A 57,671-nucleotide genomic window follows, 5' to 3' on the forward strand; every position below is an offset into this window, starting at 1 on the left:
CGCCTTGACTTGCTGGTTGTCGAACGCCTTGAGCTCACGCACCCACCCCGAGACGTCCGGGGCGATGACCACCACGTCGGCGCGGATCCGCGCATCCCGGGTCCAGGGCGTGAGCATGTAGTACTGCCACAAATGAAAGCCGGCAAAGATCGCCACCGCCACCAGGCACAGGGTTACCGCGACACGTACTGGAGTACGCATTTTTCAACTCCTTATAAAGGTCCGAGGACGACGGTGATCAGGGTCAATACACAGACGTACAAGGCGCAATCAAACAATGCTTCGTGCCAGATCCAGCGGCCGACCGGTGTCAGGCGCAAGAGCATGCGCAAGGCTGCGGTGACCAGCAGTGCCAGCAGCACATAAATCAGAAACGGACTGAGCAGCACACCGCCCACCGACCACTCACGCAAACCCATGGCTTTGCTCCTGTTGACGGCACCAGGCGCGCCAGCTGTTTTGCAATTGCAGCACCGCGCCCTGAGCCAGTTTCACCGCGTCGCTGGGCGGCAACGCGTACAAGGTCTTCAAGAAGGCTTCGCTGGGTTGTTCCAGCGCATCGGCGCGATTGCCCGCAGGGCCCTGCTCAAGGACTTTTTCCAGCTGTTCGAGATAACGGCGTTGAGGTGCGCTGACCGGCACTTGCGCCACCGCCAGGCTCAACCGCAGATGCAACAATTCATCGCCGATATCGAGGCCGAGCAAGCCGTCATCCCAACGACTGCGCGCCGGTTCCGGCAACTCGGGATAGTGCCGCGCCAGTTGCAGCAAGCGGTCGGCCATGCGTCCGCCAAACCAGCTTTCGGCACCCCGCAGGTTACGTCGGGTCAGCCTTACCAAATCGTCGAGCGTCGCTGCCAGCAAGCGGCGGCCATGCCACGCCGGGTTACGCAGGATCAGTAAATGAAACGCCAACACCGCCGCGCCGACACCGACCACCATCGCCTGGGCGCTGTTGAAGAACGTGGCGACGTCGAATTTCATCGCGTTCAGCGGCGACACCAGCACGATAAAATGCAGACAGAACGAAGTCGCCGTGGCGCCAATCTGCGGCTTGGCCATGCCCAGCGCACCGAAAAACAACGGCACGCCCATGCCCATGCAGAGCAAGGCAAATCCGCTCCATTGCGGCAGCAGAATCTGCCCGACGAAAAACGCCGTCGGAATCGCCAGAAAAATGCCCCGCATGAAACTCATGCCTATCTGCGCGCCGTTCTCGCGACTGGCGAACAGGCTGCACACCACGCACGTCAGCACCAGGGCACCCGACGCGGCGGGCCAGGCCGTCGCCAGCCAGAAGCACGACACCACCAGAAAGGCCAAGGCACTGCGCGCGCCGAACACCAACGCCAATGACAGGTCGCGGTGCGGCGTCAGGGTGCGTGGCGGATCGACCGTTTCGCGCCCCTCCTCCACCGCTTTCATCGCCGCAGTGGCCGCCATCGCGGTATCGAGCAGCAAGGTGAAACGGGCCAGGCAGTAACTCTGCGCGGAGCTGATGTGCGGGTCATGGGATGCATCGAGCAACCTCGGCCGCAACGCTTGCAGGGTCGCCGTATCGTCGCCGCTGAGCGCAACCTGAACCTCGGTCATCCACGGCAACAGTTGCTCGGCTTCCCGTGGTTCCAGCTGCTTCCACTGACGGCGCACCGAGCGGGCGATGCGCAGCAGCATCAAGAGCTTCTGGCTCAAGCCGCTGATAGCTCGTGCCCGTTGCCGACCCAGGCCACCTTCAAACCAGGCATGTTCGCGCTGGGCATCGACCGCGACGATTCGCCCGAGGATTTCCAACAAACCCTTGCGTGCCTGGGCATCGCCGGCCAGCGTTGCACGTGCAGCGTTCATCCCGCTGTTCCAGGCGGCTCGTGCCTGATCCGCCAGTTGTCGCTCGACGCGCATCGGCCACAGCAACGCGCTGGCCACCGTGGCGCACAGGATGCCCAGACAGATTTCCGTGCAGCGCGCCACGGCTTGGTCGAACACCGTCAGCGGATGGGTGATGGCCGGCAATGCGATGATCGCCACCGTGTAACCGGCCAGCACAAATGAATAGGACCAGGCACTGCGCAGCAAGGTCGAACTCGCCGTACACAGCCCGAGCCACAACGCCAATGCCAATAAAAATAGCCAGGGCGTCTGGGCGAATAACCCCATGAACACCACCGACATGATAGTGCCGACCAATGTCCCCAGCAGCCGCGCCAACCCCTTCTGCACCACCATTCCAGACAATGGCTGAGCGACGATGAACGCCGTCATCAGTGCCCAGGCGGGTTGCTCAAGACCCCAGCGCAATGCCAGCCACAGGGCCAGGCCGCCACCGATCAAGGTTTTTATTGCGAACTGTAGGGCGCGGCGGTCAGGCGCAAACAAAGCCTGCAAAGTGATAGGCACGTAAAAGACTCTTGAAAGGACGTTTTTAACGATAGTCGGGTTCACTGAAGTCACTTGAAAAACAAATTATTAGCGAGCTATCTATATCCCGTCCAGCGTTAAATCCCAGACACAAAAAAACGCCAGACTGGCTGGCGTTTTTGACAGGCTACGAGCGCTTAAGAGCGAGCGCGAGCCTGGTTACGCAGGGCTTTTACTTGATCGTGATTGCGTTGCACGCCGTGGTACTGACGTTCAACCAGATCACGAATGCCCACCAGGTTGTGTTTGTTGATTTTTTCGAGGGCTTCTTTGTACGCCTTCAGTGCATGGTCTTCACCGCGTTCCGCTTCGTTCAGCACGGCTTCTTCATCCTTGCCGGTGAACATCGCTTTGACGTCGACCCAGCGGCGGTGCAGATCACCGCTGACGCTGGTGGACGTTTCCGGATCGCCACCCATCGAACGCACGGCGCTCTGAAGTTCGGCAGCGGCGGTGGCGCAGTCGGTGGAGCGTTGCACGAACAGGGTTTTGAGTTCAGGGTGTTTGATGTCTTCAGCGCAAGTCTTGAACCCTTCCTGACCGTCTTTGCTGGTTTCAATCAGGTCGTTGAGTACAGAAATCGCTTCTTTATTCATGTCGGTCATTTTTCAATTCCTTGCGGGTTGATGAAAGATGCAATAGCTATTGCACCCTGCATGCCAGCTTCGAACTGATAATTTATCCGTTATTTTTCAATAACTTAGTTTTAACGACAAAATCTGTATCCGCTTTTTTTGCATGAACTGTCAATTGGCCTGCATGCAGAATGCCTGTATTTTTCCAGCCTGATGAATGAAGACGACCGATAGATGAACCCTGAAAAGCTCGAACTGTTGATCACCCGTGAAATGCCCTTCGGCAAATACAAGGGTCGCATCATTGCCGACCTGCCCGGCCAATACCTGAACTGGTTCGCCCGGGAAGGTTTCCCGCATGGCGAGCTGGGCGGATTGCTGGCCCTGATGCAGGAGATCGACCACAACGGTCTGTCGGACCTGCTCGAACCGCTGCGCGCCAAACACGGCAAACCTGCCCCGCGCCACTGACATTGCAATTAAAAAAGCCGAGTAGCTCATGCCCGATAACACCCGTCGCGCCCGTGATGAACACTTCTGGAAGACCTTTGCAGACCGCTACGCGGTCGAACCCGGGCCCATCAACCTGGAAAACGGATACTTCGGGCGCATGTCGCGCACCGTGGTCGAGGAGTACCAGCGCAACATCGAGCTGATCAACCGCAGCAACTCGGTGCATGTGCGCCAGCGCTTCGAACAGGTCGAAATTCTCGAGATCCGGGCGCAGCTCGCCGGCCTGATCGACGTTCCAGTCGACACCGTGGCCCTCACCCGCAACGCCTCGGACGGCCTGCAATCGCTGATCCGCAATTACAATCGCCTTCAGCCGGGCGATCAGGTGCTGATTTGCGATCTGGAGTACGACACGGTCAAAGGCGCGATGCGCTGGCTGGCCCGGCATCGCGGCGTGGAGGTGATCGAAATCGACCACGCACATCCCGCCACTTTTGACAGCTTGCTGGCCACCTATCGCGACACCTTCGCGCGTTATCCAAAGCTCAAATTGATGGCCCTGACCCATGTCACCCATCGCACCGGACTGGTCATGCCTGTGCAGGCCATTGCTGCCGCCGCCAAAGAACATGGTATCGACGTGATCCTCGATGGCGCCCATGCCCTCGGCCAGATCGAGTTCAACCTGGATGAACTGGGCGTTTCTTTCGCCGGTTTCAATCTGCACAAATGGATCGGCGCGCCCCTGACGCTGGGTTTTATCTACATTGCCCCCGAGCGCCTGGCCGACATCGACCCGGACATGGGCGAGATGCACTTCCCGGTCTCCGATACTCGCGCCCGCACGCCCTACAGCACGCCGAACATCCCGGCCCTGCTGACGCTGCCGCTGGTGTTCGAGGAGCATCTCGCCATGGGCGGCGCCGCTGCCAAGAGCACACGGCTCAACTACCTGCGCAACCGGTGGGTCAACGCGGTTCGCGAGCTACCGGGGATCGAGGTCATGACACCCGATGACCCGAGACTGTATTGCGGCATTACCTCGATGCGCTTTACCCGGCATACCGATCAACAGGCGATGGTCGAGCGGCTGCTCAGCGACTACAACCTGTTCACCGTGGTCCGCAGCGGCGCGGCGAGCGGGCCCTGCATTCGCATTACACCGGGGCTCACCACCACCGCTGCCGACATGGATCTGCTGGCCAGGGCGCTGAGCGAGTTGCGCTGACGTCAGACCGTGTATTTGTCGAAGTCCTCCGGCTTGATTTGCGTCGAAGCGGCGAACGTATCGATACCGATGGTCGTATGCCCGAAAAAGCCATCCTCGTTCGAGTCTCGACCGAGGGTGTGGACCGTCAATGTCGAAGCCTCGCCGCCCTGCTCGCGGTAATAAGTGTCTTCATTGTTGCTCAACGGCGAGACCGATCGGCCGCTGTAGTCCCGGGCGTTTAGCACCGAACGTGAAGCGGGTTCGGGGAAGTAGAGCTGACCGACCCAGGCGACGTGTCGTTCGTCGAGGTAATTGTTGCCGGACGTAATGCGCACGGCGACATGAATGTGCAAGGTACGACCGGCATAGAACCCCGGGTAGATGGTGGTAAACCTCACCACACCCTTCTTGTCGGTGAATTGCCCGCCACGCAGGTAGGTGTCGTCGTCAGTGCGCGGGACCGAACCGATGTCACCGACATCGACTTCCTGGTCCGGGTTGATCTTGCTCCAGCCCGAATAGGCACCACGCGCATTGCAGTGCCAGATATCGACCAAGGCCCCGGTCACAGGCTCACCCGTCATGGCATCGACAATCGCCAGTCGCAGCACCAGGGGAATGCCATCGGCGCTTTCGCTGATGTTGCGACGGATGAGTTTCGGATTGCGGAAAAACGGGCCGGCAATTTGCTCGGGAGACAGCAGGTAAACCGGCGGTGGGGGTGCAACGGAGGTGTTGTCGTCCATGACGTTCTCTCTTCCATAAGATGAACGCAGGTTAACGCTGGTCGAAGGGCAAGAGGCGGTAACTATGTATCGCTTGATGTCTCCTGTGGGAGCTAGCTGCTAGCTCCCACAGTTTTTTGCGGGCAAAAAAAAACGGTGCACCGACCAAGCGCACCGTAAAGCCGTAGAACACACAACGAAGTGTTTGGTAAAAGCCGATCAGTCCAGCAGCGCCAATGCCTCGGCGGTGCATTCCTGAATGCGGGCCCAGTCGCCGTTCTTGATCCACTCGGGATCCAGCATCCAGCTACCGCCCACGCACATGACGTTTTTCAACGCCATGTAGCTCTTGATGTTGGCCGGGCTGACGCCGCCAGTCGGGCAGAATTTCACTTCACCGAACGGGCCGCCCAGGGCCTTGATGGCCGCGACGCCGCCGCTGACTTCCGCCGGGAACAGCTTGAAGCGGCGATAACCCAGACCATAACCTTCCATGATGCCGGAAGCGTTGCTGATGCCTGGTAACAGCGGGATCGGGCTGTCGACGCTGGCTTCGAGCAGGTCACGGGTGATGCCCGGGGTGACGATGAACTGTGAGCCGGCCGCTTCGGCGGCGGCGAGCATCGTGCGATCCAGCACAGTACCCGCACCGGTCACCAGCTCAGGACGCTGCTCACGCAGAATCTGGATGGCCTTGAGGCCGAACTGCGAACGCAGCGTCACTTCCAGGGCAGTCAGGCCACCGGCGGCCAGGGCGTCGGCCAGGGGCAGGACGTCCTGTTCGCGAGCGATGGTGATCACCGGCAGGATCCGCGCCTTGGCGCAGAGGCTGTCGATCAGGGCAACTTTGTCCGCCATGGAAACGGTCGGGGATGTGATTGTCATAGCGGCTGATCCTTGGCTCATGGGCACCAGTAAATCTCTAACGTAGGTTGCAGAAACGCGCGAATCGGCATGGCGGCGACATCGTCACCGGCCAATGCGGCACTCAAAGTGGTCAGTTTGGACTGACCGGAAATCGATAGAACGGTGGTCTTGGCCGAGGCCAGCAGCGCGCGGCTCATGGTCAGTCGCTGATGCGGCACGGTCGGCGCCAGCATCGGATAGCACCGACGGGTGCCGTCGACTTTCAAGGCATCGATCAGGTTCGGGCTGTTGGGGAACAGCGAAGCGGTGTGACCGTCATCACCCATGCCGAGGATCAGCACGTCGATCGGCGGCAACTCGGCGAGCAAGCGATCCGCCTGCTCGGCGGCCAGTTCAAGGTTCGCAGTGGCGCTGTACAGGCTCAGAAACTGAGCCTTGGCCGCCGGGCCTTGCAACAGGTAGCGCTTGAGCAGACCGGCATTGCTGTCGGCATGCTCGACCGGCACCCAGCGCTCGTCGGCCAGGGTGACCACGACCTTGGACCAGTCCAGTTTCTGCTTCGCCAGGTTCTGGAAGAACGCCACCGGGCTGCGGCCACCGGACACCACCAGCGTCGCAGTGCCGCGAGCGTCGATGGCGTCACTCAGTTGCTTGGCCACATTCAGCGCCAGACCATCGGCCAGCAGCACCGGGCTCTTGAACTCATGGGCGCTGACGCCCTGAGGCAGTTTCAATTCAGATATCGCCATACCACGACCTCCCATCCCGCGTGATCAGAGCAATGGAGCTCATCGGTCCCCAGGACCCAGCCGCGTACGGCTTGGGCGCATCACCGGATTTTTTCCACCCGGCAATCAACTGGTCACACCACTTCCACGCGGCTTCGATTTCATCTTTACGGACAAACAGGTTCTGATTGCCACGCATCACTTCCAGCAACAACCGCTCGTAGGCATCGGGAATCCGTGCGCTGCGATAAGTGTCGGAAAAATTCAGCTGCAACGGACCGCTGCGCAGCTGCATGCCCTTGTCCAGGCCTTGTTCTTTGGTCATCACACGCAAGGAAATGCCTTCGTCCGGTTGCAGGCGGATAATCAGCTTGTTGCTGATTTGCAGGCGCTGCTCGGGGGCGAAGATGTAGTGCGACGGTTCCTTGAAGTGGATGACGATCTGCGACAGCTTCTGCGGCATGCGCTTGCCGGTACGCAGGTAAAACGGCACGCCGGCCCAGCGCCAGTTGCGGATGTCGGCACGCAGGGCGACGAAGGTTTCGGTGTCGCTCTGGGTATTGGAGTTGGGCTCTTCCAGGTAACCGGGGACCGATTTGCCTTCGCTGTACCCGGCGATGTACTGGCCGCGCACCACTTGCGTGGTCAGGCCTTCCGGGCTGATCGGCGCCAGGGCCTTGAGCACTTTGACTTTCTCGTCACGGATGCTGTCGGCGGACAAGTCGGCCGGCGGGTCCATGGCGATCAGGCAGAGCAGTTGCAGCAGGTGATTCTGGATCATGTCCCGCAGCTGGCCGGCCTTGTCGAAGTAACCCCAGCGGCCTTCGATCCCGACCTTCTCGGCCACGGTGATTTCCACGTGGGAGATGTAATTCTGGTTCCACTGGGTTTCGAACAGGCTGTTGGCGAAACGCAGGGCGATCAGGTTCTGGACGGTCTCTTTGCCCAGGTAGTGGTCGATGCGGTAAGTGCGGTTCTCCGGGAAGAACTGCGCCACGGCGTCGTTGACCTTGCGCGAGGATTCCAGGTCCGAACCGATGGGTTTTTCCAGCACGACGCGGGTGTTTTCGGTCAGGCCGACCTTCGACAGGTTCTCGCAGATTGCGCCGTAAACGGCGGCCGGTGTGGCGAAGTAAGCAATCACACGCTGGGCGCTGCCGGCCATTTCGGCCAGGGCGACGTAATCGTCGGCCTTGAGGAAGTCGACATGCAGGTAGCTCAAACGGGCCAGGAAGCGTTCGACCACAGCTTCGTCCAGCTCTTTGGCACCTACATAACGGCGCAGTTCGGAGGCGATGAACGCCAAGTGTTCTTGCTCGCTGCCAGGCTCACGGGCCAGCGCGATAATCCGCGTATCCTCGTGCAGCAGGCCTGCGCCATCGAGTTGATAAAGGGCAGGAAACAGTTTGCGCAGGGCCAGGTCGCCGAGGGCGCCGAACAAGGCAAAGGTGCACGGTTCAACCGTAATCGAAGGCATGATGTTTGTTCTTTTATCAAGTTAAGCTACAAATACCTTTTTTCAAGGCATCACTCAAGGGAAAATGTAGTAATAACCACAACATTTTCGCAAAATACAGATTCCGAGTGGTGGTCGGTCGGAGCCATCAGTAGGATAGGCCACCGTTACGGGCCGTATCAAAGGCCCAATTTGCATAGCCGAACGCTTATTTGCGCTGCTGACCTAAGGAACATGAAATGGACCGCGTGCGAAATCTACTGGAACAGATCCAGAATCGCCTTGAAGACCTGAACAAGGCGGAACGCAAAGTCGCCGAAGTGATCCTGCTCAACCCACAGCAGGCCACCCGGTTCAGCATTGCCGCCCTCGCCCAGGCCTCGAAGGTCAGCGAGCCGACGGTCAACCGTTTCTGCCGTTCGTTCGGCGTCAGTGGCTACCCGGAGCTCAAGCTTCAACTGGCCCAGAGCCTGGCCAGCGGCGCGGCGTATGTCAGCCGTGCGGTCGAGGCCGATGACAATCCCGAGGCGTATACCAAGAAGATTTTCGGCAGCGCCATCGCATCGCTGGACAGTGCCTTGCAGGCACTGGACCCGAACCTGATCAGCCGCGCCGTCGACCTGTTGATCCAGGCCCGGCAGATCCACTTCTTCGGCCTTGGCGCCTCGGCCCCGGTGGCGCTGGATGCGCAGCACAAGTTCTTCCGCTTCAACCTGGCGGTCACCGCCCATGCCGACGTACTGATGCAGCGCATGATTGCGTCGGTGGCACATACCGGCGAGTTGTTCGTGATCATCTCCTACACCGGCCGCACCCGCGAACTGGTGGAAGTGGCGCGTATCGCCCGGGAGAACGGCGCTTCGGTGCTGGGGCTGACGGCCGAGGGTTCGCCATTGGCCAAGGCCAGCACCTTGAGCCTGAACATTCCGTTGCCGGAAGACACCGACATCTATATGCCGATGACGTCGCGGATCATCCAGCTAACTGTGCTGGATGTGCTGGCCACCGGCATGACCTTGCGCCGGGGCGTGGATTTCCAGCCGCATTTGCGCAAGATCAAAGAGAGCCTGAATGCCAGTCGGTATCCGGTTGGGGATGAGTTCAACTAGGTCAACATCTTCATTGCCTGATCGGGCCTCTTCGACTTGCCCGCGATGAGGCCCGGCGCAACACCGTAGATTTTGCGCTAAACCCCCACCCGCGCCTGCAAACTCAAATGCGCCTTCTGCCCCGGCGCCAGGCTCAAACTGTCCGTTCCGCCACTCGCCGCCTCGACACACACAAATTCGGAAATCTCGTTCCAGCTCACCCCCAGCAACGGCCGCGACCCCGGATGCCAAACCACTGTGTCCGCATGATCACCGGTGTCGATGCACAACTCGCGCTGCCAGGCATGGTCCTTGAGCTGCAATTCACCGTCATGCTGGAACACCCGCTGACACCCGCCGTCGACTCTCAACTCGCCTTCCTGCTGGCAAACCTGGCGGTTCAACTGGTCGTAACCGTGGACGCCATCGAGCCCAGACAGCGCTATCTCACCGACATCACCAATACGCCAATAGGCATGCAACGCCTGGCTCAATTGGCACGGCAGGCTGTCCTGATGCTCGGTACTCAGGCGTAATTCCATGCGATCGCCCAAGTGGGCGTGCAGATCCACTTGCCAGTCGCAAAGCTGAAGTTGCCAATGCAGGCGCACGCCCTCGTCGTCATGGCTGCTGTCGAGCAGCTTCCAGTCGATCAACCGTGCCCAGCCATGGGAAGGCCAGGCGTTTTCGCTCGGATGACGGCCATACCACGGCCAACACACTGGCACGCCGCCACGAATCGCGCCGACCTGCGGCCACTTCGCCGCGCACCACAGCCAGGGTTTCTGGCCCCTTGGCTGGAAGTGCAGCAATTGCGCGCCCTGCCGACTGAACACCGCCTGACACAGCGGATGGTCGATCACCAGCACGTCGCGCTTCTGGTAGCGCTCCCACGCAAACACCGGACGTTCGCGCAAGGATTTGAAGAAGCGTTGTAGCGGATGCTCATGCATGTGCCACGGTCCTGAAAATCATCGGGGTGCGCCGCCCCCAAAAAAAAGCGGACAGCCAAGGCTGTCCGCAAAAATGCGCACATAGAGAGGAGCTTATCGCAACAGCGTTAGAACACCGACTGAATTTTCAGGCCGGCCACCAGCGCGTTGTCGACTTCATCCACACCGCCCGGGTGAGTGATGTATTGCAGGTTAGGACGCACGGTCAGCCAGTTGGTGACGTGGAAGCCGTAGTTGATCTCGTAGTTGTATTCAGTGTTACGCAGCGGCGCGAACAGCGGGTCTTGATAGTCAGTGACGTTGTTGGAGGCGTTGACCAACTCTGAGTTTTTCTTCACGTCGTCGTTGACATGGATACGAGCGGCACCGATACCGAAGTCATCCTTCGGACGTGCATCGAACGGGCCCTTGTACACCAGCATCAGCGACTGGTAGTTGTCGACGATGTTAGTGTCCTTGTCGTGGAACGTGGCGTTGGCAGCGATGTTCAGGCCGCGAGATTTGTCACCGTTGTGGGTGGTGAGTTGTTGTTGCGCCACGAACCAGTAGCCGGATTTGCTGCTGTGGCTGCGATAGGCGTTGCCGCTGGTGGCCGCATCATTGCCGTTTTCGTCTTCACGAACGTCATCGGCCTTGGCCGTGCTTTTGTAGTAACCGACACGGTATTCGCCCGGCAGGTTGCCAGGGTTAGGCAACCAGACCAGTTCGACTGGCAACACGGTGCCCTTGGTACCACTGCCGCTGAGCTTGAAGCCGTTACCGTGCTCCAGTTGCGACGGGTTCTGGTTGTACGCGCCGATCTGCGCATACCACTCAGGCGAGATGTTGTACTTCACGCGGATCGCAGCCTGGCTGATCGGCCAGTTGTACCAGATGTTGGTCGCCCAGTTACCCACCTGGGAACCGCAGAACGCCAGGTTCTGGAACTCGCAAGGGAAGGTGTTGAAGTCTTCGCCTTCGCCGAAGTAACCGGCCTTGACGTCCAGTTTGCCGTCGAGGAACTGGTGCTTGATCCACAGTTGGGTCAGACGGACCATGTGGCCACGGCCGTAGACTTCCTGGGAGGAACTCAAGGTGCCGGCACGCGGATCACCGACACGGTCATTGGAGATGTTTTCACCGTTACGATTGGTGAACTGGACCTTGGCCTGAGTGTTATCCCAGCCCCACAGCTTTTGCAGGTCCAGCGCCACGCCCAGGCCAAACTGGTCGGCGTAACGCGCGGTCTTGTCGTTGTTGTAGCCACCGTGAAGGTTGCCACCGACTTCACCGACGTAGTCCATCTTGATGTCGATACCTTGCTCAATCAGCTTGGTCCGCTCGCCACCCCAATCGCCGGTCATCCATTCGGAATCGGCGCTGAACGCGTCAGCCGCGTGCACACTACCGGCCAGCATCATGGCCGCAACCGCGGACAACTGGCAGATAAGCTGAGCGTTGTTGTTCTTCTTCATCCCTACATCCTCGTTTTATTGTTATTAACTGTTTTTATTTAACGCGGTTACATCAGGTGCGGAGAGCGACAGGCCGCTCACCGCATATCCCCCCTGTAGGAGCCGGCTTGCTGGCGATGCTGTGTCAGTCAACATCTGTGCTGAATGACACACCGCTATCGCCAGCAAGCCGGCTCCTACATTTGATCTCTAGCGGCCTTTGAATTGGGCGACGTTGGCGCTGTGGCTCTCGGCTTTTGGTTGACCGGCCACCCCCAGGCGTTCACCGGTCTTGGCATCGAACAACAGCACTTTCGATGGATCGAATTGCAGGGTCAGGGTCTCGCCCACGTTCGGCGCGACGTCCGGCGCCAGGCGGCAGCAGACTTTGGTGTCGTTGAGATTGACGAACACCAGGGTGTCGGGACCGGTCGGCTCGGTGACCTGGACTTCGGCGCGAATGGTCGGCAAACCGTTCGGCTCGCTGCCCGCCAGAACGATCTGCTCGGGGCGCAGGCCGAGGATCACTTCTCGGTCTTCCAGACCGGCGTCCTGCATGCCCATCGGCAATTCGCAGCGGGCCTGGCCGCTGTCGAGCAGCGCCACCAGACGACCGTCCTTGCGCTGCAAACGCAGGGGGATGAAGTTCATCGGCGGCGAGCCGATGAAGCTCGCCACGAACAGGTTGGCCGGGTTGTTGTAGATGTCCTTCGGCGTACCGAATTGCTGGATGATCCCGTCCTTCATCACCGCCACTTTGTCGCCCAGTGTCATCGCTTCGATCTGGTCGTGGGTCACGTAGACCGTGGTGGTTTTCAGGCGCTGGTGCATCAGTTTCATTTCGGTGCGCATCTCGACGCGCAGCTTGGCGTCGAGGTTGGACAGCGGCTCGTCGAACAGGTAAATCTTCGGCCGACGCGCCAAGGCACGGCCCATGGCGACGCGCTGTTGCTGACCACCGGAGAGCTGACCGGGCTTGCGGTTGAGCAGGTGTTCGATCTGCAGCAGCTTGGATACCCGCGCCACTTCCGCTTCGATGTCGGCGGCGGGCATTTTGCGGATCTTCAAGCCGAAGGCGATGTTCTCGCGAACGCTCATGGTCGGGTACAGCGCGTAGGACTGGAACACCATGGCGATGTCGCGGTCTTTCGGGCTCATGCCGCTGACGTCCTGATCACCGATCATGATCGCGCCGCCGGTGATGGTTTCAAGGCCGGCGATGCAATTCATCAGGGTCGACTTGCCGCAACCCGAAGGTCCGACCAGGATCAGGAACTCACCGTCCTTGATCGACAGTTCGATGTTCTTGAGGGTGTCCGGCAGGCCTGGGCCATAGGTCTTGTTTACATTGCGAAGTTCGAGCGTAGCCATGATTACCCCTTGACTGCGCCGGCCGTCAGCCCGCGCACGAAATACTTGCCTGCGACCACATAGACCAGCAGGGTCGGCAGCCCGGCGATCATCGCCGCCGCCATATCAACGTTGTATTCCTTGGCCCCGGTACTGGTGTTGACCAAGTTGTTCAACGCCACCGTAATGGGTTGCGAATCACCGCTGGAGAACACCACACCGAACAGGAAGTCGTTCCAGATCTGGGTGAACTGCCAGATCAGGCAGACCATGATGATCGGGGTGGACATCGGCAGGATGATCAAGCGGAAGATGGTGAAGAAACCCGCGCCATCGAGCCGCGCCGCCTTCACCAGCGCATCGGGAACGCTGACGTAGTAGTTACGGAAGAACAGCGTGGTGAACGCCAGGCCGTAGACCACGTGCACGAACACCAGGCCGGTGGTGGTGCTGGCCAGGCCCATCTTGCCGAGGGTGAACGAGGCCGGCAGCAGGACGGTCTGGAAAGGCAGGAAGCAACCGAACAGCAGCAAACCGAAGAACAGTTGCGAGCCACGGAAGCGCCACATCGACAGCACGTAGCCGTTCAGCGCACCAATCGCGGTGGAGATCAGCACCGCCGGGACGGTGATCTTGATCGAGTTCCAGAAGTACCCGTCAACCGTGCCCCAGGCCTTGACCCAGCCAATGCCGCTGACCACGGTCGGCCAGCTCAGCAGGTTGCCGGAGTTGATGTCTTCCGGTGTCTTGAAGCTGGTCAACAGCATGACCACCAGCGGTATCAGGTAAAGGAATACCGCCAGGATCAGCACGCCGTAGATGGCGATACGACTCAGGCTGATGGATGGTTTGGCAGCGAAATTAGTCATGACGCTTAGTCCTCAGCTCGGAGTACAGGTAAGGCACGATGATTGCGAGAATCGCACCGAGCATCAGAATCGCACTGGCCGAGCCCATGCCCATCTGGCCGCGACTGAAGGTGAAGGAGTACATGAACATCGCAGGCAGGTCGGAGGAATAACCCGGGCCACCGGCAGTCATTGCCGCCACCAGGTCGAAACTCTTGATCGCGATGTGGGCCAGGATCATGACCGCGCTGAAGAACACCGGGCGCAGGCTCGGCAACACCACTTTGAGGTAAATGCGCGGCATGCTCGCGCCATCGATCTGGGCGGCACGGATGATCGATTGATCAACGCCACGCAGGCCGGCGAGAAACATTGCCATGATGAAGCCCGAGGCTTGCCAGACTGCGGCGATCACCAGGCAATACACGACGCGATCCGGGTCGATCAGCCAGTCCAGGCGAAAGCCTTCCCAGCCCCAGTCACGCAGCAATTTGTCCAGGCCCATGCCCGGGTTGAGCAGCCACTTCCAGGCGGTACCGGTGACGATCATCGAGAGCGCCATCGGGTACAGGTAAATGGTGCGAATGAAACCTTCGCGACGAATGCGCTGATCAAGAAACACCGCCAGCAGCACACCGATCACCAGGGTAATGCCGATGAACATGCCGCCGAACACCGCCAGGTTCTTGCTCGCTACCCACCAACGGTCGTTGTCGAACAGCCGCTGATACTGCGCCAGCCCCGCCCATTTGTAAGTCGGCAGGAAGGTCGAGGTGGTGAACGACAGGATGAACGTCCACAGGATATAGCCATAGAAGCCCACCAGGACGATGAACATGCTGGGCGCCAGCACCAGTTTAGGGAGCCAGCGCTGCAGTGCATCGAACGGCGAGGCCTTGCTGAACACAGCAACAGAACTCATGGGAAGATCCCGTACGAAGAAAAAGGATTACAAGCCCGCTCCCACAGGGGGGGCTGCGCGGCTAACGGTTACTTGGCAGCTTTGACCGCGGTGCCCAGTTGTTTGGCGGCAGTCGCAGGATCGGCTTTCGGGTCGTTGATGAAGTTGGTCACGACATCAAAGAACGCGCCTTGTACCGCCAGCGTGGTCGCCATGTTGTGCGCCATGCTCGGCTGCAGGCCGCCAGACTTGGCGTCCACCAGGAAATCCTTGGCCGCAGTCTGGGCGCAGGAGTCGAAACCGTACTTGCCCATGTCGTTCAGCATGTCGATTCGAACCGGGATCGAGCCTTTGTTGATGCTGAAGACTTTCTGGAAGTTCTCACCCAGCACGACCTTGGCAATGTCCTGTTGAGCAGCAGCAGTACCTTTGTCTTTCTGCTTGAACACGGCCAGGGAGTCGATGTTGTAGGTGAACGCCTTGTCGGTGCCCGGGAAGGCGACGCACTCGTAGTCCTTGCCCGCGACTTTCTTGGCCGCTGTCCACTCGCTCTTGGCCCAGTCACCCATGATCTGCATGCCGGCCTTGCCGTTGATGACCTTGGCCGCTTCCAGGTTCCAGTCCTGGCCTTTGCCGTCGGCGTCCATGTAGGTCGCGACTTTCTTCAGCTCGGTCAGCGCCTTGACCATTTCAGGACCGGTCAGTGCAGCGTTGTCCAGGTCGACCAGGGCTTTCTTGTAGCCGTCGACGCCCATGACCGAAAGGACCACCGCTTCGAATACGGTGCTGTCCTGCCAAGGCTGGCCGCCGTGGGCCAGGGCAATGAAGCCCGCTGCCTTGAGCTTGTCACCGGCGGCGTAGAATTCTTCAAGGGTGGTTGGCGCTTTTTCGATGCCGGCTTTCTTGAAGACTTCCGGGTTGATCCACAGCCAGTTGACGCGGTGAATGTTCACCGGCACGGCCACGTAGTCACCTTCGTACTTCACAGTATCGGAGACTTTCTTGTCGAGCAGGCTGTCCCACTTCTCGGTTTTGGCGGCGTCTTTCAAGACGTCGGTGTCGAGCAGACCGGTAGACGCCCATTCCTGAATGTCCGGGCCTTTGATCTGTGCAACGCCCGGCGGGTTACCGGCAACGGCGCGGCTCTTGAGTACGGTCATGGCTGTAGCACCGCCACCACCGGCGACTGCGCCGTCCTTCCAGGTGAAACCGTCTTTTTCGACTTGGGCCTTGAGGACATCGACGGCCGCTTTTTCGCCACCGGAGGTCCACCAGTGAACGACTTCTACCGAACCTTTGGAATCGGCGGCAAGTGCACTGAGAGGGAATGCAGAGATTGGAAGCAATGAGGCAAGAGAAATGACAGTAGCGAGGCGAGAAATCGCGTTCATCTAGAATTACCTTTCTTGTTGTTATGCATGCAAGTCTGGTGCTTGCGCTGCATAGGATTTTAAACAGGAGTTATCCCCTCGCAGGTAACGAAGGGACGCTTGAATGTCACCACATGGTTACACAGGAGCGCTCTGGGACAACTGCCCCAAGGCCGTGGCCATGCTCGGCGCCAGCGGTAGGCGCGGGATCAGGACGGCTTGCCAGGCGTGATACAGATCGGGTTTACCGGCCCAGATATCGGCGCTCGGACGGTTTTGCGGGTCGAGTTCATGGTGCCAACTGCCATCGCAGCGGTCGATGAAATGACTGTCACAGAATTCCCAGAACAGCCGGTACCAGGTTTCGTATTGCGTATCCCCAGTGCGTTTAAGCAGCGCGCTGGCGGCAGCGCTGGCTTCGCAATGGGTCCAGTGCAAGCGATGGCGAACCACCGCGCGATTGTCCCAGTCGAGGGTGTAGACAATCCCCGGCGCACCGTCGACATCCCAACCGTGACGGCAGTTGTGGTCGAACAGTTTTTGCGCGTCGGTGGCCAGCCAGCCCGGCGTGAGCATGCCGGCTTGCACGCGTGCCGCTTCGAGGTGCAGCAACAGCCGCGCCCATTCGAAACCGTGGCCCGGCGTGGTGCCGTAAGGGCGGAAACCGTCGGCCGGGTTGTCGTGGTTGTACTCGCGCAGCGGCTGCCAGTCGCGATCGAAATGCTCGACTACCAGATAGTCGTTGGCCGCGGCGTGACCATGAATGACCCGCTCGACGATGCGCTGAGCGCGGACCAGCCAGCGGTGGTCGTCGGTGACATCGGCCAGGGCGAGAAAGGCTTCGGTGGCGTGCATGTTGCTGTTGGCGCCGCGGTAGGCCTCTTCACCGCTCCAGTCGCGAGCAAAGGATTCGCGCATCGCGCCCTCCTCCTCGCTCCAGAAATGTGTGTCGATGATGTTGATCGCATCGTCGAGCAACGCTTGTGCGCCGGGGCGTTGCGCAACCACGGCAGAACTGGCGGCCAGCGCAACGAAAGCATGCAGGTAAGCGGCCTTGCCGGTGTTGTCATCGTGATGATGGGCAGCGGCAAACCAGCCGCCGTGCTCGGCATCACGCAACGGGCCGCTGAGCGCCTGGATGCCGTGATCGACCAGCTCGGCAAACCCCGGCAAACCCTGAATATGCGCCATGGCGAAGCTGTGGGTCATGCGGGCGGTGTTCATGGTTTCGGCGTGGGCGTTGGCCGGGAGACTGCCCTTTTCATCGAGATTGCCGAAGCCTTCGGCAAGCTTTGAAGCCTTGGCAAATGCCAACAGGCGCAGGCCTTCGGCCGCGAGCCATTGCTGATGGGCAGGTGCGTTGAGCCAACTGCTGAATGCAGGTTGGAAGGTGTCCATGGGGTGCCTTTTTTGTTGTTTTGACTGGGGGCAGTCTAAACAACGGGCGGGGGCGGGCTTGTAACGAAGGGGGCGAGTTATGTCACCAGGCTGTGACATTTATCTTTAGGAACGTGTTGATTAGGCTGACGCTATCGCGGGCAAGCCCGCTCCCACAGGTTATGCGCACATTTCAGAATGTAGGTAATCCTGTGGGAGCGTGGCTTGCCCGCGATGAAGGCGACGCGGTCTGACTAATCAACGCTACGAGGCAACTGCAACGTCACCCGCAACCCGCCTTCACGCAGGTTTTGCAGGCTGACCTCGCCGCCATGGCTATGGGCAATGTTGCGGGCAATCCCCAACCCCAAGCCATAACCTTGCTGCTGCCCGGCCAGGCGGAAATGCGGTTCGAACACCTGCTCCATCCGTTGCTCCGGCACGCCCGGCCCTTCGTCATCGACGTGCAGGATGAAAGCGCTCTCGTCGTCATCGATATGTAAATGCGCGTTCTGCCCATACTTCAACGCGTTGTCGATCAGGTTGCCGATGCAACGCTTGAGCGCCAGCGGTTTGCCCGGGTACGCCGCCAGCGCCCGGCCCTGCTGGGTCACGCGACCATTGCCGTTGGGCGCCAAGTACGGTTCCACCAGGCAATCCAGCACATGGTTAAGATCCACCGGCTCGATGTTTTCGTGAATATCGGTGTCTTTCACGCATTGCAGCGCGCCCTTGACCAGCAACTCCAGCTCATCCAGATCGCGGCCGAACTTGGCTTGCAGCTGTTCGTCTTCCAGCAACTCGACCCGCAGCCTTAACCGGGTAATCGGCGTGCGCAGGTCATGGGAAATCGCGCTGAACAACTGGCTGCGCTCGGTCAGGTAACGGCTGATGCGCTCGCGCATCGCATTGAAAGCGCGGCCCACTTCGACCACTTCACTGCCGCCGCCTTCGGCTACCGGTTCGACTTCGGCACCGAGGGACATGTCCCGCGCCGCCCGCGCCAGACGCTTGAGCGGACGACTCTGCCAGTGCACCAACAGGCCGATGAACAACAGCAAAAAGCCACTGGTGAGGACGATGAACCAGACCTGCTGCGCTGGCAGGCCCTGTTCTTCAAGGCTGGTGTAGGGCTCGGGCAAGAGCGAGGCGATATACAGCCACTCGCCCGGCGCCATCTGAATTTGCGTGACCAGCACCGGCGGGTTCACCGGCTCCAGCGTGAGCGCGTAGTGCGCCCATGAGCGCGGCAATTCATCGAGTTTCAGCCCGCTGTTGAAGATCCGCAGATCTTCGGGGCTGACGAAGGTCACCGAGATATCCGTGTCTTGGCCGAGGGACTCGCGCAACACCTGGTCCACCGCCTTGAGCACGGCTTCCTTGCGCGGGGTGATCGGCAGCACTTCCATGCCCAGGGGCTTGTCGTTGAGGGTCACCACGAACCGGGTGCCGCCCATGCTGCGCAATTGGTCGAGCACCAAGGGACGAAACGCCACCGGCAGCGAACGAAAGTAACTGACGCTGGCCGTCATCGAATGGGCCAGGCTACGGGCGCTGGTCACCAGGCCTTCAAGCTGCGTGGCACGCAGTTGCGAGACCCAGATCACGCTCGACAAGGTCTGCGCGAACAGCACCGCCAACAGGGTCAGCAACAACATGCGCCCGAGCAAAGATCGCGGCATCGGCAAGCGGGCGGCGAGCTTGCGCAGCCACTCAGATGCCATTGCTGGCAACCACGTTGGCAGCCAGTTGGTAGCCGCTGCCTCGCACAGTGCGGATCAGGCGCGGCGGTTTTTCGGTATCGCGCAGGCGCTGACGCAAACGGCTGACCGCCATGTCGACGATGCGATCCAGCGGCATCAGATCGCGGCCACGGGTGGCGTTGCCGATGGTGTCGCGGTCGAGGATTTCCTGCGGGTGATCGAGGAACAGTTTCAGCAGCGCAAAATCGGCGCCGGAGAGAATCACTTCTTCGCCGTCGATGTGGAACAGCCGGTGACTGACCATGTCCAGCCGCCAGTCGTCGAACGCCAGCACTTCGCCGCCGGAACGCTCCTGACCGAACTGCGCGCGGCGCAACAGGGCCTTGATGCGCGCCTGCAATTCACGGGGGCTGAAGGGTTTGCCGAGGTAGTCATCGGCGCCCAGTTCCAGGCCAATGACGCGGTCGGCCTCGTCGGAGCTGGCGGTAAGCATGATGATCGGCACCTGTGCCTGACGCGGGTGTTGGCGGATCCAGCGGCAGAGGCTGAAACCGTCTTCGTCCGGCAGCATCACGTCGAGGATCACCAGATCGCTCGGCGCTTCGTTCATCGCTTGGCGAAAGCCTGCACCATCGGGCGTGGTACGGACCTGGAAACCGGCGCGGGTCAGGTAGGTGTCCAGCAACTCGCGTATCTCTTGATCGTCATCGACCAACAAAATCGACCTGACTGAGCTCACGGGGCGGCGTCCTTGTTGTTTGAATTGGGCGGATTATGCCTGATGAACCTTGGAAATTTGTTGCCTGTTCTGGCCTCATCGCGGGCAAGCCACGCTCCCACAGGATTACCTACATTCTAAAAATGTGCGCATAACCTTGTGGGAGCGGGCTTGCCGGCGATGAGGCGACTCGGTTTCAGGCCTGATCGAGCGCCACACCCGCGCCCATCAGGCCGGAATACGGCGCCGTCACCAGCCACACCGGGATGCCTTTGAAGTAATCGCTCATGCAGCCCTTTTCGGCGAAGCAGCGGGCGAAACCGCTTTCGACGAAGAAATCGGCAAACCGTGGAATCACCCCGCCGACGATGTACACGCCACCGCGTCCACCGGTGGTCAGCACGTTGTTACCGGCGACACGGCCGAGCCAGCAGCAGAACTGCTCCAGCACTTCCAGCGCAATCGGGTCACCCGCCAGACCGGCAGCGGTAATCGACTCCGGGGTATCGAGCACCGGCTCATGACCGTCCACCGCACAAATCGCCCGGTAGACCCGAGGCAAACCGCTGCCGCTCAACGCGGTTTCAGCGCTGACATGCCCGATCTCATTGAAGATGTGCTGCCACAACTGAGTTTCACGTAGGCTGCTCAAGGGCAGATCGACGTGCCCCCCCTCCCCTGGCAATGCGGCAAAACGGCCTTCGCCCAGGTCCAGCAACGTGCCAACGCCCAGGCCCGTGCCCGGACCGATCACCACGGCAGGTCGCAGCGGTTCCGGCGTGCCTTCGCAGACCACCCGAAACTCGTCCGGCTGCAAACGGGTCATGCCCAGCGCCATCGCCGAGAAATCATTGACCAACAACAATTGATCGACCTGCAGCGTCTTGCAAAAAGCTTTGCGACTGAGCCGCCAATGATTGTTAGTGAACTTGAATTCGTCACCGCTCACCGGGCCGGCCACCGACAGGCACACCGAGCCGATCGAGCCCAACGCCAGGCCAAGCCCGCTCAGATAGAGGGCAATTGCCTCCTCCGGGCTGGCGTGGTCGGCCGTCGCCAGCACCTGGATTGCTTCCAGTTGCTGGTTTTTCCACAACGCGAAACGTGCGTTGGTCCCTCCGATGTCACCGACCAAAGCCAGTTTCAATTAAGCGTCTCCAGGGCAGAAGTAAAGGCGCTGGCGCCCTGCTCTGCGGAGCTGAAAGCCATGCGCATGAAACCAAACAGTTCGCGCCCGCTGCCAATGTTGTTGCCCAACAGGCCCTTGGCCGGGGTGCGCGCTGCAAATTCTTCGGCGTCCACCTTAAGCTCCAGGGTGCCTTTGACGCCATCGACGCGGATGATATCGCCCTCTTGCACTCGCGCAAGAGCGCCGCCGACATAAGCTTCGGGACTGACATGAATCGCCGCCGGAATTTTCCCCGACGCACCGGACATGCGCCCGTCGGTCACCAGCGCGACCTTGAAACCGCGATCCTGCAGCACGCCGAGGAACGGCGTCATCTTGTGCAGCTCCGGCATGCCATTGGAGCGCGGGCCCTGGAAGCGCATCACCGCGACAAAATCCTTCTCCAGCAAACCGGCCTTGAACGCATCGGCCAGGTCCTGCTGATCCTGGAACACCATGGCTGGCGCTTCGACGATCTGGTTTTCCAAGGCAACGGCAGACACTTTCATCACGCCACGCCCGAGGTTGCCTTCCATCACCCGCAAGCCGCCCTCAGGCGAGAACGCACGCGCGACCGGGCGAAGGATGGTTTCGTCGAGGCTTTCGATCGGGCCTTCGCGCCAGACCAGTTCGCCATTTTCGAGGAACGGCTCCATGGTGTAACGGCTCAAGCCGTGGCCCAGCACCGTGTTGACGTTTTCGTGCAACAGCCCGGCTTCCAGCAGTTCGCGGATCAGGAACGACATGCCGCCCGCCGCCTGGAAGTGGTTGATGTCGGCTTTGCCGTTCGGGTAGACGTGGCTCAGGGTCGGCACGACTTCGGAGAGGTCGGCCATGTCCTGCCAGGTCAGTTGAATGCCGGCCGCCATGGCGATGGCGGGCATGTGCAGGGTGTGGTTGGTCGAGCCGCCGGTGGCGTGCAGCGCCACGATGGAGTTGACCAGCGAGCGCTCGTCGACGATTTCGCCGATCGGCATGAAATCACCGTTCTGCTTGGTCAGGCGCGTGACCTGATGCGCCGCTTCGCGGGTCAGGGCATCGCGCAACGGAGTGTTCGGGTTGACGAAAGAGGCGCCCGGCAAGTGCAGGCCCATGACTTCCATCAGCAACTGGTTGGTATTGGCAGTGCCGTAGAAGGTGCAGGTGCCGGGGCTGTGGTAGGAATTCATTTCCGATTCCAGCAGCTCTTCGCGGCTGGCCTTGCCTTCGGCATAACGCTGACGCACATCGGCTTTCTGCTTGTTGGAAATGCCCGAGACCATCGGCCCGCCCGGGACGAAGATCGTCGGCAGATGACCGAAACGCAGTGCGCCCATCATCAGGCCCGGGACGATCTTGTCGCAGATGCCGAGCATCAGCGCGCCATCGAACATGTTGTGGGACAGCGCCACGGCGGTGGACAGCGCGATCACCTCGCGGCTTGGCAGGCTCAGCTCCATGCCCGGCTCGCCCTGGGTCACGCCATCGCACATGGCCGGGGTGCCGCCCGCGAACTGGCCGACGGAGCCGATCTCGCGCAGGGCTTTTTTGATCTGTTCAGGAAAGACTTCGTAAGGCTGATGCGCCGAAAGCATGTCGTTATATGACGAAACAATCGCGATGTTGGCCGAGTTCATCATTCGCAAACTGTTCTTGTCTTCAGTGCCGCAACCGGCCACGCCGTGGGCGAAGTTGGCGCATTGCAGCTTGCCGCGCATCGGACCGTCGCTGGCTGCATCGCGAATAAGCGCAAGGTAAGCCTCACGGGTTGCGCGGCTACGGGCGATAAGCCGTTCGGTGACCTCTAGGACGCGGGGATGCATGTGTAGAACTCCAGGCTAACGGATATGGCGACCTGATTGTCTATGCTGAGCAAGAGCCGGTGTCGATGGGATGACAGACGGTTTTCTTGATCGGTCGGACCAGTTGATTCAGGTCACTCGTTGTAGATTGAACAAAATATTGCCATTAAAAAGGCTTGTTTTCTATTTTTATGCGAATAATCTTGTAATTCCAACAACAAAACGACGGCGGCCCTGTTAAATGACTCTTCGAATCGCAATCAATGGTTTTGGCCGAATTGGCCGCAACGTCCTTCGCGCACTGTATACCCAAGGCTATCGCCAAGACCTGCAGATCGTTGCCATCAATGACCTGGGCGACAGCGCGATGAACGCTCATCTGCTCAAGTACGACACCGTTCACGGCACGTTCGACGCCGATGTCCAGCACGATCAGGAAAGCCTGACCGTCAACGGTGACCGTATTGCGGTCAGCGCCATTCGCAACCCGGCCGACCTGCCCTGGGCCGCGGAAAAAATTGATGTCGTGTTCGAATGCACCGGTCTGTTCACCGACCGTGCCAAAGCCGCCGCGCATATTACGGCCGGCGCGCGCAAAGTGATTATCTCGGCCCCGGCCAAAGGCGCCGACGCCACCGTGGTCTACGGGGTCAACCACGACATTCTGCGCCAATCGCACCAGATCATTTCCAACGCGTCGTGCACCACCAACTGCCTGGCCCCGGTGGCTCAGGTGCTGCACCGCGAACTGGGGATCGAAAGCGGTCTGATGACCACGATCCACGCCTACACCAACGACCAGAACCTGACCGACGTCTACCACACCGACCCGTACCGCGCCCGTTCGGCCACCCAGAACATGATCCCGAGCAAGACCGGCGCCGCTGAAGCCGTTGGCCTGGTGCTGCCGGAGCTGGCGGGCAAACTGACCGGCATGGCGGTGCGTGTTCCGGTGATCAACGTGTCGCTGGTGGACCTGACCGTGCAGCTCAAGCGCGAAGCATCGGCCGATGAAGCGAACGCGCTGCTGAAAGAAGCCAGCCAGCACTCGAAGATTCTCGGCTACAACACCCTGCCGCTGGTCTCCAGCGACTTCAATCACAACCCGCTGTCGTCGATCTTCGACGCCAACCACACCAAGTCCAGCGGCAAGCTGCTCAAGGTACTGGCCTGGTACGACAACGAATGGGGCTTCTCCAACCGCATGCTCGATAACTGCCTGGCGCTGTGCAACGCCGAATAACTCTTCGCCTGCAAATCAGCACTTGACCACTCGAGCAGATGATAAGCATTATCATTCGCTCGAAATGGATCAGGTCCTCCCGTGAGTCAATCTCGCTTCAATCACGTCTTCATCGCCCAGCGAGTTTCTCTGCTGCGCACGCTGGAGCGGATGGTCAACAATCACAGCACCGCCGAAGACCTCTTGCAGGAGACCTACCTGCGAGTGACCCGGGCGCTCAGTGAACGGGCCATCGATCACCTTGAACCCTTCGTTTTCCAGACCGCCCGCAACCTGGCACTGGACCATTTGCGTGCGCGGCGCATTCAGTCGCGCACGATGCTCGACGACGTGCCACTGGACGTGGTGGAAAGCGTTGCCGCCCCCGCCAGCAGTGCCGAGGATGCTGCCCATGCCGAACAATTGCTGGAGCGTTTGAACGTGAGCCTCAGTGAACTCAGCCATCGTCAGCAGCAGATTTTCATCCTCAGCCGGCTGCACGGGCACAGTTATCTGGAGATCGCCGAGAAGCTCGGCGTGTCATTGAGCACCGTACAAAAGGAGCTGAAATTGATCATGGCGATCTGCATCGGCGTGGCCGAACGGTTAAACGGCGACTGAATCTGTAGGTTAATTCTCTATTTCCGAGGATGACCTGCACTGACTATCGGGCTTTGCTACCCTTGCCCCACTTTCAAGCTTCACTAAAAAAACAGCGGTGCCAAGACACTGCCGAGGAAACACCGTGACGGACACCCACCGCTCCCCTCCGCCCTCCCCGGCGCGGGACGCCGCAAGCGCGATGGACCAGGCTTTGGACTGGCTGATCGTGCTGGGCAGTCCGAGCGAAGAACAGACCCGACAGTTTCATGCCTGGCTGGCCGCCGACCCGTTGCATGCCGAAGCGTTCGCCAAGGCCCAGGCGATCTGGGATGGCCCGCAAGTGGTGCAATGCGCGCAAAACCTGGCCGCCCGGCCGCCGAAAGTGACGGTCCTGTCGCGTTTGCGTCCGCACTGGAAACCGCTGGCAACCGCCGCCGTGTTGATCCTCGGCCTGTTCAGTTTCAGCAACCTGCCGATGCGCCTCCAGGCCGATCACTTGACCGTGGTCGGTGAACGCCAGCGCCTGCAACTGGAGGACGGCTCGAAAGTCCTGCTCAATACCAACTCGGCGTTCTCCAGCACCATCAACGATCAACAGCGCGTGGCTCGGTTGTATCAGGGCGAGGCGTTTTTCGAGGTGGCGGCCAATCGTGGCCAGCCATTGGAAATCGATGCCGGTCCGGTCACGGCCAGCGTGCGCGACACCGCGTTTGCCGTGCGCTATCTGGACGGCGTGGCACAGGTTCGGGTGCAGCGTGGCGATGTCGACTTGCGAGCGACCCGCGACGACGCCCGGATTCGCTTGTCCGCCGGAGAAAGCGTGCGCATCGGCCCCAACGGTTTTGATCGCCCGGCCAAGCTCGATGCGGCCACTGATCTGGCGTGGGTCCAGGGCCGACTGGTGTTCGAGAACTGCCCGCTGAGCCAGGTGCTGGCGGAGCTGCGCCGCTATTACCCGGGCTGGATCATCAACACCAACGAGCAGTTGGCCGACGTCGCCGTGACCGGCAATTACCGTCTCGACCAACCGCTGGACGTGGTCCGCTCCCTTGCTCACATCACCTCTGCCCGACTCCAGGAGTTTCCGGCGTTGGTGATCTTGAACTAAATGAGAATTATTTTTACTCGATAGCCGAAGCTCGTTCGTCTCGTTATAGCCAATGCAATTGATTCGCATCTCGCCATGCCAATCAGCACCTATAAAGATTCGTGCGACACGGAGCGCTATCGATGTCCTCTCGCCATACCCGCCAGTCCTCTTCACCTTCCCGCGTGCTGTCGCTGCTGACGGCCGCCATCCTGATGGCCGGTGCTGCGCCGCTCATGGCGGCCACCGCCGCCGGGCAGCCGACGCGCAACATGGGCGACTACTCGTTCGCCATCCCGCAGCAGTCGCTGGTCTCGGCACTCAATGCCTTTACCGCAGTAACAGGCTGGCAAGTCGGCTTGCCGGCCGAACTGGCGGACGGCGTCGCCTCGCCGGGTGTGCGCGGTTCGTTGCCGCCGGAAAAAGCCCTTGATCGCCTGTTGGTGGGGACCAACCTGAGCTATCGCAAACTGGGCAGTAACAACATCGTGCTGGAAAAACGCAGCAATAGCAGCGCGATCAACCTGGATCAGGTGACCATCAGCGCCACCCGTAATGAACAGGACGTGAGCAGCGTGCCGAGCACGGTGACGGTCCAGACCCGCGAAGACCTGGACCGCAACAACGTCAATACCATCAAGGATCTGGTGCGCTACGAGCCGGGCGTATCGGTCGGCGGCGCTGGCCAGCGTGCCGGTCTCACGGGCTACAACATCCGTGGCATCGACGGCGACCGCGTGCTGACCCAGATCGACGGCGTGCAAGTGCCCGACAGCTTCTTCAACGGCCCTTATGCCCAGACCAACCGCAACTACGTCGACCCCGAGATCGTCAAACGCGTGGAAATCCTGCGCGGCCCGGCGTCGGTGCTTTACGGCAGCAACGCCATCGGTGGCGCGGTCAGCTATTACACGCTGGACCCGGACGACATCATCAAGCCGGGCAAGGACGTCGGCGCCCGCCTGAAAACCGGTTACAGCTCGGCGGATGAAAGCTGGCTGACCTCCGGCACGGTGGCCGGTCGCACTGGCGACTTCGACGGCTTACTGCACTTGAGCCAACGCAACGGCCATGAAACCGAATCCTACGGCGAAACCGGCGGCACCGGCCTGAACCGCACCGAGGCCAACCCCGAGGACGTGCGCACCACCAACGTGCTGGCCAAACTGGGCTGGGACTACGCCGACGACGCGCGCCTGGGCCTGACCTACGAGCATTACAAGGACGACCGCGACACCCATCAATTGAGCGCCGTGGGTGGCCCGTTCAACGCTGGACGCGGTTTCGGCTTCTACAAGTCCCGTACCGGCAACGACACCGTCACCCGCGAACGCTTTGGCCTGGAGCACAGCTTCGGTCTGGACGGCGTGCTGGCCGACAACATCAAGTGGTCGCTGAACTACCAGATCGCCAAGACCGACCAGAGCACCGAAGAAATCTACGCGCCGTCGCGTACCGTTCTGCGCAACCGCGACACCAACTACAAGGATCGCCAATGGGTGTTCGATGCCCAGGTCGACAAGTCCTTTGCCATCGCCGACACCGAGCACCTTGTCACTTACGGCACCACCCTCAAACAGGACAAAGTCACCGGTCTGCGTACCGGTAGCGGCACTTGCCTGACCGTGGCCGGTGCCTGCCGGGTCATCGGTGCGCCGAGTGCCGCCGACACCCTGAAACCGGCCAGCGACTTCCCGGACCCGACCATCAACAGCTACAGCCTGTTCGCCCAGGATCAGATCAGCTGGGGCAACTGGACGTTCCTGCCTGGCGCACGCTATGACTACACCGAGCTCAAGCCGCACATCACCGACGAGTTCCTGGCCACCGCCGACCAGAGCGGCAACGGTGTGGTGAGCGACAGCACAAAAACCTGGCATCGTCTGTCGCCAAAATTCGGCACCACTTACAGCTTCAACGACAACTACACCTGGTATGGCCAGTACGCCGAAGGCTTCCGCACGCCGACCGCCAAGGCCCTGTATGGTCGTTTCGAAAACCTGGCGGGCGGCTATCAGGTCGCGCCGAATCCGGACCTGGAACCGGAAAAGAGCAAGAGTTACGAAACAGGCCTGCGTGGCCAGTTCGAGGCAGGCACGTTCGATGTGGCGGTGTTCTATAACAAATACCGCGACTTCATCGATGAAAACGCCATCACCCCCGGCTACACCGAGACCACCTTCCAGAGCAACAACATTGCCCACGCCACCATCAAAGGCGTCGAGCTCAAGGGTCGCCTGAACCTCGACAGCTTCGGCGCCCCGACCGGCCTCTACACCCAAGGCTCGGTGGCCTACCTGTATGGCCGTAACGATGACAACGGCCAGCCACTGAACAGCATCAACCCGCTGACCGGTGTGTTCGGCCTCGGCTACGACCAGGATAACTACGGCGCCCTGTTGAGCTGGACCCTGGTCAAACGCAAGACCCGCGTCGACAGCACCAGCTTCAAAACCCCGGACGGCACCAGCACCCAGTTCAAGACACCGGGTTATGGCGTGCTCGACCTGGCCGGCTTCTACAAGGTGACCGACGACGTGACCGTCAACGCCGGCCTGTACAACCTGACCAACAAGAAATACTGGCAGTGGGATGACGTGCGCGGTTACGACAGCGTCGGCGAAGCCTCGGTGACACAACCGGCCAACCTCGACCGCCTGACCCAACCGGGTCGCAACTTCGCGATCAATCTGGTCTGGGACATCTGACGCTGAACAGCTCACTGCGCTGCTTTTATAAAAGCGGTGCAGTGAGGTTTTTTTACTGTCAGGCGCCTGCTTATTCGTCTTGTTACCAAGCGCCTCTTTTTCTCAAGGATTTCTCATGACCACTCAGGACACCGCTCAACGCCCTGCTCTGCGTTCGCAACGCTTGAACCAGATAACCAACGAGCCTCACACCCACCTCGATGCGCTGGTCAAAGCCCACGCACCGTTTGAAACCCAGGCCAACTTCGCCCGTTTCGTGGTGGCGCAGTATCTGTTCCAGTCGGAATTGGTGGCGCTGTACAACGATGCCGAGTTGACGGCCATCGTCCCGGACTTGCCGGCTCGTTGCCGGGCCGAAGCGGCCAAGGCTGATTTGGCGGATCTGGAAACCGAAGTGCCGGCGCCAGTTGCCGGCGCGGTGAAGAACCCGACCAAAGCCGAGGCCTTGGGCTGGTTGTTTGTGTCGGAAGGCTCGAAGCTCGGCGCGGCGTTTCTGATCAAGCGTGCTGTGGGTCTGGGCTTGAGCGAAACCTTCGGCGCCAGCCACCTTGGCGAACCGGCCGGCGGCCGCGCTGAAGGCTGGAAGCGCTTCGTCAAAACCCTCGATTCGCTGGAATTCAGCGCTCAGGAAGAAGCTGAAATCGAGCAAGCCGCCGTCGCTGCCTTCAACCGCTTCACCGTGTTGTTAGAGCAGGCCTACACCCCAGAACCCGCCTAAAACACAATCCCTGTGGGAGCGGGCTTGCCCGCGATAAAGGCTTACCATTCAACAGAGATGCTGAATGTTACATAGCTATCGCGGGCAAGCCCGCTCCCACAGGGGACAGAGTAAGTCTGCTAGATCCTGATCAAGCCCAATGACCATCTGTGAGCCCTATGCCTCACCTTTCCACCTCCAAACTCACCCGAATCCTCTTCGGCCTGCTGGCCTACGTGAGCCTGGGCATCGGCCTCATAGCCATCGTTATCCCCGGCCTGCCGACCACCGAATTCATCCTCCTCGCCGCCTGGGCCGCGACCAAAAGTTCGCCGCGCCTGAGTACCTGGCTGGAAAACCATCGGCTGTTCGGTTCCATTCTGCGCAACTGGCGCAACGGCAAAATCGTCGCCCGCCGGGCCAAGGTCAGTGCCACCGTCAGCATGCTGCTGTGTGCCACGCTGATGCTGGTGATGCTCGATCACGGCTGGCCGATCTATCTGGCGATTGCTGGCATGAGCCTGGGCAATCTTTGGATCTGGTCGCGACCGGAATCATTGCCGCAACTGTCTTGATCGACGCCGCGATTTACTCCCGTTTAAAACCCGCTTTACGGCACATTTTTCTGCGCAAACGTTCAACCATGACCGCTCGTCGGAGCCACCATCATGCATCCTCGTCCCACGCCGATGTGCATTGAATGGCGCTGAATGGATTTGGCGAACCGGGTCGACATCGGCCCACAGCCAACACTTCATCCCTTCGCGAGTTCGCCCTATGTTCGACTCTCTCTCTATCCGCCTGAAAATCGTCTTGCTGTCCGGCCTGTGCCTGCTTGGCGTGGTCGCGTTGATCGTCGGCATGAACTTTTACCAGACCAACCAGAACGACGAACTGGTCAGCGCCTCCAGCCGCAAGATGCTCACCACCAGCGTGCAGGACCTGCTTCAGGCCAAGGCCGCCGAACAAGCGGTGCGGGTGCAGAAGACCTTTGGTGAAAGCCTGCTGGTGGTGACCGCCCTGGCCGATCAGATCAAGGACATGCGCACCATGGCCGCCAAGCGTTCGCTGGACGCCGGTGCCTTGCGTGAAGAGTTGAACCAGAGCCTGAAAACCGCGTTCGAGCGCAACGCTAAGGTGCTGGGGATCTGGCTGGCGTTCGAGCCCAACGGCCTGGACGGCAAGGACAGCGAGTTCGCCAACGATGCAGCACGCCAGTCCAATGAATCCGGGCGTTTTGCCAGTTACTGGAGCCGTGCCGGTGGGGCCGGGATCAACACGATCATGGTCGAAGATGACATGACCAAAACCACCTTGAGCCTCAGCGGCACGCCTTACAACAGCTGGTACACCTGCCCTCGCGACAGCAAACGCACCTGCCTGCTGGACCCGTATGCCGACACCGTCGGCGGCAAGGAAATGCTGATGACCACCATTTCCGTCCCGCTGCTGGTGGACGGCAAATCCATCGGCGTGGTCGGTGTCGACATCGCCCTCGACGCTCTGCAAGCAGCGGCGGTCGATTCCCAGCGTGACCTGTTCAACAGCGCCGGGCACATGCTGATCGTTTCCGGCAGCGGTGTCTTGGCCGGTTACAGCGTCGACGCGAGCAAAGTCGGCAAAAGCATCGGCGACACTCTGGGCGCTGAAGGCAAGGACATCCTGCAACTGCTCAGCGGCGGCACACCAAAGATCCTCGAACAAGGCGATTTGATTCGTGCGGTGTACCCGGTCAGCCCGATCAGCGACTCCAAAGCCTGGGGTGTGGTGATCGACCTGCCGAAACAAGTGCTGCTGGCCGACTCGGTCAAGCTGCAAGCGGTGCTCGATGACGCCCAGCAAAGCGGCACGATCAAAGCGGTGCTGGTGGCTGTCGCGGCCGGCCTGGTCGGTCTGTTGCTGATCTGGCTCACCGCGTCGGGCGTGACCCGGCCGATCAACAGCGTCGCCGAAATGCTCAAGGCGATTGCCAGCGGCGACGGCGACCTGACCCAACGCCTGCACTACAGCAAAAAAGATGAACTGGGCGAACTGGTCAGCTGGTTCAACCGCTTCCTCGACAAGTTGCAGCCGACCATCGCGCAGATCAAACAAAGCATCACCGACGCCCGTGGCACCGCCGACCAGTCTTCGGAAATCGCCCGCCAGACCAGCGAAGGCATGCAGGTGCAGTTCCGCGAAATCGACCAGGTCGCCACCGCGTCCAACGAGATGAGCGCCACCGCCCACGACGTCGCCAACAGCGCGTCGAACGCGGCCAATGCGGCCAAAGGCGCCGACCAGTCGGCGCGTGATGGCATGTCGATCATCGAACGCAGCACCCGCGACATCAATCAACTGGCCGACGAAGTCAGCAAAGCCGTGACCGAAGTCGAAGCGCTGGCCGTTAACAGCGAGCAGATCGGTTCGGTACTGGAAGTGATCCGCAGCATCGCCGAACAAACCAACCTGCTAGCCCTCAATGCTGCCATCGAAGCAGCTCGTGCCGGCGAAAGCGGTCGCGGGTTTGCGGTGGTGGCCGATGAAGTGCGCAACCTGGCCAAACGCACACAGGATTCGGTGGAAGAAATCCGCATCGTGATCGAGCGCATCCAGACCGGCACGCGCGGTGTGGTGGCCACCATGCATTCGAGCCAGACCCAGGCCCACAGCAACGCCGGGCAGATCCAGCAAGCGGTCCAGGCCTTGAGCAAAATCAGCGACGCGGTCACCGTGATCAGCGACATGAACCTGCAAATCGCCAGCGCCGCCGAACAGCAAAGCGCGGTGGCCGAAGAGGTCAACCGCAACGTCTCGGCGATCCGCACCGTCACCGAAACCCTGACCGGCCAGGCCACCGAATCAGCGCAGATCAGCAGCCAACTCAACTCGCTGACCACCCACCAGATGAAATTGATGGATCAGTTCCGCGTTTAAGGTTGAAACACCGCCCCCTGTGGCGAGGGGGCTTGTCGGAACGCCCGCACCGCCCCGTTCGGCTGCGCAGCAGTCGTAATCCATCACATGCGGTGTACCAGACACACCGGGATTGTAGGTTTTGGGGCCGCTTCGCGACCCAACGGGGGCAAGCCCCCTCACCACAAAAGCCCGCTCCCACAAGGGGATTTAATCCGGGCGGGCAGTTTTTTGATCTATGCTCGAGCTCTCGTTCCGGAGGGCCTTCGATGACTGGTTTACTCACGTCCATTCAAGCCGCACTCGGCTTGCCTCACACGCCGATTCCCTTCACGTCCAGCGGCGCCCTGCCCTCGGCGTTTGCCGTGACTGACCTGGCCTGCGCCAGCATCGCTGCCGCCGGCCAAGCAGTCAGCGAATTTCTGCAGCAACACACCGGTCGCTTGCCCAGCCTTGAAGTCGACCGCCGCCTGGCCTCTTTCTGGTTCGCCACCTCGATCCGCCCCGTGGGCTGGAGCGTTCCACCGCTGTGGGACCCGGTGGCCGGCGACTACGCGACCCAGGACGGCTGGATCCGCTTGCACACCAACGCACCGCATCACCGCGCCGCCGCCGAAAGCGTGCTCGGCAGCTGTGCCGACCGTGCCGCGATGGCGAGCAAGGTTGCGCAATGGGCGAAAACCGATCTGGAACAGGCCGTGGTCGATGCCGGTGGTTGCGCCGCCGAGATGCGCAGCTGGGCGCAATGGCAAGCGCATTCCCAGGGCCTGGCGGTGAACGCCGAGCCGTTGATTCAGTTCAGCGCCAGCGGCGGTCAACACGCGAAACCCTGGAAAGGTTCTGTGGCGCAACCGTTGGCCGGCATCAAGGTGCTGGACTTGACCCGCGTGTTGGCCGGTCCCGTCGCCAGTCGTGTTCTCGCCGGCCTCGGCGCCGATGTGTTGCGCATCGATCCACCAACCTGGAACGAACCCGGCGTGGTGCCCGAAGTCACGCTGGGCAAACGCTGTGCACGGCTGGACCTGCACAGCAAGGACGATCGAGCCGTGTTCGAAGGCCTGCTCAAGGACGCCGATATCGTGCTCCACGGCTACCGCGCCGATGCACTGGAAAAGTTGGGCTACGGTGTCGCCGAGCGGGAAAAACTGGCGCCGGGCCTGATTGATGTGTGCCTCAACGCCTACGGTTGGAGCGGCCCGTGGCAAAACCGCCGCGGCTTCGACAGCCTGGTGCAGATGAGCAGCGGGATTGCCGACGCGGGCAGGCAGTGGAAGAAAGCGGACAAACCGATGCCGCTGCCGGTTCAGGCGCTGGATCATGCAACCGGGTATTTAATGGCGGCTGCGGCGATCACGTTATTGGGACGGGGTGGGTCGGCCAGGTTGTCGTTGGCGCGCACGGCGAAGTTGTTGATTGAGAACGGTGCCGGGACGGGTGAGGCGCTGCGAGCTGAAGATGAAAACGATCAGGGGATGCTGGTAGAGCAAACCCCTTGGGGGCCCGCACATCGGCTTCATGTGCCGCTGAAAATAACCGGTACTCCATTGCAATGGGCACTTCCAGCTTCGGAATTGGGTGCCCATCGCGCGCAGTGGTGGTGACCGTCAGATCGCTATCGCGAGCAGGCTCGCTCCCACATTGGATCTGCGTCGAGCACAAACCTGTGGGAGCGAGCTTGCTCGCGATGGGGCCAGAACACTCAACACAAAACCGGTGCCCGCAGCCACCTCACAACGACAGCAACCCGCTGTACAACCCATACGCCGCCAGCCCCGCCCCGCTGATGACGCAGGTAAAAATGCCTTTCTCGATATGAGTGAACAACGGCTCGCCCTGCTCATGCTTGGCCTTGGCAAACAAGATCACCCCTGGCGCATACAACAACGCCGACAGCAGCAGGTATTTCACCCCGCCCGCGTACAACAACCACACCGCGTAACCCAGGGCGATGCCGCCGATCATCAGGTCCTTGGTCCGCTCGGCCGACGCGTGTTCATAGGTTTCGCCGCGTCCGCTCAACAGCACCGCATACGCCGCCGACCACAGGTACGGCACCAGGATCATCGACGATGCGAGGTAGATCAGGCTGGTGTAAGTGCCTGCCGAAAACAGCGTGATCAGCAGGAAAATCTGGATCATCACGTTGGTCAGCCACAGCGCATTGACCGGCACATGGTTGGCGTTTTCCTTGGTCAGGAAGGCCGGCATGGTCTTGTCCTTGGCCGTAGCGAAGAGGATTTCGGCGCAAAGCAGCGCCCAGGACAACAACGCCCCCAACAGCGAAATCGCCAGGCCGATGCTGATCAGCAGCGCCCCCCAAGGGCCGACAATGTGCTCAAGCACCGCTGCCAGTGACGGGTTTTGCAGGGTCGCCAATTCCGGCTGGCTCATGATCCCCAGGGACAACACGTTCACCAGCACCAGCAACGCCAACACGCCGAGAAAACCGATCACCGTGGCCCGGCCGACATCCGAGCGCATCTCCGCCCTGGCCGAGTACACACTGGCGCCTTCAATGCCGATGAACACAAACACGGTGACCAGCATCATGTTGCGCACCTGCTCCATCACGCCGCCGAAATTCGGGTTGCTGCTGCCCCAGATATCGCGGGTGAAGACGTCCGCCTTGAAAGCGACGGCGGCGATGACGATAAACATGATCAGCGGCACGATCTTGGCCACGGTGGTCAGTTGGTTGATGAACGTCGCCTCCTTGATCCCGCGCATCACCAGAAAATGCACGGCCCACAGCAGCACCGAGGCGCAGCCGATGGCGATCGGCGTGTTGCCCTGGCCGAACACCGGGAAGAAATAACCGAGGGTGCTGAACAGCAACACGAAGTACCCGACGTTGCCCAGCCAGGCGCTGATCCAGTAACCCCACGCGGATGAAAAACCCATGTAATCGCCGAACCCGGCCTTGGCGTAGGCGTACACCCCGGAGTCCAGTTCGGGTTTGCGATTGGCCAGGGTCTGGAACACGAAGGCCAGGGTCAGCATGCCGACGGCGGTGATGGCCCAACCAATCAATATCGCCCCGGCATCGGCACGCGCGGCCATGTTTTGCGGCAAGGAAAAAATCCCGCCGCCAATCATCGATCCCACCACCAGGGCGATCAGCGCACTCAGGCGAAGCTTTTGCGTCGGTTGCGACATGCGACATCCCCTTTTCACAGCACTGAACTTGTGGCGAGGGAGCTTGCTCCCGCTGACTGCGCAGCAGTCCCTCTTCGGGGCCGCTTCGCGATCCGGCGGGAGCAAGCTCCCTAGCCTCAAATGGATAAACTTTAACTAAATGGATAACGGATTTAACCGTTTATTAGTTAACGGAAAATAACGTCTTTTATTTATAACCGATCAATCTATGGCTCATCGGTGCTTAACAGTTTTGTGTGTCAATCCTGATAAATCAATTCTGTACTGAAAACAGACGTCAAAAATTTGCGTAAACCCGAAAACAGACTAGCTTCAAAACTCCAAGTAATTCCGGGTTGCGGCCATTAAATCTAGCCAAGGCCTCTGGAAAGGGCATTTGCGGTTATACAGTTATGACCGCGAAAAGTTCATAAGTCTTTCATTAACAATGGAATGTGCCCATGCACTGATCCATGTCAGCTAATTGAACAGTTAATAGATTTAGTCTGTTGTCTCTCTTCTCCTGCATTGGAGTCATGCAATGTCTGATACCCCCGGAAAACTGAAACTCGGCGCACTGGTTGCACTGGTTGTCGGCTCTATGATTGGTGGCGGGATTTTCTCTTTGCCCCAGAACATGGCCGCCAGTGCCGACGTCGGCGCCGTGCTGATCGGTTGGGCCATCACCGCGGTCGGCATGCTGACCCTCGCGTTCGTCTTCCAGACCCTCGCCAACCGAAAACCTGACCTGGATGGCGGTGTCTACGCCTACGCCAAGGCCGGGTTCGGCGACTACATGGGTTTCTCGTCCGCCTGGGGTTACTGGATCAGTGCGTGGCTGGGCAACGTCGGGTATTTCGTGTTGCTGTTCAGCACCCTCGGCTACTTCTTTCCGATCTTCGGCGAAGGCAACACCGTCGCGGCCGTGATCGGCGCGTCGGTGCTGCTCTGGGCAGTGCATTTCCTCGTGCTGCGGGGGATCAAGGAAGCGGCGTTCATCAACCTGGTGACCACTGTCGCCAAGATCGTGCCGCTGGTGCTGTTTGTCCTGATCGCGATTTTCGCGTTCAAACTGGACATCTTCACCGCCGACATCTGGGGTCTGAAAAACCCGGACCTGGGCAGCGTGATGAACCAGGTGCGCAACATGATGCTGGTTACCGTGTGGGTGTTCATCGGCATCGAAGGCGCGAGCATCTTCTCGGCCCGCGCGGAAAAACGCAGCGACGTCGGTAAGGCCACCGTGATCGGTTTCATCACCGTGTTGCTGTTTCTGGTGCTGGTGAACGTGCTGTCGCTGGGCATCATGACCCAACCGGAATTGGCCAAACTGCAGAACCCCTCGATGGCGGCGGTACTGGAACACGTCGTTGGTCCGTGGGGCGCAGCGTTGATCAGTGTTGGCCTGATCATTTCCCTGCTCGGTGCGTTGCTGTCGTGGGTGCTGCTGTGTGCGGAGATCATGTTCGCCGCCGCCAAGGACCACACCATGCCGGCGTTCCTGCGCAAGGAAAACGCCAACCATGTGCCGGTCAATGCCTTGTGGCTGACCAACGCAATGGTGCAGCTGTTCCTGGTTATCACCCTGTTTTCGGCCAGCACTTACCTGTCGCTGATCTACCTCGCCACTTCGATGATTCTGGTGCCTTACCTGTGGTCAGCAGCTTACGCCCTGCTTTTGGCGGTGCGTGGCGAGAGCTATGAAAACGCAGCGGCCGAACGCAGCAAAGACCTGTTTATCGGCGCCGTCGCGTTGATCTACGCGATCTGGCTGATCTATGCCGGCGGCGTCAAATACCTGCTGCTCTCCGCCCTGCTCTATGCCCCCGGCGCGATCCTGTTCGCCAAGGCCAAGCTGGAAGTCAACAAACCGGTTTTCACCAACGTCGAGAAGCTGATTTTTGCCGCTGTTGTCGTCGGCGCCCTGGTGGCGGCCTACGGCCTGTATGACGGCTTCCTGACCCTGTAACACACGACTCATTTGTCATCTGGAGGATCACTGTAATGACCACGGAAAAAGTTAAGTACGGCGTACATTCCGAAGCCGGCAAACTGCGCAAAGTCATGGTTTGCTCCCCAGGCCTGGCCCATCAGAGGCTGACCCCGAACAACTGCGACGAGCTGCTTTTCGACGATGTGCTGTGGGTGGCCCAGGCCAAGCGCGACCATTTCGACTTTGTCACCAAGATGCGTGAACGCAACATCGATGTGCTGGAAATGCACAACCTGCTGACCGACATCGTCGCCATCCCCGAAGCCCTGGACTGGATTCTGGAACGCAAGGTCACCGCCAACTCGGTCGGCCTCGGTCTAATCAACGAAGTGGGTTCGTGGTTGCGCAGCCTGGAGCCGCGCCATATCGCCGAGTTCCTGATCGGCGGCGTCTCTGCCGATGACCTGCCGGACAGCTTCGGTGGCAAGACCATCCAGATGTTCCGCGATTTCCTCGGCCACTCCAGCTTCATTCTGCCGCCGCTGCCCAACACCCAATTCACCCGCGACACCACCTGCTGGATCTATGGCGGCGTGACGCTGAACCCTATGTACTGGCCGGCGCGTCGTCAGGAAACCCTGCTGGCCACCGCCATTTACAAATTCCACCCACAGTTCACCAACGCCGACTTCGAGATCTGGTACGGCGACCCGGACAAGGAACACGGCAGCTCCACGCTTGAAGGCGGCGACGTGATGCCGATCGGCAACGGTGTGGTGTTGATCGGCATGGGCGAGCGTTCGTCCCGCCAGGCCATCGGCCAACTGGCGGTGAACCTGTTCAAGAACAAAGCCGTGGAGAAAGTCATCGTCGCCGGTCTGCCGAAATCCCGCGCAGCAATGCACCTGGACACCGTGTTCAGCTTCTGCGACCGCGACCTGGTGACGATTTTCCCGGAGGTGGTGAACCAGATCGTCGCCTTCACCCTGCGCCCTGACGAAAGCAAACCGGGCGGCATCGATATTCGCCGAGAAGAAACCAGCTTCCTCGACACCGTCGCCAAGGCCCTCAACCTCAAAACGCTGCGCGTGGTGGAAACCGGCGGCAACAGCTTCGCCGCCGAACGCGAGCAATGGGACGACGGCAACAACGTGGTGGCCCTGGAGCCCGGCGTGGTGATCGGTTATGACCGCAACACTTACACCAACACCCTGCTGCGCAAGGCCGGCGTGGAAGTCATCACCATCAGCGCCGGCGAACTGGGACGCGGCCGTGGCGGCGGCCACTGCATGACCTGCCCGATCATTCGCGACCCTATCGACTATTAATTTTTATGCCCTGCTTCGCGCTTATAAAGCGTGAAGCAGGCGGATAACCGAAACCCAAGGAGATCCAAAATGGCTTTCAATATGCGCAACCGCAGCCTGCTCTCGCTGATGCACCACACGACTCGCGAGCTCAATTACCTGCTGGACCTGTCCCGCGACCTCAAGCGTGCCAAGTACACCGGCACCGAGCGTCCGCACCTGCAAGGCAAAAACATCGCGCTGATCTTCGAAAAAACCTCGACCCGCACCCGTTGCGCCTTCGAAGTCGCGGCCCATGACCAGGGTGCCCACGTCACCTACATCGACCCGGTGTCGTCGCAGATCGGCCACAAGGAAAGCATGAAAGACACCGCCCGCGTGCTGGGGCGGATGTTCGACGCCATCGAGTACCGGGGCTTCGAACAGGAAATCGTCGAAGAGCTGGCCAAGTTCGCCGGTGTGCCGGTGTTCAATGGCCTGACCGCCGAATTCCACCCGACGCAAATGATCGCCGACACCCTGACCATGCGTGAGCACAGCGACAAGCCGCTGCACGACATCAGCTACGCCTACCTCGGCGATGCCCGTTACAACATGGGCAACTCGTTGCTGATGATCGGCGCCAAACTGGGCATGGATGTGCGCATCGCCGCGCCGAAAGCGTTGTGGCCGCACGCTGATTTCATCGCCCAGTGCAAAGCCTTCGCTGAGGAAAGCGGCGCGCGTATCACCATCACCGAAGACCCGAAAGAGGCGGTCAAGGGCGTGGACTTCATCCACACCGACATCTGGGTGTCGATGGGTGAGCCGGTGGAAGCGTGGGACGAGCGCATCGAGCAACTGCTGCCGTACCAGGTCAACGCGGCGATGATGAAAGCCTCGGGCAACCCGCGCGTGAAATTCATGCACTGCTTGCCGGCGTTCCACAACAGCGAAACCAAGGTCGGCAAAGACATCGCCGCGCGCTACCCGAACCTGGCCAATGGCGTGGAGGTGACTGAAGAAGTCTTCGAATCGCCGGCCAACATCGCCTTCGAGCAAGCGGAAAACCGCATGCACACCATCAAGGCGATCCTGGTGTCAGCGTTGGCGGATATCTAAGCACCGATGCGGTCGGCTCTTTGTGGGAGCGTGGCTTGCCCGCGATAGGATCGCCGCGGTGTACCTGATGCACCGAGGTGTCTGCATCGCGGGCAATCCACGCTCCCACAGGGAACTGTGTCGCCCGTTACTTCTCTGTCTAGAAGGACTGCATTATGCGTATCGTCGTTGCTCTGGGCGGTAACGCCCTGCTCCGCCGGGGTGAACCCATGACCGCGGACAATCAGCGCGCCAACATCCGCGTCGCCACTGAACAGATCGCCAAGATTTATGCCGGCAACGAACTGGTGATCGCTCATGGCAATGGTCCGCAAGTCGGCCTGCTGTCTCTGCAAGCCGCCGCCTACACCTCGGTTTCGCCGTACCCGCTGGACGTGCTCGGTGCCGAAACCGAAGGCATGATCGGCTACATCATCGAACAGGAACTGGGCAACCTGCTGGATTTCGAAGTGCCCTTCGCCACCCTCCTGACCCAGGTCGAAGTCGACGCCAACGACCCGGCGTTCCAGAACCCCACCAAACCCATCGGCCCGGTCTACGCCAAGGCCGAAGCGGAAAAACTCGCCGCCGAGAAAGGCTGGGCGATTGCCCCGGACGGCGACAAATACCGTCGCGTGGTGGCCAGCCCGAGACCCAAACGCATCTTCGAAATCCGCCCGATCAAATGGCTGCTGGAAAAAGGCAGCATCGTGATCTGCGCCGGCGGTGGCGGCATCCCGACGATGTACGGCGCCAGCGGCAAACTGCAAGGCGTGGAAGCGGTCATCGATAAAGACCTGTGCTCGGCGCTGTTGGCCGAACAGCTGGAAAGCGATCTGCTGGTGATCGCCACCGACGTCAACGCCGCGTTCATCGACTTTGGCAAACCGACCCAGAAAGCCATCGCCCAGGCCCACCCCGACGACATGGAAAAACTCGGCTTTGCCGCCGGTTCCATGGGACCGAAGGTGCAGGCCGCCTGCGAGTTTGCCCGCCATACTGGAAAAACTGCAGTGATCGGTTCACTCTCGGACATCGAAGCAATCGTCCAGGGCAAGGCCGGCACGCGCATCAGCACGGCGACACCTGGCATTACTTATCTATAAGGAGAAACGTCAATGGCAACGTTTGAGCCCGGTCACTTGCACATCGAGCGCCACGCGCTGAACTCGGATGATGTCAGCTACAACGTGCACCTCGACTATGAGGTCTCGCAGGATCCTCAGAAAGGCAAAGGAATATTGTTCACCATGCACGGCAGCATGCAGGGAAAGGACATGACGGAGACCTTCTTTCTACCCAAAGTTGAGGCCTACAACTTCGCCAACAACGTGACAACTATTGCCGAGAAGTACGGAATCCCGAAGACACATAGCCAGATCGGCTCGGTTCACAAGCATTACGACTTGATGTTTGAAGACATCCGCAAGCAGTTGGATATGAAATCCGGCGACCCGGTAAACCTCGAGAACTTCGAGTAACCCTATTCCCCTGGATGAACGCTGTACCTGTGGGAGCGGGCTTGCCCGCGATGGCGGTGTAACATTCAACCTCTATGTTGTCTGACACTCCGCTATCGCGGGCAAGCCCGCTCCCACAGGGTTCATGTGTCACCCTGAAGTCCCGCGCAGGATTTCACCATTCGCCCGCCCCAAGGCATACTTGCCACCCTCCGCTCACCAGAACCAATATCGCCCCCATGCGTATCCACGTCAGCTTCATCGACCGCGTCGGCATTACCCAGGAAGTCCTGGCCCTGCTCGGTGGGCGTAATCTCAATCTGGATGCGGTGGAAATGGTCCCGCCCAACGTTTACATCGACGCTCCGACCCTGAGCCCTGAAGTGCTCGAAGAACTGCGCGACGCGTTGCTCAGCGTGCGTGGCGTGCGAGCGATGACGGTGGTCGACATCCTTCCGGGGCAACGGCGGCACTTGCAGCTCGATGCGCTGCTCGCCGCCATGACCGACCCGGTATTGGCCCTGGACAGCGACGGCAAAGTGCTGCTGGCCAACCCGGCGCTGATCGCGTTGTACGGTCGCGAACCGGCCGGTGAAAGCGTCGCCGACCTGTTCGACGACCCGGCGCTGCTCGGCGTATTGCTCGAAAATGGCTTCCGCCTGCCGCTTCGCGAAATCACCGTCAACGGCCAGACGTTGCTACTGGACGCCACCCCGATCACCGACGCCGGCGCCCTGCTGACCCTGTATCAGCCGAATCGCATCGGCGAACGCCTCTCGGCGCTGCACCACGATCACGCCGAAGGTTTCGACGCGTTGCTCGGCGAGTCCCCGGCGATCCGTACCCTCAAGGCCCGCGCCCAGCGCGTGGCGGCACTGGATGCGCCGTTGCTGATCCAGGGCGAAACCGGCACCGGCAAAGAACTGGTGGCGCGGGCCTGCCACGCCATCAGCGCCCGGCACAGTTCGCCGTTCCTGGCGCTGAACTGCGCGGCATTGCCGGAGAACCTCGCCGAAAGCGAACTGTTTGGCTACGCCCCCGGCGCCTTTACCGGTGCGCAACGGGGCGGCAAACCGGGGCTGATGGAGCTGGCGAACCAAGGCACGGTGTTTCTCGATGAAATCGGTGAAATGTCGCCGTACTTGCAGGCAAAGTTACTGAGGTTCCTCAACGACGGCAGCTTCCGGCGAGTTGGGGGTGATCGCGAGGTCAAGGTCAATGTGCGAATCCTCAGCGCGACTCACCGCAACCTGGAAAAAATGGTCAGCGAAGGTTCGTTCCGCGAAGACTTGTTCTATCGCCTTAACGTCCTGAATGTCGAAGTCCCGCCCCTGCGTGAACGCGGTCAGGACATCCTGCTGCTGGCGCGCTATTTCATGCAGCAGGCCTGCGCGCAGATCCAGCGCCCGGTCTGTCGCCTGGCGCCGGGGACTTATCCGGCGCTGCTGGGTAACCGCTGGCCGGGCAACGTGCGGCAATTGCAGAACGTGATCTTCCGTGCAGCGGCGATTTGCGAAAGCAGCCTGGTGGACATCGGCGACCTCGACATCGCCGGCACCTCGGTGGCGCGCCAGAGCGACAGCGACGTTGATAGCCTTGAGCAGGCGATGGAAGAGTTTGAGAAGACGCTGCTGGAAAAACTCTACGTCAGCTATCCATCGACCCGGCAACTGGCCAGCCGCCTGCAAACCTCCCACACGGCGATTGCTCATCGGTTGCGCAAGTACGGGATTCCCAATAAGCCGTGAGGCGCCAAACGCATCAATACACAAATACCTGTGGGAGCGAGCTTGCTTGCTCCCACAGGTATTTGTGTATTGCCTGAAACCTGTTTAAAAACGACCTCTATCTGTACTGAAAGCGCTACAGCGGAACGATATCGCTACACTCTCTCCCGATCACCGCTGTGCAAGGCTTTGATCCTCCTAGGCTTTTTTCTTTGCTTCTGACTGTAGCGATTTCGCTACAGCCGTCAGATTTCTGTGCGCATTAAAAATACTCAAGTCATTGATTTATAAAGACTAAATAACATTGGCCGCGATCTTGCTTAGTAACCACCCATAAAGCAGGGCTTTAGCCCAAGCATTCCATCGCGTCCACCAGACCAGTCTGGCCCCCTTAGGAGTTTCCATGAGCGAGTTGCGTTTTACTGAAGATCACGAATGGCTGCGCACCGAAGCTGACGGCAGCGTCACTGTCGGCATTACCGCCTTCGCACAGAACGCCCTGGGCGACGTGGTTTTCGTACAACTGCCTGAGCTGCAGTCCTACGACAAAGGCGCCGAAGCCGCCACCGTGGAATCGGTAAAAGCCGCCAGCGGCGTGTACATGCCACTGGACGGCGATGTACTGGAAGTGAACCCGGCGCTGGACAGCAGTCCTGAACTGGTCAACGAAGACCCGATGGGCGAAGGCTGGTTCTTCCGCTTTCAGCCAACCGACGCCTCGGCTGTCGCCAAACTGCTGGATCAGGACGCTTACGACCGTCTGATCAAAGCCAACGCCGAAGCCTGAGGAGCGCTGACATGACTCAAGTCAACCTGACTACTGCCAACGAATTCATCGCCCGCCACATCGGCCCGCGTTCCGGCGACGAGCAAGCCATGCTCAACAGCCTCGGTTTTGACTCCCTGGAAGCCCTGAGCGCCAGCGTCATCCCCGACAGCATCAAGGGCACCAGCGTCCTCGGTCTGGAAGACGGCCTGAGCGAAGCCGATGCCCTGGCCTTGATCAAGTCCATCGCCAGCAAAAACCAGCTGTTCAAGACCTACATCGGCCAGGGTTACTACGGCACCCACACGCCGTCGCCAATCCTGCGCAACCTGCTGGAAAACCCGGCCTGGTACACCGCGTACACCCCGTACCAGCCAGAAATTTCCCAAGGTCGTCTCGAAGCGCTGTTGAACTTCCAGACCCTGATCAGTGACCTCACCGGCCTGCCGATCGCCAACGCGTCCTTGCTCGACGAAGCCACCGCCGCCGCCGAAGCGATGACCTTCTGCAAGCGCCTGAGCAAGAACAAAGGCAGCCATGCCTTCTTCGCCTCCGTGCACTGCCACCCGCAAACCCTCGACGTGCTGCGCACCCGTGCCGAGCCGTTGGGCATCGACGTAGTGGTCGGCGACGAACTCGAACTGACTGACGTGACGCCGTTCTTCGGCGCCCTGCTGCAATACCCGGCGAGCAACGGTGACGTGTTCGATTACCGCGAGCTGACCGAACGCTTCCACGCCGCCAACGCGCTGGTCGCCGTCGCCGCTGACCTGCTGGCCCTGACCGTGTTGACTCCGCCGGGTGAATTCGGCGCCGACGTCGCCATCGGCAGCGCGCAACGCTTCGGCGTGCCACTGGGCTTCGGTGGTCCGCACGCGGCGTATTTCTCGACGAAAGATGCGTTCAAGCGCGACATGCCGGGCCGTCTGGTCGGTGTCTCCGTGGACCGCTTCGGCAAGCCGGCCCTGCGCCTGGCCATGCAGACCCGCGAGCAACACATCCGCCGCGAGAAGGCCACGTCGAACATCTGCACTGCGCAGGTCTTGCTGGCCAACATCGCCAGCATGTACGCCGTGTACCACGGCCCGAAAGGCCTGACCCAGATCGCCAACCGCATTCATCACCTGACCGCGATTCTGGCCAAAGGCTTGAGCGCATTGGGTCTGAACGTCGAGCAAGAAAGCTTCTTCGACACGCTGACCCTTAAAACCGGCGCCAACACTGCCGCGTTGCACGACAAGGCTCGCGCCCAGCAGATCAACCTGCGCGTCGTCGATGCCGAGCGTCTGGGCCTGTCCCTCGACGAAACCACTTCGCAAGCCGACGTGGAAACCCTGTGGGCCCTGTTCGCCGACGGCAAGGCGCTGCCAGACTTCGCCGCCCTCGCCGCTTCCGTGACCAGCACCCTCCCGGCCGCGCTGGTTCGCCAATCGCCGATCCTCAGCCACCCGGTGTTCAACCGTTATCACTCGGAAACCGAGTTGATGCGCTACCTGCGCAAGCTCGCCGACAAGGACCTGGCCCTGGATCGCACCATGATCCCGCTGGGTTCGTGCACCATGAAACTCAACGCCGCCAGCGAAATGATCCCGGTGACCTGGGCTGAATTCGGTGCCCTGCACCCATTCGCCCCGGCCGAGCAAAGCGCCGGCTACCAGCAACTGACCGACGAACTGGAAGCGATGCTGTGCGCCGCGACTGGCTACGACGCGATCTCGCTGCAACCGAACGCCGGTTCCCAGGGTGAGTACGCCGGCCTGTTGGCGATTCGCGCCTATCACCAGAGCCGTGGCGAAGACCGTCGCGACATCTGCCTGATCCCGTCGTCCGCCCACGGCACCAACCCGGCCACCGCCAACATGGCTGGCATGCGCGTAGTCGTCACCGCGTGCGATGCCCGCGGCAACGTTGACATCGAAGACCTGCGCGCCAAGGCCATCGAGCACCGCGAGCATCTCGCGGCATTGATGATCACTTACCCGTCGACCCACGGCGTGTTCGAAGAAGGCATCCGCGAAATCTGCGGCATCATTCATGACCACGGCGGCCAGGTGTACATCGACGGCGCCAACATGAACGCGATGGTCGGCCTCTGCGCACCGGGCAAGTTCGGCGGCGACGTGTCGCACCTGAACCTGCACAAAACCTTCTGCATCCCGCACGGCGGTGGCGGCCCGGGCGTCGGTCCGATTGGCGTCAAGTCGCACCTGACCCCGTTCCTGCCGGGTCACGGCACCATGGAGCGTAAAGAAGGCGCGGTCTGCGCGGCACCGTTCGGCAGCGCAAGCATTTTGCCGATTACCTGGATGTACATTCGAATGATGGGGGGCGCCGGTCTCAAGCGCGCTTCGCAATTGGCGATCCTCAATGCCAACTACATTTCCCGTCGCCTCGAAGAGCACTACCCAGTGCTGTACACCGGCAGCAACGGTCTGGTGGCGCACGAATGCATCCTCGACCTGCGTCCGCTGAAAGACAGCAGCGGCATCAGCGTCGATGACGTCGCCAAGCGCCTGATCGACTTCGGTTTCCACGCCCCGACCATGTCCTTCCCGGTCGCCGGCACACTGATGATCGAGCCGACCGAAAGCGAATCCAAGGAAGAACTGGACCGCTTCTGCGACGCCATGATCCGCATCCGCGAAGAAATCCGCGCAGTGGAAAACGGCACACTGGACAAGGACGACAACCCGCTGAAAAACGCTCCGCACACCGCGGCGGAAATCGTCGGCGAGTGGACGCATCCGTACAGCCGCGAGCAAGCGGTGTACCCGGTCGCGTCGCTGATCGAAGGCAAGTACTGGCCACCGGTCGGTCGTGTCGACAACGTGTTTGGCGATCGCAACCTGGTTTGCGCTTGCCCGTCGATCGAAAGCTACGCTTAAAAGAATAAGGGGGCGGGTTTACTCGCCCCACTTTCAAGAACACCACAAAACCCTGTGGGAGCTGGCTTGCCTGCGATGGCGGTGGATCAGCCAACTGAGATGCTGACTGCCCCACCGTCATCGCAGGCAAGCCAGCTCCCACAGGATCGTATTTAGTCAAAAGATTTCCGCCAATTCCTATAACAAGAAACCGGAGAACAACCATGTCGTTAAGCGTGTTCGACCTGTTCAAGATTGGCATCGGCCCCTCCAGCTCCCACACCGTCGGCCCGATGCGCGCTGCTGCGCGTTTCGCCGAAGGCTTGCGCCGTGAAGGGCTGCTGACTGCAACCGCCTGCGTCAAAGTCGAGCTCTACGGCTCGCTCGGCGCCACCGGAAAAGGCCACGGCAGCGACAAGGCCGTGTTGCTCGGCCTGGAAGGCGAACACCCCGACACCGTGAACACCGAAACCGTCGCCGCCCGTCTGCAAGACATTCGCGGCAATGGTCGCTTGAACCTGCTCGGCGAACACAGCATTGCGTTCAACGAGAAAGAACACCTGGCGATGATCCGCAAACCGTTGCCCTATCACCCCAACGGCATGATCTTTCGCGCGTTCGATGCTGCGGGCCTGCAGATCCGCAGCCGCGAGTACTACTCGGTCGGCGGCGGATTCGTGGTCGATGAAGACGCCGCCGGCGCAGACCGCATTGTCGAAGACGCCACGCCGCTGACCTTCCCGTTCAAAAGCGCCAAGGACCTGCTCAGTCATTGCGCCACGTATGGCTTGTCCATCAGCCAGTTGATGCTGACCAACGAAAGTGCCTGGCGCCCGGAAGCGGAAACCCGCGCCGGACTGCTGAACATCTGGCAAGTGATGCAGGACTGCGTCGCCGCCGGTTGCCGCAATGAAGGGATTCTGCCCGGAGGCTTGAAGGTCAAACGTCGAGCCGCTGCGCTGCATCGGCAACTGTGCAAGAACCCGGAATCGGCGCTGCGTGATCCGCTGTCGGTGCTGGACTGGGTCAACCTGTACGCGCTGGCGGTCAACGAAGAAAACGCCAACGGCGGGCGCGTCGTCACCGCGCCCACTAACGGTGCAGCGGGCATCGTCCCGGCGGTGCTGCATTACTACATGCGGTTTATTCCCGGCGCCAACGAAGACGGTGTCGTGCGCTTTCTGCTGACCGCCGCCGCCATCGGCATTCTCTACAAAGAAAACGCCTCGATCTCTGGCGCCGAAGTCGGTTGTCAGGGTGAAGTCGGCGTCGCCTGTTCCATGGCCGCCGGCGCGCTGTGCGAAGTGCTTGGCGGCACGGTGCAGCAAGTGGAAAACGCGGCGGAAATCGGCATGGAACATAACTTGGGCCTGACCTGCGACCCGATTGGCGGGCTGGTGCAAGTGCCTTGCATCGAGCGCAACGCCATGGGTTCGGTGAAAGCCATCAATGCCGTGCGCATGGCCCTGCGCGGCGACGGTCAGCACTTCGTCTCCCTCGACAAGGTCATCCGCACCATGCGCCAGACCGGCGCCGACATGAAAAGCAAATACAAGGAAACCGCCCGTGGCGGTTTGGCGGTCAACATTATCGAGTGCTGATGCCCACGCGCATCCGCACACTTTTTCAGGAGCTGAATATGTCCACCGAACAATTGCTGAAAACCCCGCTGCACGCACTGCACATCGAACTCGGCGCGCGCATGGTGCCGTTCGCCGGCTACGACATGCCGGTGCAGTACCCGTTGGGCGTGATGAAAGAACACCAGCACACCCGTGATCAGGCCGGGCTGTTCGATGTCTCGCACATGGGCCAGATCCGCCTGACCGGCGCCAATGCCGCCAAGGCCCTGGAAACCCTGGTGCCGGTGGACATCATCGACCTGCCGGTGGGCATGCAGCGCTACGCGATGTTCACCAATGAAACCGGCGGCATCCTCGACGACCTGATGGTCGCCAACCTGGGTAATGACGAACTGTTCCTGGTGGTCAACGCCGCCTGCAAGGATCAGGACCTTGCGCATCTGCAAAAGCACATAAGCGACCAGTGCACAATCGAACCGCTGTTCGAAGAACGCGCGCTGCTGGCCCTGCAAGGCCCGGCTGCCGTGACTGTACTCGCTCGTCTGGCGCCTGAAGTGGCGAAGATGACCTTCATGCAGTTCACCCGCGTGAAACTGTTGGGTGTCGAGTGCTTTGTCAGCCGTTCGGGCTACACCGGCGAAGACGGTTTCGAAATCTCCGTACCGGCTGCCAACGCCGAAGCCCTGGCGCGCGCCCTGCTGGCCGAACCTGAAGTGGCGGCCATCGGCCTCGGCGCTCGCGACTCGCTGCGCCTGGAAGCCGGCCTGTGCCTCTATGGCCACGACATGAACACCGACACCACCCCGATCGAAGCCAGCCTGCTGTGGGCCATCTCCAAGCCTCGTCGCGCTGATGGCGCACGGGCCGGCGGCTTCCCAGGTGCCGAGACCGTGTTCGCGCAACAACAAGCCGGCGTCAGCCGCAAGCGTGTGGGCCTGTTGCCTCAGGAACGCACGCCAGTGCGTGAAGGCGCAGAAATCGTCAATGAAGCGGGCGACATCATCGGCGCCGTGTGCAGCGGTGGTTTCGGCCCAACCCTGGGCGGTCCATTGGCAATGGGTTACCTCGACAGTGCTTATATCGCCATCGACACACCTGTATGGGCGATTGTGCGTGGGAAAAAGGTGCCTTTGCTTGTAAGCAAAATGCCATTTGTTCCACAACGCTACTATCGCGGCTGATTGACTGTTTCTATAAGTAACGCGGTTGCGCTAACAGTGCACTAATGTGTAACGCAACCGCCATAAAACAGTGCATGTCTTTGGCTCTAGCTTCGTTTATGAACGTTGCTTATAACGTTCGAAAACAATTGAACAACCCTATCGAATAAGCCAGCACTAGTGGACCCACTAACGCCATCAACCTGAGCAAAACCGGGCCTCTCGCGGGGGCTTGTTTTTTCTCCCGTAGTTGGCGTAGAGTTTGTTCACTGTGTTTGCATGGGTCGCTTGGAATCGTGACCTGGGCAGTAGCCTACAAGTTAGCTACATCCCGTTCGACGTCTTCTTACTCTCCTGCAACCAGCCCCAGTACTCTTTCATGAGAAAGAGGCTGTCATTAATTATTGCGTCAAAGGAAATAAGAAATGTCCCAACGTCAGAGCGGTACCGTCAAGTGGTTTAACGACGAGAAAGGTTTTGGTTTTATCACTCCAGAAAGCGGTCCGGATCTGTTCGTGCATTTCCGCGCTATTCAGGGCAACGGCTTCAAGAGCCTGAAAGAAGGCCAGAAAGTGACGTTCGTTGCTGTGCAAGGCCAGAAAGGCATGCAGGCTGACGAAGTACAAGCAGAAGCCTAATCTTCTGTAACGAAAAAGCCCCTGATGCTGACATCAGGGGCTTTTTTGTGCGCGTAAATCCGTAAAATGGATTCTTTTTCCGTCCAGAGGCTGCCATGTCGAAACACCTGCTCAACCCCCAGGGCGACTTTCCCGCCGCCACCCTGGGCCGTCGCCTGGCAGCGATGTTCTATGACTTCCTCTTGTGCACCGCCCTGCTGATCGTCACCAGCGGCATTTACAAGATGATCCAGATGGCAATCATCGGCGAAGACAAAATGCGCACCCTGACCGAAGCCGGTGCGCTGGACGGTGATCCATTGCTATCGACGGTGTTGCTGTTTGTGTTGTTTGGTTTTTTTGCCAAGTTCTGGACCTGGTCCGGTCAGACCCTGGGCATGCAGGTGTGGTGCATTCGCGTGCAGAACGCGGATGGTTCGTCGATCAGCCTGTGGCAGGCGCTGTTGCGGTTTGTGGTGTCGATCGCGTCGCTGTTGTGCGTTGGTCTTGGGTTCTTCTGGTCACTGTTCGATAAACAGAAACGCAGCTGGCATGACATGTACTCGAACACTCAGCTGGTTCGAATCCCGAAGAAAGCCAAGTAGCTGCGGGAAGCAAAAAGCACTGTGGGAGCGAGCAGGCTCGCTCCCACAGTTTTTTACGAGTACTTAAGCGTTACCGGCCAGTTTCATCCGCGCCGCCTGGGTGAAATCCAGCATCCGCTTCAACGGCCGAATCGCCTGCGGAATCAACGCCGGATCAACAAAGATCTCGTTAGTCCCTTCCTTCAAGCACTTCAGCGTGCGCTCAAGTGTGTTCATCGCCATCCACGGGCAGTGCGCGCAACTGCGGCACGCTGCGCCATTACCGGCCGTTGGCGCTTCGATGAAGACCTTGTCCGGGCACAGCTGCTGCATCTTGTAGAAGATGCCGCGATCGGTGGCGACGATTAGGGTCTTGTTCGGCAGACTCTGTGCCGCGGCAATCAACTGACTGGTGGAACCGACGGCATCCGCCAGCTCGATCACCGAGGTCGGCGACTCCGGGTGCACCAGAATCGCGGCGTCCGGGTACAGCGCTTTCATGTCTTCAAGCTGCTTGGACTTGAACTCTTCGTGAACGATGCAGGCACCGTCCCACAGCAGCATGTCCGCGCCAGTCTGGCGCTGAATGTAGGTGCCCAGGTGTTTGTCCGGGCCCCAGATGATGGTTTCGCCGTTGTCCATCAGGCTTTCGACGATCTCCAGCGCGCAGCTGGACGTTACCACCCAATCCGCCCGGGCTTTGACCGCCGCCGAGGTGTTGGCATACACCACCACCGTGCGTTCCGGATGCTGATCGCAGAACGCCGAAAACTCATCCACCGGGCAACCCAGGTCCAGCGAGCAGGTCGCTTCCAGGGTCGGCATCAGAATGCGTTTTTCAGGGTTGAGAATTTTGGCGGTTTCGCCCATGAACTTCACTCCGGCGACCAGCACGGTCTTGGCCGGGTGAGCACTGCCGAAGCGGGCCATCTCCAGTGAGTCGGAGACGCAACCACCGGTTTCTTCGGCCAGGGCCTGAATCACCGGATCGCAATAGAAGTGAGCAACCAGCACCGCGTCCTGAGCCTTGAGCTCGGCAGCGATGGCGGCACGGTAAAAAGCTTCCTCCTCGACGGTCAGCGGCTTGGGCTGCTTGGCGTCGAGGTGGGCTTGAACCAGAAGGCGTTCGGAAATTTGCGTCATGTTCGCAAGACCTGCAGGCGCTTTCGCGCGAAAGTCGAGTATACACCCGGCTCCGGACCCTTCAGGGTACCGCCGGGAGAGTGAGTATCATCAGGCACGGACAGCGGTGAAGCTGCGCAAGGCTACAGAATATCGCCCGGAGACAAAAGATCATTTCAACCAGAATCCGATATTTAACAGAGTGTTACCCAATTCCCGAAACACGCAGATTGCCAGCACTGAAAGGTGAAATGCTGGTGTCCGAAAAAATCCGGCCCACCTCATCCTTGATCCGAAAATCAGAATAACTTTATTGTAATCCAACCGTTGTCTTTGAATTTATTCCCTAGCACTTTGACCTCCCCGTTCATCGGCAGCTTCTTGCAAATTATGTTGACGGGGAACTCTCTCTGCTTTTCAAGCGGAACATACTTTTGCCCCGAAAACGCTTTGATTGAAGCATCAAAATAATCAAAGTTCAACGTGGAATCGCCCTGCGACTGGCGCTTCAGAGTATCGACAACAGTTTCCATTCGTTCAAGTACTGCACGGCAGCCGTTAGCAACCAAAGGAAAGTTGTATTGATAAGAAAATAGTGGAATCGGCATCATCGAAACCGAGTATGGCAGCTTGGCAGATAAATCGCTGTCCTGAATCACGATAGACATTGGGTCAATCGACGCCGCTTTATACTCGTCTGTAGAAGTGAACTGCAATCCTCGGAAATATCTGTACTCCAGCGCATTGAAGTTTAAGCCGTAAGCCTTGAATGTAAGATATAAAATAGTCGAGGCGACGATAAAGCACACAGACCTCGCACCTGTTACTGCGCAAGACCTAAGGAAATCAAGAAAAATGACTATTCCTACACCAGCCACTAGACTGGATGAATAATCAATATAATTTTTATAGGAGAGCATCACCCCGGAAACAACATGCACATTACATATTAAAAACAATGAAAGCGTAATAAAAAATTGCATGTGTACGTGACGACTGTCTTTTATAACGTATCGACTGGACAGAGCACATTGCACCAAAAGAAGACCAAGTGTTACAACCCCAGAAACAGGAAACATTGGAAGGTGATTTTTAATATAAGCATCTGGCATCGCGTTAATGAATGGATCTTTTGACAAAAACAGCAAATCAAAAAAAACAAAACCTAGCGAAATGACCAGATAAGAGCTTATGCAAGCAATGCTGATCCGCCAAAAACCCAGTTGCTTATTAAAAAACCAGGAATGCAACAAGATAAAGCCACAGAGCAGAAAGTACGCATACGCAATTCCTACATAAAAATACAGCAACGGTAACAGCACGAACAAACAAAGCATGCGCCTCGTCTTGACATAGGCTGCAATAGCCAACGCGACAAAAAAGTATGACAACTGAGGTTCTGGCGTTCTCAATGCCGATTGGTAATACTCCCAACCATAGCCCCAAAAACCATACTCTCTAGTCAGATGCGCTAGAAGTGGATTACCGAAATTAAAAAAAATTGGAGAGAACAAAATAATAACGCCATATATTAATGCGCGCCCATGTTGAACTTTCAGCTCACGAAAAATAAAAACGCTCAGAAAAAATGTGAGCGGCGTTAAAACACAATCAAACAGAATATTGACTTCACCCCCACTTAACCCTAAATGCTGGAGGGTATACACAATCGCACCGGACGCCCAGTAACCGGGCACTGCTAACGACCCCAAAGCACCTTGATAACTGAGGTAGGTTTCTTCATCCCAAGCGTTTACATAGATGAAATTTACCGACTCAAAGTAGGCGTAAATCATAGGAAAAGCGTAAGACAGATATGCCAACACCACAAAAAGCATGCTCAGCAGCATACCCCATGATACTTTCTCTGATGCCTGCTTCAATGCTACGAAAAACATAATGCAAAAATTCCATATCAGGAAGGCAAACTTTAATACGCCTGTTCTGGAGGCACTTACTTTACTGCACTAGTTACTTCTGACATAGGTGCCATATGCCGCCCTACTAATATAACCGTGCAGTATTCACTGCTGAGAACATTAACCAATAGCTCGCGCCAAAACCTCGACCACTTTATCTTGCTGCTCGGATGTCAGACCCACCCAAAGAGGCAAACGTAACAAGCACTCTGACAGCGTGTTGGTGACCTCCATGGAACCATGAACTCTTCCGTAACGCTGCCCCGCCGGTGACGAATGAAGAGGCACATAGTGGAACACGGCATAGACGCCGTTACGCTTCAGCTCTTCCAGAACAACTTGCCGATCAACGCTTGGTGACAGCAACACGTAATACATGTGCGCATTGTGCTGACATTCATCCGGGACGATTGGACGACGCAATAATCCCTTCTGTTCAAGTGGTGCAAGGGCAGCATGGTAATAGTCCCAGGTCGCCAAACGTCGATTGGTGATGCTGGTAGCTTCTTCAAGTTGCGCCCAAAGAAACGCGGCGATCAACTCTCCAGGCAAAAAGGAAGAGCCTACTTCTTGCCAAGTATATTTATCTACCTGACCACGAAAGAAACGACTGCGATCAGTGCCTTTCTCTCGAATGATTTCTGCGCGTAACGACAGCTGCGGCTCATTTACCAAAAGAGCACCGCCCTCACCCGAAATCACATTCTTCGTTTCGTGAAAACTAAAAGCACCAAGATCACCGATACTTCCAAGAGCATGTCCTTTATAAGCAGACATCACACCTTGAGCGGCATCCTCAACGACTTTGAGTCCATGTTTACGAGCGATGTGCATGATCGTGTCCATCTCACAGGACACACCTGCATAATGAACAGGAACAATGGCCTTGGTGCGTGGAGTAATGGCTGCTTCAATCAGCGTCTCATCCAGATTCAATGTATCTTTACGAATATCCACAAATACAGGAATAGCACCACGCAGCACAAAGGCATTGGCGGTTGAAACGAAGGTATAGGAAGGCAAAATCACTTCATCACCAGGTTGCACATCAAGTAACAACGCGGCCATTTCAAGTGCAGCGGTACAAGAATGAGTAAGAAGCGCTGTATTACAGCCGGTGGCCTGTTCAATCCAATGATGACAGCGCTTGGTAAAAGAACCGTCACCAGCCAGCATATTCCCGAACTTGGCTTCTGCGATGTAGTACAGTTCTTTACCCGTCATATAGGGACGATTGAATAGTATTTTTTCAGTGCTCATGCCTGCTCCGACTGCTTTTTTGCTGTTCAGTAAATTTTCGGAGTTTCATTAAAATCTACGATTAAAAACGTTTAAGCCTCAGAGAGCCTCAGAAAGCTGAAGATTCTTGACAAACTGGTAAAAACGTAAATTTAATCTTGCAACTCCGTCACCACTCGTTGTTTTATAACCTTTGCAGGGTTCCCTACAGCTACGCAATAAGGAGGGATATCCTTTGTTACCACCGACCCAGCGCCAATGACAGCTCCCTCACCAATGACAACGCCTGGTAAAATGATGCTTTTGCCTCCTACCCATACATATCGACATATCTTTACGGGTGCAGATATATCTGGCAACGCTAGAAAATTATAATCATGAGTGGATGAAAATATAACAACCCCCGGCCCCAAAACCACATTATCTTCGAGTATTATTACGCCAGCGGAAGTTTGCATCGACGAATACAATTCACAACCACGATTAATATCTACGTTATTGCCTATCGAAACCCGCCAAGGGTATCTAATAAAACAATGATAATCGAGCAACCCACCCTTACCATATTTTTTAAAATAAAAACGAAAAATAAAGTTTCTTATAACATGCGGCATCAAATCAAGAAAAAACCATAACAAAGTTGAACAATAACTATACGACGAGTACAGAAATACGGCCAACCTTCTATTTTTTATAACTGCTTTCATAAGATATGACTTCTATGCACAAAGTATTTATTTAAAAAATAAAAATAAACAGAGACACAAACAATAGAGGCCAGTTGAACAATGCTTGCAGGAAAACCCAAGATATCCACCCCCCCATAGAGCATGGATATATTCAACGCATAGCCGGAAAGTAACATAATGCATAGACGAAGCAGACCAGAGTGAAGCGTTACGGAACTTTCAAAAACCAGTTTCCGATTAAGCAGAAAACTGGCCAAGACCCCCATCAAGTAGGTAACGGACGCGGACAACTTATGGTCTATTCCCACCAGCAGGAATAGAAGAAAAAGACCATATCCAGCCCCATTGACAATCGCGCCAACGCCTAAATATTTGACAATCTGCACCAGGCTTAGGGATGCCAGTCGGTGGTTTTTTATATTGTTCAAATAACTTAAACCCTTGAATGCGCCTAACCTAGGCATCTGGAGCAAAATCCCGTTCGATAATCGAACAGATCAGCATCTTTTTACCCCCAATCGCTGCAGTATATTCCATGTCGCTAATTTTTTCCTTCGCAGGTCAAGAATGAGCGAAGTTTACACCGCGCGAATTGGTTCCTCCCGCCATCCCCAGATATACCACGGGGCGTCGGGGCCGACATTAAACAGCAAGTCCAATATCGAAACACCGTGCTCGAATGGTAGGAAACGCTGAAGGTACTCAGGATATCCGGAATAATTTTTCCAGATCAAATCTACACCAACTTCGGAAAAGGCATGAGGATCGATATAATCTTTTGCAGCGGGACCAGATATGTAGCGACTTGCTCCCGTCTTAACGACCAGATCCAGTAATCTCTCAAGCTTTTTTCCCGAGAGTGAATAATCACGCGAGTCTTCAAATTTAGTGTTGAGACCTAGAACGTCGACCGAAATTTTACGAATCAAATACTGATTTAATTCTGAGAGATTCGACCATTGCCGACCTAGGTAGATCTCTTCGAACAATTCTTTGTACAATAAAAAGTAAGGCGATCTTCTATAATTTTGCTCAATCGTTTTCCAATGCTTCACCTGCCAGGCAGCGCTTTTAATACTGACTTCACATATAAGACGGCAGGCATCACCACCAACAGGAACAGTAAGCCATTGACTTCCATTGGCAGTCTTTAGCTTATTGCGATTACGCCAATCATTTTTAGTGTATTGGAGGTCATCATAGAAAACAAAAATATCTGCATCATGAATCAGGTCGAAATAGCCTTTCCATGGAATGTAATTTGACTGTAAAACTACCGTGGTTTTCATTTAAAAAACTTTCCGGATGCGTTAGTTTCAGCTGAGCCAGGAGTTTAGTCAGCGCGCTCGCCTTCTCGATATCAAAATATCTATCATTGAATAAGTTTATGACATGCCGCTGCATTTTTTCGGCTATGGGTGCGTCGCCAGGCCCGAAAACCCCTGCCAAGGAATCATAATGTCTACTTGCAAACAAACCCTCTTTTGTAATCACATCCAAAACGTTCGAATTATTTCGCACAACAATATTGAAACGCCAGGACTGGAACTTTCCGGCAAGCTGAACTTCCGGAGGAATTCCGAATGTATAAACAGCATTTATTGAATTCTTTATTTGCGACGCACGCTCGCATTCTTTTTCTACCAGAGAGCGATAACGTGACCAACTCATTGAGGGAGCAGTTGTATCTAACCAATTTCCATCTTTGTAATTATAATACTTACGAGTTGCGAGACAGTTTTTATAATCTTCTATCACCGCTTCCAGATCAGTAACACTGAATGGAAGGACAGAACGACAATAGGGGAGCTCATCACTGATAACAGCAAAGCCACCAAAGCCCAAATCGACAAACTTCGCATATCCTGTACTGTACAGAGTCGCGTCAGTGTTCGGGAGTAAAGCTTCGTTAAATTCGGGCGGGCACAAACAGCGATCATCGATAATAACCGAGCCCGGTGATATAGACTTTATTTCCGCAAAAATAGCGGAGGTTTCAAAAACAGCCCCATATGACCGCACGTAGATAATTCCGGCAGGCTTCTCACCTCGTTTCATCCAACGCTTCATTATGGCATCGTGGTCCATACAAAGCGTTTCCGGCGAAACATCAACAAACTCAAAGCTTCTCTTTGCTTTAAGCAGAACAAGCGGA

49 protein-coding genes and 2 pseudogenes (1 of these 51 only partly in view) are annotated in these 57,671 nt (G+C 58.6%); 24 read left to right on the top strand and 27 right to left on the bottom strand.

Annotated features, from left to right (window positions below):
• The 4 genes from K0F88_RS32985 to K0F88_RS14270 form a co-directional block, all read right to left on the bottom strand.
• A partial coding sequence (locus K0F88_RS32985; RefSeq protein WP_374039718.1) for a hypothetical protein occupies positions 1-95 on the bottom strand: 95 nt, incomplete at its 3' end.
• 117 nt (positions 96-212) lie between these two features.
• Positions 213-419 (bottom strand): DUF1656 domain-containing protein, encoded by a 207-nt coding sequence (locus K0F88_RS14260; RefSeq protein ID WP_094471041.1) that lies wholly within the window; start codon positions 417-419, stop codon positions 213-215.
• Entirely contained in the window at positions 406-2,394 is a 1,989-nt protein-coding gene (locus K0F88_RS14265; protein WP_094471040.1) for an FUSC family protein, read from the bottom strand. Before K0F88_RS14265 ends, K0F88_RS14260 begins: the two co-directional genes overlap by 14 nt.
• Positions 2,395-2,552: 158 nt before the next feature.
• Positions 2,553-3,020 carry a PA2169 family four-helix-bundle protein gene (locus K0F88_RS14270; RefSeq protein ID WP_094471039.1) on the bottom strand — a complete coding sequence of 156 codons (468 nt, stop codon included), beginning with the start codon at positions 3,018-3,020 and terminating at the stop codon, positions 2,553-2,555.
• Positions 3,021-3,224: 204 nt separating this feature from the next.
• Here K0F88_RS14270 and K0F88_RS14275 point away from each other — a divergent pair, with 204 nt between their 5' ends.
• Positions 3,225-3,461: a DUF3820 family protein gene (locus K0F88_RS14275; protein WP_010457368.1), complete on the top strand. Its 237-nt coding sequence runs from the start codon at positions 3,225-3,227 to the stop codon at positions 3,459-3,461.
• 28 nt (positions 3,462-3,489) lie between these two features.
• A complete protein-coding gene (locus K0F88_RS14280) occupies positions 3,490-4,671 on the top strand; it encodes an aminotransferase class V-fold PLP-dependent enzyme (protein ID WP_219095460.1) in 1,182 nt (393 codons plus the stop codon).
• Between the two features lie 2 nt (positions 4,672-4,673).
• Here K0F88_RS14280 and K0F88_RS14285 read toward each other — a convergent pair whose 3' ends face one another.
• The 4 genes from K0F88_RS14285 to zwf all read right to left on the bottom strand — a co-directional run bounded on the left by K0F88_RS14285 (position 4,674) and on the right by zwf (position 8,450).
• Complete coding sequence (locus K0F88_RS14285; RefSeq protein WP_094471037.1) at positions 4,674-5,399, bottom strand: intradiol ring-cleavage dioxygenase; 726 nt, start codon at positions 5,397-5,399, stop codon at positions 4,674-4,676.
• Positions 5,400-5,597: 198 nt separating this feature from the next.
• Positions 5,598-6,263 (bottom strand): bifunctional 4-hydroxy-2-oxoglutarate aldolase/2-dehydro-3-deoxy-phosphogluconate aldolase, encoded by a 666-nt coding sequence (locus tag K0F88_RS14290; RefSeq protein ID WP_219095461.1) that lies wholly within the window; start codon positions 6,261-6,263, stop codon positions 5,598-5,600.
• A 17-nt stretch (positions 6,264-6,280) separates the two neighbouring features.
• Positions 6,281-6,994: a 6-phosphogluconolactonase gene (gene pgl / locus K0F88_RS14295; protein ID WP_219095462.1), complete on the bottom strand. Its 714-nt coding sequence runs from the start codon at positions 6,992-6,994 to the stop codon at positions 6,281-6,283.
• Positions 6,981-8,450, bottom strand: coding sequence for a glucose-6-phosphate dehydrogenase (gene zwf / locus K0F88_RS14300; protein ID WP_219095463.1), 1,470 nt, complete (start codon positions 8,448-8,450; stop codon positions 6,981-6,983). The genes pgl and zwf overlap by 14 nt, the downstream gene beginning before the upstream one ends.
• Before the next feature lie 227 nt (positions 8,451-8,677).
• On the opposite strand from zwf, the gene K0F88_RS14305 reads away from it, so the two are divergent.
• Positions 8,678-9,538, top strand: a complete 861-nt coding sequence (locus tag K0F88_RS14305) for a MurR/RpiR family transcriptional regulator (RefSeq protein ID WP_175649041.1) — start codon at positions 8,678-8,680, stop codon at positions 9,536-9,538.
• A gap of 77 nt (positions 9,539-9,615) precedes the next feature.
• Here the strand turns inward: K0F88_RS14305 and K0F88_RS14310 are convergent, their stop codons facing one another.
• From K0F88_RS14310 to edd, 11 genes are all read right to left on the bottom strand, one after another.
• Positions 9,616-10,470 carry a D-hexose-6-phosphate mutarotase gene (locus tag K0F88_RS14310; RefSeq protein WP_219095464.1) on the bottom strand — a complete coding sequence of 285 codons (855 nt, stop codon included), beginning with the start codon at positions 10,468-10,470 and terminating at the stop codon, positions 9,616-9,618.
• Positions 10,471-10,577: 107 nt separating this feature from the next.
• Positions 10,578-11,924, bottom strand: a complete 1,347-nt coding sequence (locus tag K0F88_RS14315) for a carbohydrate porin (RefSeq protein WP_219095465.1) — start codon at positions 11,922-11,924, stop codon at positions 10,578-10,580.
• Between the two features lie 189 nt (positions 11,925-12,113).
• Positions 12,114-13,274, bottom strand: a complete 1,161-nt coding sequence (locus K0F88_RS14320; RefSeq protein WP_219095466.1) for an ABC transporter ATP-binding protein — start codon at positions 13,272-13,274, stop codon at positions 12,114-12,116.
• 2 nt (positions 13,275-13,276) lie between these two features.
• Entirely contained in the window at positions 13,277-14,122 is an 846-nt protein-coding gene (locus tag K0F88_RS14325; protein ID WP_077748691.1) for a carbohydrate ABC transporter permease, read from the bottom strand.
• A complete protein-coding gene (locus K0F88_RS14330) occupies positions 14,115-15,023 on the bottom strand; it encodes a carbohydrate ABC transporter permease (RefSeq protein WP_010457390.1) in 909 nt (302 codons plus the stop codon). The genes K0F88_RS14325 and K0F88_RS14330 overlap by 8 nt, the downstream gene beginning before the upstream one ends.
• A 68-nt stretch (positions 15,024-15,091) precedes the next feature.
• On the bottom strand, positions 15,092-16,393 hold the full coding sequence (locus tag K0F88_RS14335) for an ABC transporter substrate-binding protein (protein WP_219095467.1): 1,302 nt from the start codon (positions 16,391-16,393) through the stop codon (positions 15,092-15,094).
• A 117-nt stretch (positions 16,394-16,510) separates the two neighbouring features.
• Positions 16,511-17,770, bottom strand: a complete 1,260-nt coding sequence (locus K0F88_RS14340) for an AGE family epimerase/isomerase (protein ID WP_219095468.1) — start codon at positions 17,768-17,770, stop codon at positions 16,511-16,513.
• 233 nt (positions 17,771-18,003) lie between these two features.
• Positions 18,004-19,473 (bottom strand): ATP-binding protein, encoded by a 1,470-nt coding sequence (locus K0F88_RS14345; protein ID WP_306823124.1) that lies wholly within the window; start codon positions 19,471-19,473, stop codon positions 18,004-18,006.
• Positions 19,463-20,191 carry a response regulator gene (locus tag K0F88_RS14350; protein ID WP_219095469.1) on the bottom strand — a complete coding sequence of 243 codons (729 nt, stop codon included), beginning with the start codon at positions 20,189-20,191 and terminating at the stop codon, positions 19,463-19,465. The genes K0F88_RS14345 and K0F88_RS14350 overlap by 11 nt, the downstream gene beginning before the upstream one ends.
• Before the next feature lie 175 nt (positions 20,192-20,366).
• A complete protein-coding gene (locus K0F88_RS14355; RefSeq protein WP_219095470.1) occupies positions 20,367-21,317 on the bottom strand; it encodes a glucokinase in 951 nt (316 codons plus the stop codon).
• Positions 21,314-23,140 carry a phosphogluconate dehydratase gene (gene edd, locus K0F88_RS14360; RefSeq protein WP_219095471.1) on the bottom strand — a complete coding sequence of 609 codons (1,827 nt, stop codon included), beginning with the start codon at positions 23,138-23,140 and terminating at the stop codon, positions 21,314-21,316. The genes K0F88_RS14355 and edd overlap by 4 nt, the downstream gene beginning before the upstream one ends.
• Positions 23,141-23,360: 220 nt before the next feature.
• Between edd and gap the strand changes: the two genes are divergently transcribed.
• The 9 genes and pseudogenes from gap to K0F88_RS14400 all read left to right on the top strand — a co-directional run bounded on the left by gap (position 23,361) and on the right by K0F88_RS14400 (position 33,932).
• A complete protein-coding gene (gene gap, locus K0F88_RS14365; RefSeq protein WP_219095472.1) occupies positions 23,361-24,362 on the top strand; it encodes a type I glyceraldehyde-3-phosphate dehydrogenase in 1,002 nt (333 codons plus the stop codon).
• Between the two features lie 81 nt (positions 24,363-24,443).
• On the top strand, positions 24,444-24,962 hold the full coding sequence (locus K0F88_RS14370; RefSeq protein ID WP_219095473.1) for an RNA polymerase sigma factor: 519 nt from the start codon (positions 24,444-24,446) through the stop codon (positions 24,960-24,962).
• Between the two features lie 124 nt (positions 24,963-25,086).
• Positions 25,087-26,052, top strand: coding sequence for a FecR domain-containing protein (locus K0F88_RS14375; protein WP_219095474.1), 966 nt, complete (start codon positions 25,087-25,089; stop codon positions 26,050-26,052).
• 122 nt (positions 26,053-26,174) lie between these two features.
• Positions 26,175-28,739, top strand: a complete 2,565-nt coding sequence (locus tag K0F88_RS14380) for a TonB-dependent receptor (protein WP_219095475.1) — start codon at positions 26,175-26,177, stop codon at positions 28,737-28,739.
• Positions 28,740-28,854: 115 nt separating this feature from the next.
• A complete protein-coding gene (locus K0F88_RS14385; RefSeq protein WP_219095476.1) occupies positions 28,855-29,457 on the top strand; it encodes a biliverdin-producing heme oxygenase in 603 nt (200 codons plus the stop codon).
• Between the two features lie 158 nt (positions 29,458-29,615).
• Positions 29,616-30,011 carry a YbaN family protein gene (locus K0F88_RS14390; protein WP_219095477.1) on the top strand — a complete coding sequence of 132 codons (396 nt, stop codon included), beginning with the start codon at positions 29,616-29,618 and terminating at the stop codon, positions 30,009-30,011.
• Positions 30,012-30,486: 475 nt separating this feature from the next.
• Positions 30,487-31,446, top strand: a pseudogene (locus K0F88_RS32990) (chemotaxis protein); the annotation flags it as partial.
• A 378-nt stretch (positions 31,447-31,824) separates the two neighbouring features.
• A pseudogene (locus K0F88_RS32995) lies at positions 31,825-32,352 on the top strand (methyl-accepting chemotaxis protein); the annotation flags it as partial.
• A gap of 248 nt (positions 32,353-32,600) precedes the next feature.
• On the top strand, positions 32,601-33,932 hold the full coding sequence (locus K0F88_RS14400; protein WP_219095479.1) for a CoA transferase: 1,332 nt from the start codon (positions 32,601-32,603) through the stop codon (positions 33,930-33,932).
• A 127-nt stretch (positions 33,933-34,059) separates the two neighbouring features.
• On the opposite strand, the gene arcD (K0F88_RS14405) is transcribed toward K0F88_RS14400, so the two are convergent.
• Entirely contained in the window at positions 34,060-35,487 is a 1,428-nt protein-coding gene (gene arcD, locus K0F88_RS14405; RefSeq protein WP_219095480.1) for an arginine-ornithine antiporter, read from the bottom strand.
• A gap of 520 nt (positions 35,488-36,007) precedes the next feature.
• Between arcD (K0F88_RS14405) and arcD (K0F88_RS14410) the strand changes: the two genes are divergently transcribed.
• The 12 genes from arcD (K0F88_RS14410) to K0F88_RS14465 all read left to right on the top strand — a co-directional run bounded on the left by arcD (K0F88_RS14410) (position 36,008) and on the right by K0F88_RS14465 (position 50,568).
• On the top strand, positions 36,008-37,435 hold the full coding sequence (gene arcD, locus K0F88_RS14410; RefSeq protein ID WP_219095481.1) for an arginine-ornithine antiporter: 1,428 nt from the start codon (positions 36,008-36,010) through the stop codon (positions 37,433-37,435).
• A 35-nt stretch (positions 37,436-37,470) separates the two neighbouring features.
• The gene (gene arcA / locus K0F88_RS14415) at positions 37,471-38,727 is read left to right on the top strand and encodes an arginine deiminase (protein ID WP_219095482.1); all 1,257 of its coding nucleotides are present in this window, start codon (positions 37,471-37,473) and stop codon (positions 38,725-38,727) included.
• A gap of 69 nt (positions 38,728-38,796) precedes the next feature.
• On the top strand, positions 38,797-39,807 hold the full coding sequence (locus K0F88_RS14420; protein ID WP_150639427.1) for an ornithine carbamoyltransferase: 1,011 nt from the start codon (positions 38,797-38,799) through the stop codon (positions 39,805-39,807).
• Positions 39,808-39,962: 155 nt separating this feature from the next.
• Positions 39,963-40,892, top strand: a complete 930-nt coding sequence (arcC, locus tag K0F88_RS14425; protein WP_219095483.1) for a carbamate kinase — start codon at positions 39,963-39,965, stop codon at positions 40,890-40,892.
• Positions 40,893-40,904: 12 nt separating this feature from the next.
• Positions 40,905-41,267 (top strand): DUF5064 family protein, encoded by a 363-nt coding sequence (locus K0F88_RS14430; protein WP_094471015.1) that lies wholly within the window; start codon positions 40,905-40,907, stop codon positions 41,265-41,267.
• A gap of 218 nt (positions 41,268-41,485) precedes the next feature.
• On the top strand, positions 41,486-42,994 hold the full coding sequence (locus K0F88_RS14435; protein WP_219095484.1) for a sigma-54-dependent transcriptional regulator: 1,509 nt from the start codon (positions 41,486-41,488) through the stop codon (positions 42,992-42,994).
• Between the two features lie 382 nt (positions 42,995-43,376).
• Complete coding sequence (gene gcvH / locus K0F88_RS14440; RefSeq protein ID WP_219095485.1) at positions 43,377-43,760, top strand: glycine cleavage system protein GcvH; 384 nt, start codon at positions 43,377-43,379, stop codon at positions 43,758-43,760.
• 11 nt (positions 43,761-43,771) lie between these two features.
• Positions 43,772-46,624, top strand: coding sequence for an aminomethyl-transferring glycine dehydrogenase (gcvP, locus tag K0F88_RS14445; RefSeq protein ID WP_219095486.1), 2,853 nt, complete (start codon positions 43,772-43,774; stop codon positions 46,622-46,624).
• 203 nt (positions 46,625-46,827) lie between these two features.
• Positions 46,828-48,204, top strand: a complete 1,377-nt coding sequence (locus K0F88_RS14450; protein WP_145309233.1) for an L-serine ammonia-lyase — start codon at positions 46,828-46,830, stop codon at positions 48,202-48,204.
• A gap of 38 nt (positions 48,205-48,242) precedes the next feature.
• Positions 48,243-49,367 carry a glycine cleavage system aminomethyltransferase GcvT gene (gene gcvT / locus K0F88_RS14455; RefSeq protein ID WP_219095487.1) on the top strand — a complete coding sequence of 375 codons (1,125 nt, stop codon included), beginning with the start codon at positions 48,243-48,245 and terminating at the stop codon, positions 49,365-49,367.
• A gap of 404 nt (positions 49,368-49,771) precedes the next feature.
• Entirely contained in the window at positions 49,772-49,984 is a 213-nt protein-coding gene (locus tag K0F88_RS14460) for a cold-shock protein (RefSeq protein ID WP_003175786.1), read from the top strand.
• Positions 49,985-50,079: 95 nt separating this feature from the next.
• Complete coding sequence (locus K0F88_RS14465; protein WP_219095488.1) at positions 50,080-50,568, top strand: RDD family protein; 489 nt, start codon at positions 50,080-50,082, stop codon at positions 50,566-50,568.
• 63 nt (positions 50,569-50,631) lie between these two features.
• Here K0F88_RS14465 and nadA read toward each other — a convergent pair whose 3' ends face one another.
• The 7 genes from nadA to K0F88_RS14500 form a co-directional block, all read right to left on the bottom strand.
• The gene (nadA, locus tag K0F88_RS14470; RefSeq protein WP_077748706.1) at positions 50,632-51,690 is read right to left on the bottom strand and encodes a quinolinate synthase NadA; all 1,059 of its coding nucleotides are present in this window, start codon (positions 51,688-51,690) and stop codon (positions 50,632-50,634) included.
• A gap of 278 nt (positions 51,691-51,968) precedes the next feature.
• On the bottom strand, positions 51,969-53,567 hold the full coding sequence (locus tag K0F88_RS14475; protein WP_219095489.1) for a hypothetical protein: 1,599 nt from the start codon (positions 53,565-53,567) through the stop codon (positions 51,969-51,971).
• A gap of 141 nt (positions 53,568-53,708) precedes the next feature.
• Complete coding sequence (gene rffA, locus K0F88_RS14480; protein WP_219095490.1) at positions 53,709-54,848, bottom strand: dTDP-4-amino-4,6-dideoxygalactose transaminase; 1,140 nt, start codon at positions 54,846-54,848, stop codon at positions 53,709-53,711.
• A gap of 131 nt (positions 54,849-54,979) precedes the next feature.
• A complete protein-coding gene (locus K0F88_RS32815; protein WP_306823126.1) occupies positions 54,980-55,534 on the bottom strand; it encodes a DapH/DapD/GlmU-related protein in 555 nt (184 codons plus the stop codon).
• Positions 55,531-55,944 carry a GtrA family protein gene (locus K0F88_RS14490; protein ID WP_219095491.1) on the bottom strand — a complete coding sequence of 138 codons (414 nt, stop codon included), beginning with the start codon at positions 55,942-55,944 and terminating at the stop codon, positions 55,531-55,533. The genes K0F88_RS32815 and K0F88_RS14490 overlap by 4 nt, the downstream gene beginning before the upstream one ends.
• A gap of 150 nt (positions 55,945-56,094) precedes the next feature.
• Positions 56,095-56,805, bottom strand: coding sequence for a WbqC family protein (locus K0F88_RS14495; RefSeq protein ID WP_219095492.1), 711 nt, complete (start codon positions 56,803-56,805; stop codon positions 56,095-56,097).
• A protein-coding gene (locus tag K0F88_RS14500) for a hypothetical protein (protein WP_219095493.1) crosses the window boundary here: on the bottom strand, positions 56,738-57,671 show its 3' portion. It continues 146 nt past the right edge of the window; only the last 934 of its 1,080 coding nucleotides appear in the window; the start codon falls outside the window, past its right edge; its stop codon occupies positions 56,738-56,740. Before K0F88_RS14500 ends, K0F88_RS14495 begins: the two co-directional genes overlap by 68 nt.

Source organism: Pseudomonas sp. UMAB-40, assembly GCF_900095275.1.
GTDB classification, from domain to species: Bacteria; Pseudomonadota; Gammaproteobacteria; order Pseudomonadales; family Pseudomonadaceae; genus Aquipseudomonas; species Aquipseudomonas mandelii_B.

Coding starts and splice junctions, on each gene's coding strand:
- K0F88_RS14260 (WP_094471041.1), bottom strand. CDS start 419: ATGGGTTTGCGTGAGTGGTCGGTGGGCGGTGTGCTGCTCAGTCCGTTT.
- K0F88_RS14270 (WP_094471039.1), bottom strand. CDS start 3,020: ATGACCGACATGAATAAAGAAGCGATTTCTGTACTCAACGACCTGATT.
- K0F88_RS14275 (WP_010457368.1), top strand. CDS start 3,225: ATGAACCCTGAAAAGCTCGAACTGTTGATCACCCGTGAAATGCCCTTC.
- K0F88_RS14280 (WP_219095460.1), top strand. CDS start 3,490: ATGCCCGATAACACCCGTCGCGCCCGTGATGAACACTTCTGGAAGACC.
- K0F88_RS14285 (WP_094471037.1), bottom strand. CDS start 5,399: ATGGACGACAACACCTCCGTTGCACCCCCACCGCCGGTTTACCTGCTG.
- K0F88_RS14290 (WP_219095461.1), bottom strand. CDS start 6,263: ATGACAATCACATCCCCGACCGTTTCCATGGCGGACAAAGTTGCCCTG.
- pgl (WP_219095462.1), bottom strand. CDS start 6,994: ATGGCGATATCTGAATTGAAACTGCCTCAGGGCGTCAGCGCCCATGAG.
- zwf (WP_219095463.1), bottom strand. CDS start 8,450: ATGCCTTCGATTACGGTTGAACCGTGCACCTTTGCCTTGTTCGGCGCC.
- K0F88_RS14310 (WP_219095464.1), bottom strand. CDS start 10,470: ATGCATGAGCATCCGCTACAACGCTTCTTCAAATCCTTGCGCGAACGT.
- K0F88_RS14315 (WP_219095465.1), bottom strand. CDS start 11,924: ATGAAGAAGAACAACAACGCTCAGCTTATCTGCCAGTTGTCCGCGGTT.
- K0F88_RS14320 (WP_219095466.1), bottom strand. CDS start 13,274: ATGGCTACGCTCGAACTTCGCAATGTAAACAAGACCTATGGCCCAGGC.
- K0F88_RS14325 (WP_077748691.1), bottom strand. CDS start 14,122: ATGACTAATTTCGCTGCCAAACCATCCATCAGCCTGAGTCGTATCGCC.
- K0F88_RS14330 (WP_010457390.1), bottom strand. CDS start 15,023: ATGAGTTCTGTTGCTGTGTTCAGCAAGGCCTCGCCGTTCGATGCACTG.
- K0F88_RS14335 (WP_219095467.1), bottom strand. CDS start 16,393: ATGAACGCGATTTCTCGCCTCGCTACTGTCATTTCTCTTGCCTCATTG.
- K0F88_RS14340 (WP_219095468.1), bottom strand. CDS start 17,770: ATGGACACCTTCCAACCTGCATTCAGCAGTTGGCTCAACGCACCTGCC.
- K0F88_RS14345 (WP_306823124.1), bottom strand. CDS start 19,473: ATGGCATCTGAGTGGCTGCGCAAGCTCGCCGCCCGCTTGCCGATGCCG.
- edd (WP_219095471.1), bottom strand. CDS start 23,140: ATGCATCCCCGCGTCCTAGAGGTCACCGAACGGCTTATCGCCCGTAGC.
- gap (WP_219095472.1), top strand. CDS start 23,361: ATGACTCTTCGAATCGCAATCAATGGTTTTGGCCGAATTGGCCGCAAC.
- K0F88_RS14380 (WP_219095475.1), top strand. CDS start 26,175: ATGTCCTCTCGCCATACCCGCCAGTCCTCTTCACCTTCCCGCGTGCTG.
- K0F88_RS14385 (WP_219095476.1), top strand. CDS start 28,855: ATGACCACTCAGGACACCGCTCAACGCCCTGCTCTGCGTTCGCAACGC.
- K0F88_RS14390 (WP_219095477.1), top strand. CDS start 29,616: ATGCCTCACCTTTCCACCTCCAAACTCACCCGAATCCTCTTCGGCCTG.
- K0F88_RS14400 (WP_219095479.1), top strand. CDS start 32,601: ATGACTGGTTTACTCACGTCCATTCAAGCCGCACTCGGCTTGCCTCAC.
- arcD (WP_219095480.1), bottom strand. CDS start 35,487: ATGTCGCAACCGACGCAAAAGCTTCGCCTGAGTGCGCTGATCGCCCTG.
- arcD (WP_219095481.1), top strand. CDS start 36,008: ATGTCTGATACCCCCGGAAAACTGAAACTCGGCGCACTGGTTGCACTG.
- arcA (WP_219095482.1), top strand. CDS start 37,471: ATGACCACGGAAAAAGTTAAGTACGGCGTACATTCCGAAGCCGGCAAA.
- K0F88_RS14420 (WP_150639427.1), top strand. CDS start 38,797: ATGGCTTTCAATATGCGCAACCGCAGCCTGCTCTCGCTGATGCACCAC.
- arcC (WP_219095483.1), top strand. CDS start 39,963: ATGCGTATCGTCGTTGCTCTGGGCGGTAACGCCCTGCTCCGCCGGGGT.
- K0F88_RS14430 (WP_094471015.1), top strand. CDS start 40,905: ATGGCAACGTTTGAGCCCGGTCACTTGCACATCGAGCGCCACGCGCTG.
- K0F88_RS14435 (WP_219095484.1), top strand. CDS start 41,486: ATGCGTATCCACGTCAGCTTCATCGACCGCGTCGGCATTACCCAGGAA.
- gcvH (WP_219095485.1), top strand. CDS start 43,377: ATGAGCGAGTTGCGTTTTACTGAAGATCACGAATGGCTGCGCACCGAA.
- gcvP (WP_219095486.1), top strand. CDS start 43,772: ATGACTCAAGTCAACCTGACTACTGCCAACGAATTCATCGCCCGCCAC.
- K0F88_RS14450 (WP_145309233.1), top strand. CDS start 46,828: ATGTCGTTAAGCGTGTTCGACCTGTTCAAGATTGGCATCGGCCCCTCC.
- gcvT (WP_219095487.1), top strand. CDS start 48,243: ATGTCCACCGAACAATTGCTGAAAACCCCGCTGCACGCACTGCACATC.
- K0F88_RS14460 (WP_003175786.1), top strand. CDS start 49,772: ATGTCCCAACGTCAGAGCGGTACCGTCAAGTGGTTTAACGACGAGAAA.
- K0F88_RS14465 (WP_219095488.1), top strand. CDS start 50,080: ATGTCGAAACACCTGCTCAACCCCCAGGGCGACTTTCCCGCCGCCACC.
- nadA (WP_077748706.1), bottom strand. CDS start 51,690: ATGACGCAAATTTCCGAACGCCTTCTGGTTCAAGCCCACCTCGACGCC.
- K0F88_RS14475 (WP_219095489.1), bottom strand. CDS start 53,567: ATGTTTTTCGTAGCATTGAAGCAGGCATCAGAGAAAGTATCATGGGGT.
- rffA (WP_219095490.1), bottom strand. CDS start 54,848: ATGAGCACTGAAAAAATACTATTCAATCGTCCCTATATGACGGGTAAA.
- K0F88_RS32815 (WP_306823126.1), bottom strand. CDS start 55,534: ATGAAAGCAGTTATAAAAAATAGAAGGTTGGCCGTATTTCTGTACTCG.
- K0F88_RS14495 (WP_219095492.1), bottom strand. CDS start 56,805: ATGAAAACCACGGTAGTTTTACAGTCAAATTACATTCCATGGAAAGGC.